Source organism: Myroides profundi (assembly GCF_000833025.1).
Lineage (GTDB): Bacteria > Bacteroidota > Bacteroidia > Flavobacteriales > Flavobacteriaceae > Flavobacterium > Flavobacterium profundi_A.
Genome location: NZ_CP010817.1, coordinates 2,479,871 through 2,537,541, shown reverse-complemented (window position 1 = coordinate 2,537,541; position 57,671 = coordinate 2,479,871). Strand labels below are relative to the sequence as shown.

General features: G+C 34.6%; 54 protein-coding genes (2 of these 54 running past the window's edge). 47 read left to right on the top strand and 7 right to left on the bottom strand.

Annotation, left to right across the window (positions count from 1 at the left end):
- Both MPR_RS11115 and MPR_RS11110 read left to right on the top strand, forming a co-directional pair.
- A protein-coding gene (locus tag MPR_RS11115) for an RNase H family protein (protein ID WP_041892617.1) crosses the window boundary here: on the top strand, window positions 1-831 show its 3' portion. 120 nt of this gene lie to the left of the window's left edge; the window shows 831 of its 951 coding nt (coding positions 121-951); its start codon lies off the left edge, out of view; its stop codon occupies window positions 829-831.
- Between the two features lie 375 nt (window positions 832-1,206).
- The gene (locus MPR_RS11110) at window positions 1,207-1,590 is read left to right on the top strand and encodes a four helix bundle protein (protein WP_074761253.1); all 384 of its coding nucleotides are present in this window, start codon (window positions 1,207-1,209) and stop codon (window positions 1,588-1,590) included.
- 44 nt (window positions 1,591-1,634) lie between these two features.
- Here MPR_RS11110 and MPR_RS11105 read toward each other — a convergent pair whose 3' ends face one another.
- Window positions 1,635-3,092 carry a hypothetical protein gene (locus tag MPR_RS11105; RefSeq protein WP_139177139.1) on the bottom strand — a complete coding sequence of 486 codons (1,458 nt, stop codon included), beginning with the start codon at window positions 3,090-3,092 and terminating at the stop codon, window positions 1,635-1,637.
- 221 nt (window positions 3,093-3,313) lie between these two features.
- On the opposite strand from MPR_RS11105, the gene MPR_RS11100 reads away from it, so the two are divergent.
- From MPR_RS11100 to MPR_RS11075, 6 genes are all read left to right on the top strand, one after another.
- Window positions 3,314-3,886 carry a Crp/Fnr family transcriptional regulator gene (locus MPR_RS11100; protein ID WP_041892613.1) on the top strand — a complete coding sequence of 191 codons (573 nt, stop codon included), beginning with the start codon at window positions 3,314-3,316 and terminating at the stop codon, window positions 3,884-3,886.
- A 69-nt stretch (window positions 3,887-3,955) separates the two neighbouring features.
- A complete protein-coding gene (locus MPR_RS11095; RefSeq protein WP_041892611.1) occupies window positions 3,956-4,933 on the top strand; it encodes a quinone oxidoreductase family protein in 978 nt (325 codons plus the stop codon).
- A 152-nt stretch (window positions 4,934-5,085) separates the two neighbouring features.
- Window positions 5,086-6,129, top strand: a complete 1,044-nt coding sequence (locus tag MPR_RS11090; RefSeq protein ID WP_041892609.1) for a virulence RhuM family protein — start codon at window positions 5,086-5,088, stop codon at window positions 6,127-6,129.
- 79 nt (window positions 6,130-6,208) lie between these two features.
- A complete protein-coding gene (locus tag MPR_RS11085; protein ID WP_041892606.1) occupies window positions 6,209-6,904 on the top strand; it encodes an HAD family hydrolase in 696 nt (231 codons plus the stop codon).
- A 96-nt stretch (window positions 6,905-7,000) separates the two neighbouring features.
- Window positions 7,001-7,399, top strand: a complete 399-nt coding sequence (locus MPR_RS11080; RefSeq protein WP_006258166.1) for a four helix bundle protein — start codon at window positions 7,001-7,003, stop codon at window positions 7,397-7,399.
- A gap of 118 nt (window positions 7,400-7,517) precedes the next feature.
- Complete coding sequence (locus MPR_RS11075) at window positions 7,518-8,231, top strand: hypothetical protein (protein WP_041892604.1); 714 nt, start codon at window positions 7,518-7,520, stop codon at window positions 8,229-8,231.
- Window positions 8,232-8,801: 570 nt separating this feature from the next.
- Here MPR_RS11075 and MPR_RS11070 read toward each other — a convergent pair.
- Entirely contained in the window at window positions 8,802-9,278 is a 477-nt protein-coding gene (locus tag MPR_RS11070) for a hypothetical protein (RefSeq protein WP_041892601.1), read from the bottom strand.
- 709 nt (window positions 9,279-9,987) lie between these two features.
- On the opposite strand from MPR_RS11070, the gene MPR_RS11065 reads away from it, so the two are divergent.
- From MPR_RS11065 to MPR_RS11015, 12 genes are all read left to right on the top strand, one after another.
- The gene (locus MPR_RS11065) at window positions 9,988-11,925 is read left to right on the top strand and encodes a DUF262 domain-containing protein (protein WP_041892599.1); all 1,938 of its coding nucleotides are present in this window, start codon (window positions 9,988-9,990) and stop codon (window positions 11,923-11,925) included.
- Window positions 11,926-12,419: 494 nt separating this feature from the next.
- Window positions 12,420-13,340, top strand: coding sequence for a membrane protein (locus MPR_RS11060; protein ID WP_041895427.1), 921 nt, complete (start codon window positions 12,420-12,422; stop codon window positions 13,338-13,340).
- Window positions 13,341-13,514: 174 nt separating this feature from the next.
- Complete coding sequence (locus MPR_RS11055; RefSeq protein WP_041892596.1) at window positions 13,515-14,348, top strand: hypothetical protein; 834 nt, start codon at window positions 13,515-13,517, stop codon at window positions 14,346-14,348.
- Window positions 14,349-14,638: 290 nt separating this feature from the next.
- A complete protein-coding gene (locus MPR_RS11050) occupies window positions 14,639-15,241 on the top strand; it encodes a hypothetical protein (protein ID WP_041892594.1) in 603 nt (200 codons plus the stop codon).
- A gap of 3 nt (window positions 15,242-15,244) precedes the next feature.
- Window positions 15,245-16,366, top strand: a complete 1,122-nt coding sequence (locus MPR_RS11045) for an aminotransferase class I/II-fold pyridoxal phosphate-dependent enzyme (RefSeq protein WP_041892592.1) — start codon at window positions 15,245-15,247, stop codon at window positions 16,364-16,366.
- Window positions 16,350-16,979, top strand: a complete 630-nt coding sequence (gene bioD, locus MPR_RS11040) for a dethiobiotin synthase (RefSeq protein ID WP_041892589.1) — start codon at window positions 16,350-16,352, stop codon at window positions 16,977-16,979. Before MPR_RS11045 ends, bioD begins: the two co-directional genes overlap by 17 nt.
- A gap of 3 nt (window positions 16,980-16,982) precedes the next feature.
- The gene (gene bioA, locus MPR_RS11035; RefSeq protein ID WP_041892588.1) at window positions 16,983-18,263 is read left to right on the top strand and encodes an adenosylmethionine--8-amino-7-oxononanoate transaminase; all 1,281 of its coding nucleotides are present in this window, start codon (window positions 16,983-16,985) and stop codon (window positions 18,261-18,263) included.
- Between the two features lie 191 nt (window positions 18,264-18,454).
- Window positions 18,455-18,634, top strand: coding sequence for a hypothetical protein (locus tag MPR_RS11030; RefSeq protein WP_041892586.1), 180 nt, complete (start codon window positions 18,455-18,457; stop codon window positions 18,632-18,634).
- Window positions 18,635-18,704: 70 nt separating this feature from the next.
- Window positions 18,705-19,208 carry a hypothetical protein gene (locus tag MPR_RS11025; protein ID WP_041892583.1) on the top strand — a complete coding sequence of 168 codons (504 nt, stop codon included), beginning with the start codon at window positions 18,705-18,707 and terminating at the stop codon, window positions 19,206-19,208.
- A gap of 65 nt (window positions 19,209-19,273) precedes the next feature.
- A complete protein-coding gene (locus MPR_RS18755) occupies window positions 19,274-19,438 on the top strand; it encodes a hypothetical protein (protein WP_167541465.1) in 165 nt (54 codons plus the stop codon).
- A gap of 126 nt (window positions 19,439-19,564) precedes the next feature.
- Entirely contained in the window at window positions 19,565-20,395 is an 831-nt protein-coding gene (locus tag MPR_RS11020) for a helix-turn-helix domain-containing protein (RefSeq protein ID WP_041892580.1), read from the top strand.
- A gap of 71 nt (window positions 20,396-20,466) precedes the next feature.
- The gene (locus tag MPR_RS11015) at window positions 20,467-21,219 is read left to right on the top strand and encodes an MBL fold metallo-hydrolase (RefSeq protein WP_041892578.1); all 753 of its coding nucleotides are present in this window, start codon (window positions 20,467-20,469) and stop codon (window positions 21,217-21,219) included.
- Window positions 21,220-21,277: 58 nt separating this feature from the next.
- On the opposite strand, the gene MPR_RS11010 is transcribed toward MPR_RS11015, so the two are convergent.
- Window positions 21,278-22,216 carry a Dyp-type peroxidase gene (locus tag MPR_RS11010; RefSeq protein WP_041892577.1) on the bottom strand — a complete coding sequence of 313 codons (939 nt, stop codon included), beginning with the start codon at window positions 22,214-22,216 and terminating at the stop codon, window positions 21,278-21,280.
- A 1,674-nt stretch (window positions 22,217-23,890) separates the two neighbouring features.
- On the opposite strand from MPR_RS11010, the gene MPR_RS10995 reads away from it, so the two are divergent.
- The 21 genes from MPR_RS10995 to MPR_RS10900 all read left to right on the top strand — a co-directional run bounded on the left by MPR_RS10995 (window position 23,891) and on the right by MPR_RS10900 (window position 46,509).
- Entirely contained in the window at window positions 23,891-24,985 is a 1,095-nt protein-coding gene (locus MPR_RS10995) for a helix-turn-helix domain-containing protein (RefSeq protein WP_041892573.1), read from the top strand.
- 934 nt (window positions 24,986-25,919) lie between these two features.
- Window positions 25,920-26,642: a helix-turn-helix domain-containing protein gene (locus tag MPR_RS18940; RefSeq protein ID WP_235280440.1), complete on the top strand. Its 723-nt coding sequence runs from the start codon at window positions 25,920-25,922 to the stop codon at window positions 26,640-26,642.
- A 440-nt stretch (window positions 26,643-27,082) separates the two neighbouring features.
- Window positions 27,083-27,970: an AraC family transcriptional regulator gene (locus tag MPR_RS10985; protein ID WP_235280439.1), complete on the top strand. Its 888-nt coding sequence runs from the start codon at window positions 27,083-27,085 to the stop codon at window positions 27,968-27,970.
- Between the two features lie 901 nt (window positions 27,971-28,871).
- Window positions 28,872-30,611 carry a phage tail-like protein gene (locus MPR_RS10980; protein WP_041892566.1) on the top strand — a complete coding sequence of 580 codons (1,740 nt, stop codon included), beginning with the start codon at window positions 28,872-28,874 and terminating at the stop codon, window positions 30,609-30,611.
- The gene (locus tag MPR_RS19065) at window positions 30,608-30,715 is read left to right on the top strand and encodes a hypothetical protein (RefSeq protein ID WP_144405026.1); all 108 of its coding nucleotides are present in this window, start codon (window positions 30,608-30,610) and stop codon (window positions 30,713-30,715) included. Before MPR_RS10980 ends, MPR_RS19065 begins: the two co-directional genes overlap by 4 nt.
- Window positions 30,712-31,005 (top strand): hypothetical protein, encoded by a 294-nt coding sequence (locus tag MPR_RS10975; RefSeq protein WP_041892564.1) that lies wholly within the window; start codon window positions 30,712-30,714, stop codon window positions 31,003-31,005. Before MPR_RS19065 ends, MPR_RS10975 begins: the two co-directional genes overlap by 4 nt.
- A complete protein-coding gene (locus MPR_RS10970; protein WP_041892564.1) occupies window positions 31,002-31,295 on the top strand; it encodes a hypothetical protein in 294 nt (97 codons plus the stop codon). The genes MPR_RS10975 and MPR_RS10970 overlap by 4 nt, the downstream gene beginning before the upstream one ends.
- Window positions 31,292-31,585, top strand: a complete 294-nt coding sequence (locus tag MPR_RS10965; RefSeq protein WP_041892564.1) for a hypothetical protein — start codon at window positions 31,292-31,294, stop codon at window positions 31,583-31,585. The genes MPR_RS10970 and MPR_RS10965 overlap by 4 nt, the downstream gene beginning before the upstream one ends.
- Window positions 31,582-31,875, top strand: coding sequence for a hypothetical protein (locus tag MPR_RS10960; RefSeq protein ID WP_041892564.1), 294 nt, complete (start codon window positions 31,582-31,584; stop codon window positions 31,873-31,875). Before MPR_RS10965 ends, MPR_RS10960 begins: the two co-directional genes overlap by 4 nt.
- Window positions 31,872-32,165, top strand: coding sequence for a hypothetical protein (locus MPR_RS10955; RefSeq protein WP_041892564.1), 294 nt, complete (start codon window positions 31,872-31,874; stop codon window positions 32,163-32,165). The genes MPR_RS10960 and MPR_RS10955 overlap by 4 nt, the downstream gene beginning before the upstream one ends.
- Window positions 32,162-32,548, top strand: a complete 387-nt coding sequence (locus MPR_RS10950; protein WP_041892562.1) for a hypothetical protein — start codon at window positions 32,162-32,164, stop codon at window positions 32,546-32,548. The genes MPR_RS10955 and MPR_RS10950 overlap by 4 nt, the downstream gene beginning before the upstream one ends.
- 105 nt (window positions 32,549-32,653) lie before the next feature.
- Window positions 32,654-32,911, top strand: a complete 258-nt coding sequence (locus MPR_RS18675; RefSeq protein ID WP_041892560.1) for a kelch repeat-containing protein — start codon at window positions 32,654-32,656, stop codon at window positions 32,909-32,911.
- 52 nt (window positions 32,912-32,963) lie between these two features.
- Window positions 32,964-34,595 (top strand): hypothetical protein, encoded by a 1,632-nt coding sequence (locus MPR_RS18180; protein ID WP_052472723.1) that lies wholly within the window; start codon window positions 32,964-32,966, stop codon window positions 34,593-34,595.
- Window positions 34,596-34,692: 97 nt separating this feature from the next.
- Window positions 34,693-36,765 carry a hypothetical protein gene (locus MPR_RS10935; protein WP_041892557.1) on the top strand — a complete coding sequence of 691 codons (2,073 nt, stop codon included), beginning with the start codon at window positions 34,693-34,695 and terminating at the stop codon, window positions 36,763-36,765.
- Window position 36,766: 1 nt separating this feature from the next.
- Window positions 36,767-38,047: a T9SS type B sorting domain-containing protein gene (locus tag MPR_RS10930; RefSeq protein ID WP_041892555.1), complete on the top strand. Its 1,281-nt coding sequence runs from the start codon at window positions 36,767-36,769 to the stop codon at window positions 38,045-38,047.
- A gap of 8 nt (window positions 38,048-38,055) precedes the next feature.
- On the top strand, window positions 38,056-38,988 hold the full coding sequence (locus MPR_RS10925) for a PorP/SprF family type IX secretion system membrane protein (protein ID WP_041892553.1): 933 nt from the start codon (window positions 38,056-38,058) through the stop codon (window positions 38,986-38,988).
- Window positions 38,989-39,017: 29 nt separating this feature from the next.
- The gene (locus MPR_RS10920) at window positions 39,018-40,976 is read left to right on the top strand and encodes an OmpA family protein (protein ID WP_041892551.1); all 1,959 of its coding nucleotides are present in this window, start codon (window positions 39,018-39,020) and stop codon (window positions 40,974-40,976) included.
- A gap of 240 nt (window positions 40,977-41,216) precedes the next feature.
- Entirely contained in the window at window positions 41,217-41,534 is a 318-nt protein-coding gene (locus MPR_RS10915; protein ID WP_041892549.1) for a hypothetical protein, read from the top strand.
- A 307-nt stretch (window positions 41,535-41,841) separates the two neighbouring features.
- Window positions 41,842-42,726 carry a hypothetical protein gene (locus MPR_RS10910; protein WP_041892547.1) on the top strand — a complete coding sequence of 295 codons (885 nt, stop codon included), beginning with the start codon at window positions 41,842-41,844 and terminating at the stop codon, window positions 42,724-42,726.
- A gap of 731 nt (window positions 42,727-43,457) precedes the next feature.
- Complete coding sequence (locus tag MPR_RS10905) at window positions 43,458-45,509, top strand: sensor histidine kinase (protein ID WP_041892545.1); 2,052 nt, start codon at window positions 43,458-43,460, stop codon at window positions 45,507-45,509.
- Window positions 45,510-45,519: 10 nt separating this feature from the next.
- Window positions 45,520-46,509: a hypothetical protein gene (locus MPR_RS10900; protein ID WP_041892543.1), complete on the top strand. Its 990-nt coding sequence runs from the start codon at window positions 45,520-45,522 to the stop codon at window positions 46,507-46,509.
- 251 nt (window positions 46,510-46,760) lie between these two features.
- Here the strand turns inward: MPR_RS10900 and MPR_RS10895 are convergent, their stop codons facing one another.
- Genes MPR_RS10895 through MPR_RS10885 form a run of 3 tightly spaced genes read right to left on the bottom strand, consistent with a single transcriptional unit; the run spans window position 46,761 to window position 48,530 of the window.
- Window positions 46,761-46,952, bottom strand: coding sequence for a cold-shock protein (locus MPR_RS10895; RefSeq protein ID WP_006258143.1), 192 nt, complete (start codon window positions 46,950-46,952; stop codon window positions 46,761-46,763).
- A 12-nt stretch (window positions 46,953-46,964) separates the two neighbouring features.
- Window positions 46,965-47,393 carry a cold-shock protein gene (locus MPR_RS10890; protein WP_006258141.1) on the bottom strand — a complete coding sequence of 143 codons (429 nt, stop codon included), beginning with the start codon at window positions 47,391-47,393 and terminating at the stop codon, window positions 46,965-46,967.
- Window positions 47,394-47,417: 24 nt separating this feature from the next.
- A complete protein-coding gene (locus tag MPR_RS10885) occupies window positions 47,418-48,530 on the bottom strand; it encodes a DEAD/DEAH box helicase (protein ID WP_041892538.1) in 1,113 nt (370 codons plus the stop codon).
- Window positions 48,531-49,031: 501 nt separating this feature from the next.
- On the opposite strand from MPR_RS10885, the gene MPR_RS10880 reads away from it, so the two are divergent.
- The 5 genes from MPR_RS10880 (at window position 49,032) to rfbB (ending at window position 56,045) form a co-directional block, all read left to right on the top strand.
- Window positions 49,032-50,051 carry a hypothetical protein gene (locus MPR_RS10880; protein WP_041892535.1) on the top strand — a complete coding sequence of 340 codons (1,020 nt, stop codon included), beginning with the start codon at window positions 49,032-49,034 and terminating at the stop codon, window positions 50,049-50,051.
- A gap of 413 nt (window positions 50,052-50,464) precedes the next feature.
- Window positions 50,465-51,862 carry a UDP-glucose 6-dehydrogenase gene (locus MPR_RS10875; protein ID WP_041892532.1) on the top strand — a complete coding sequence of 466 codons (1,398 nt, stop codon included), beginning with the start codon at window positions 50,465-50,467 and terminating at the stop codon, window positions 51,860-51,862.
- Between the two features lie 171 nt (window positions 51,863-52,033).
- Window positions 52,034-53,155, top strand: a complete 1,122-nt coding sequence (gene wecB, locus MPR_RS10870) for a non-hydrolyzing UDP-N-acetylglucosamine 2-epimerase (RefSeq protein WP_041892529.1) — start codon at window positions 52,034-52,036, stop codon at window positions 53,153-53,155.
- A 617-nt stretch (window positions 53,156-53,772) separates the two neighbouring features.
- Window positions 53,773-54,981 (top strand): UDP-N-acetyl-D-mannosamine dehydrogenase, encoded by a 1,209-nt coding sequence (wecC, locus tag MPR_RS10865; protein WP_041892527.1) that lies wholly within the window; start codon window positions 53,773-53,775, stop codon window positions 54,979-54,981.
- A gap of 14 nt (window positions 54,982-54,995) precedes the next feature.
- Window positions 54,996-56,045, top strand: coding sequence for a dTDP-glucose 4,6-dehydratase (gene rfbB, locus MPR_RS10860; RefSeq protein ID WP_041892525.1), 1,050 nt, complete (start codon window positions 54,996-54,998; stop codon window positions 56,043-56,045).
- A gap of 60 nt (window positions 56,046-56,105) precedes the next feature.
- Here rfbB and rfbA read toward each other — a convergent pair whose 3' ends face one another.
- Window positions 56,106-56,963 (bottom strand): glucose-1-phosphate thymidylyltransferase RfbA, encoded by an 858-nt coding sequence (gene rfbA, locus MPR_RS10855; RefSeq protein ID WP_041892523.1) that lies wholly within the window; start codon window positions 56,961-56,963, stop codon window positions 56,106-56,108.
- Between the two features lie 680 nt (window positions 56,964-57,643).
- On the opposite strand from rfbA, the gene MPR_RS18995 reads away from it, so the two are divergent.
- Window positions 57,644-57,671 carry the 5' end (the start) of a hypothetical protein gene (locus MPR_RS18995; RefSeq protein WP_262491923.1) on the top strand. It continues 104 nt past the right edge of the window, so 28 of the gene's 132 nt are visible here — the first part of the coding sequence; the start codon lies at window positions 57,644-57,646; its stop codon lies off the right edge, out of view.

Here is a 57,671-nt window from a genome sequence, read left to right as displayed (position 1 = left end):
GAAAACTCTCAATCTCGTATTTCGCTTATGGCTATTGTGAAGGGATTAGAGCAGATTAAAGAAGGGGCAGAAGTAACGATCTATGTGACTTCTAAGTATGTGATGAATACCTTCGAGAAAGGGTGGATATTAAATTGGAAATACAATGATTGGTTAAAAGCTGATGGAGAGCCTCCGTTGAATGTTGACTTATGGATGCGTTTTGCAGTTCAGATGGAGAGACATAAATTAACCTTTAACTATGTGTCTAATTATAAAAAGTATCCTCAACTAGTAGAGTGTAAGGATATAGGTGCTGCCATGCTATTACAACCTAATTTGTTGATAGATGAGGTATATAGAGCTTATCTAGAGGAGTTACAGTATAAATTGCACGATCTGATAAATGAACACCGTGTAGCAGAGATAGAGGTAGTATTAGATACGATAGAAGAGCCTGAAGAAGTGATTGTTTATGAGCCTGTATACGAGGTTCTAGATGAGATAGAGGATGAGCACGAAGAAGAGGAAGAAGAAACAGAAGAGAGTCAAAGCCATACTCGTCCAACAGTATTTACTAGAATGCCAAGTGATATTAAACTACTAGTGACTATACGAGATCAGTTGAATCAATACTTTGTAGATCAACCGACTAAAGTAGAGTTGCGTTCTACGGATTTATATGATGAAATACGTAAAAATAAGACTTTAAAAGAACGTTTTCCTCATCCAGTACTGTTTAATCGTTTCTTGCGTAAACAACATCAAGAAGGGGTGCTAAAACAAATTATTCCTAACTGTAAGATTGATACTTTTAATACTGATTTCTATCAGTGGTATTTTCATAGATAATTTGGGATGATTTTGTCTTGTGAAAACTTGTTTTAAATGTTTTCAGATTACTGTCATGGCTTAGTCTTGTTTCCGAAATGCTTTCAAGACCTTGCTAAAACCGTACTTTTTGGGAACAACTCGGAAAGAAAAGAGCAAATTTATAAGGCAAAAACCTTTTGAGTCATTATACCCACTGCGTTTAGATATAAATATCGGACTCTGTTTTACTTTTATTTACTCCCTTTTTTGACTTAGTTATTAATCGAATTATTGTTGTTAATGATTAAGCGCTTAGTAATCAATCATAATATTCTCCTAACGATTTGTTCATCTTGACTATCTTTAGTTGGTATTGTTTTAGATGTAATATAATGAACTAAAAAATTATTCATTATGTTAAAAAAGGAACCTAAAAAGACCTTAGAGGCTTGGGAGAAGGCAATGGACTTAGTTACTTACCTGTATAAGGAGTCTGTAGTAGATCAGAGTTCTGATCATGCAGATTTAATTGCTCATATTCGAGAGCGGGTATTAAAGATTCCATTGAGTATAGAATTATCCACCTTTGAAAACTGTATACTAAGTGATCAGCTTGAGAGCACGAGAAGGGAATGTGCTTTATTGCATACCTGTTTAATGCTGGCCAAGGATCTAGGTGTATTAGAAGAAGAGATCATAGATACTTTAATTGAAAGAATTGAGACTGTCAACGAGCTTGTTAGTGGACTTATCGAAGAGGAAGAAAATGAGTGGGATAAATTGCTCTTAAGAATATAAATAAATAAGCCCATCGTATGATGGGCTTGATTTTATAATTTAGATTAGTTACAAGACTGCACATAGTCATCTACTAGTTTTTTAAGACCTTCGAATGTATTGGTATCATAGTTAGAGAACTGAAGAGCACCACAGTTGACATATTTATCAAATAATTTTTTAGTTGTATCCTCTTTTCTAGTTCCGAAAGTAGATTTGTTACCTAAATAGATTGCTTTTTTCTGTCCTTTTAATAGAAGGTAGAAACCATCAGGTGTTTTAAGGTGGTGTAGCACCATATTTCCACCATTGTCATAATCGACTATTAAGAATTTGCTAGAGCCTCCAAATACATCTAGCTCTCCATTAGAGTTGCCCAGTCCTCCGTCATCAGAGGTAGGAGTACCGATATAACGCTCATTACCTACACCAAACTCTACACCCTCTTTTGCTTTAAAGTTTAATCTTTTTTTGTCAGTTTTGATAGCAACTGAGTTACCATAGCTACTAACATCAGCTATCCCAACGCTACCACTTATTCTATAGTCTCCATCGCGAGGTACAGATTCAAATTCAATAGTTACTAATCCAGTGTGTTTAGTTCCTTTTTTATCGATCACATACCCCTCTTGATCATAGATATTACGTGATTTTCCTCTAGCTTCTACTACATGCTTATTATATTCTTCTTGTTTTTCAGCAGTCTTAGCGTCGCGATAATCTTTTATTTGTTGAGTCATATCGCCAAATTTATAGCCGTTAGCATATAGTTTAGCTATAAACACAGGATTCGCTCTTATAGGATCTGTAGCATCCATGAAATAGTTAAGGTCTGTTATATCAAACTGTTTGTCATCATACGTAGTCAGCGTAACTCCTCTTTTAGCGTTCATTGTTTTTGTTTCGTCATAACTCACTTTAGCGATAACATTTCCTTTGATATCAGCTATTGTAGCTTCATGTGAAGAGTACGCTTGTTTAGTTGTTTTTGTATTGATAAAACCTATTTTGTCAGCCCCTTGCATGATGCTTGCATCATCTGTGACATTGATATTCGCTTTCTTTAAAAGAGCAGTTTCTTCTGCTTTTTCAGCTTTTCTATCACCATCTATTTTATTCCATTTTTCAGAAATTTCTTTATTAGAAGATTGAAACAATTCGGTTGCTCTTTCAGAGTTAATACCTTCCTCTGTGATCAGACCATCTGCAGAAAAGTATACTGCCATAATAGCTTGTTTCTCTTTACTTAGTGTAAATGGAACATTTTTCATCTCCATATCCTGTACGTTTCCATTTTCTCCTTTAAGTTGTAACCAGAAGTTGTTGTTAGCGCTGCTTTTCACTTCTGCCCAAAAGGTAGTCTTATCATCTAAACTAGTGAATTTATAAACAACTCCTTTTCGGTCAATCTTAGCGATTTCTTTTTTATTAATTGTTACAATTCCTTTTTTGACATTGAAGTCTTGTGCTTGTACTCCTATAGCAGCCATAATGACTAAGGATGTGGTAATGTAATTTTTCATAGTGTAATATTTTTTTACAAATTTAAGTTATTTTTGTGATTGTTAAGTTGGTAATCATTTGAATGATCTAATTTTTTATGTAAAATGAGTGGTTGTTTGATTTATTTTTAGAAAATTATTTAATACTGTAATGCTGATGCTAGTTGTTGTTATAAGTGCTAAATTAGCTTTTATGATACCCTAATAAGTTTTAATTTTAAACAGTAGAATTATCAATAGTTATGTTCGAAAAAGTAGATAAAGATTCTTTACTTAGCCAAGAGTTTATCAATAAGTATAAACCTTATTTTAGAGAGGAAGTGTATCCTGCAAAAACAGTATTGTTAGAGGAGGGAGCGATAGCGAATAAAGTATTTTGGGTAAGCAAGGGATGTCTGCGTGTTTGGATTAATAAAGATGGACAGGAGGTGACTTTTCAATTCTTTTTAGAGAACAGTATGGTTTCTTCTATTGAGAGTTTTTGGAGGGGAATGCCTAGTAAATTTACTCTTGAGACGATAGAACCTACAGTGGTATGGGTGGCTGATAAAGAAGATATCAGACCATTATTAGAAGACTCTTTAGCTACGCCAGAGTATAGAGATCTGTTTATAGATGTGATTTTTCAGCGAACATTCGACTATGTGAATCACAGCTTATCTTTTGTACAGTCAACCCCAGAGGAGCGTTATCTTAAGCTTTATGAGAGTAGACCAGAGTTGATACAACGTATTCCACAGCACTATATCGCTTCTTATATAGGAATATCTAAGGTTCACTTAAGCCGTATCAAAAGCAAGCTGCTAAAGTCCTAATTTGATAACATTTGTTATCGATATACACGGTTGCTATCCAATACTTTTGTCTCTATAAAATAAAGAGATATGAAAGCAGTAATTGTAAAAGAAAAAGGACAGAATCCTGTATATACTACCGATTTTAAGTCTGTAGAAGTGAGTTCATCAGAAGAAGTGTTGATGAAAATCAAGGCAGTTTCGATTAAGAATCTCGATAGAGCTATCGCTAGTGGCAAGCATTATTCAGTAAGTACTAAACCTTTTGCTCCTTTTGTTATCGGAACAGATGGAGTAGGTGAGCTTCCAGACGGGACGATGGCTTACGGATTTGGCTTACAGGGGATGTTAAGTGAGTATGCCATCGTAGATAAGAATCAACTAGTACCCTTACCTAAAGGAATTGATTTAGCAATGGCAGCCACTATGCCTAATGCCCTTATGGGGTCTGTGATCGCTATGGTAGTCAGAGCAAGGTTACAAAAGGGAGAAGTAGTGCTGATCAATGGAGCTACAGGTGTCACAGGGCAAGTAGCTGTACAAATGGCCAAACATTATGGAGCGAGTAAAGTAATCGTGACAGGGCGCAATGAAGAAGCATTATCCTCATTAAAGGAACTGGGAGCAGATGAGGTGATCAGTCTGCATCAGAATAAAGAAACTCTAGTAACAGCATTTAGTCAAGTACATCAAGAAACACCTATCGATGTAGTGATCGATTACTTATGGGGAGATAGCGCTTCGGCTATATTGACCGCATTAAAAGGTAAAGGCAAGTATCAACATAGAACTCGTTTTGTCAATGTAGGAGCGATGTCTGGTGATATGATGGAGTTGTCTTCTTCTATACTGAGGGGAACGGACATTATGCTATTAGGATCTGGAATAGGCAGTTGGACAGATGAAGAGATGGTTCGCTTCTTTAAAGTCTTATTACCAGAAGCTTTTGACTTAGCAGTAGCAGGGAAGTTACGCCTTGAGACAGTGAGTTATCCGTGGCAAGAGATAAGTGAGGTATGGGATATGCCTCTTAGCAGTGGAAAAAGATTGGTGATGATAACAGAGTAATTTTTTAGTAGAATATAAAGATACGCAAATATAGAAAAGCCCATCACATGATGGGCTTTTGCTATTATTTAGAGCAATGTATTTAAAGAGTAAGTGTATAAAATAGAGTAGATTGCGAAGTATTGATTAAGTACTACTTACAAATATATACTATGAAAGAAGAGAGCAACGTTTCGAATTTTCTGTTTTATCAGAATAAAGAAGGTAAAACAAGTGTTCAAGTTATAGTTGATAGTAATCAAGAGACTATTTGGGCGTCACAAAAGACAATGAGTGAGATATTCGGTGTAGATAGAAGTGTTATCACAAAGCATATTGCTAATGTATTAAAAGACGGTGAATTAGAAGAGGATTCAGTATGTGCAAATTTTGCACATACTGCCTCTGATGGTAAAAAATATAAGACTAACTTCTATAATTTAGATATGATACTATCTGTGGGGTATAGGGTTAATTCTGTACAGGCAACACAATTTAGAAAGTGGGCTAATGGAGTATTGAGGGAGTACTTGATAAAAGGGTTTGCGTTAGATGATGAGCGCTTAAAGCAAGGACAACAATTATTCGGCAAAGACTATTTTGAGGAATTAGTAGAACGTATTCGTGAGATACGTAGTAGTGAACGTCTTTTTTATCAGAAGATTACAGATATTTATGCAACATCTATTGACTATGATCCTAAATCGAAAGTTACTCAAGAGTTTTATGCAATAGTGCAGAATAAATTACATTGGGCGATTCACAATCATACAGCTGCCGAATTAATAAAGAAAAGAGCTAATTCGAATCAGAAGAATATGGGATTGACATCTTGGAAGAATGAGAAACAAGGAGGAAAGATCCTGAAGAGTGATGTAGTAGTGGCTAAAAACTATTTGAATATAGAGGAATTGACAGAGTTGAATAGAGTAGTATCAATGTATTTGGATTTTGCAGAGAATATGGCTAAACGCCAAAAAGCAATGAAAATGGCTGACTGGATAGATCGATTAGATGCGTTCTTATCTTTTAATGAATATGATGTGCTCAAGGACGCAGGCAAAGTCTCAGCGATGGTAGCGAAGCAGATGGCAGAAGTAGAGTATAACAAATACCGTACAGTACAAGATTATGAGTATATGTCTGATTTTGATCGATTCGTAGAAGAATCAAGACTATCTTATGGGATAAGGAATTATAATGAAGAACATCAGTAGAATAAATGAAGAAAGACAAAAGTCTTTTTAGAATCGCTAGTCAATCTTTATATTTGACAAGGATATAAAGAAATAGAATATGAGTAAAGATATACAGGTCATAGCATTTGATGCAGATGATACACTTTGGAATAATGAGATATACTACCAAGAGACAGAGCACGCTTTTTGTGAGCTTCTAAAAGATTATTTACCAGCAGCAGAAGTGTCTAAAGCCCTTTTTGCAACAGAGATGCGAAATCTAGACCGATATGGTTTCGGAGCGAAGAGTTTTTTATTGAGTTTATTAGAGACGGGAGCTCAGATTACAGGAGCTCAAATGACAGATGTATTAATGCACCGCATCTTGGGGTTGGGACATGAACTGATCGATAAGCCGATCACTCTTTTAGATGGAGTAGAGGAAACACTAGATCAACTAAATGGCAACTATAAGCTAGTACTAGCGACTAAAGGTGATTTATTAGATCAAGAGCGAAAACTAAAGAATTCTTCCCTATCTAAGTATTTTGACCATGTAGAGGTGATGAGTGATAAGCAGATATTGGATTATGGAAATTTAGTAAGCAAGCTATCTTGTCAACCTCAGGAGTTTATGATGGTAGGAAATTCAGTTAAGTCTGATATTATCCCAGTTTTAGAACTTGGAGGGGCGGCACTACACGTTCCTTTTCATGTGACTTGGGCACACGAAGTCGTAGAGGAAGAGCTAGTTTATGAAAACTATAGACAGTTAAAGAACATCAGAGAAGTAGTAGACTACTTGAAATCATAGTCTATATTAACTCAAAACATAACAATTTCTTCACATAGAAATGCTTTCTTTGGTATTGTAATGGTAGGAGTATAGTTAATCTATAAACTATTTGTTATGAGCTTTGTGAGTGTATATCAGCGAGATGCGATGTTGATTAAATCATTAGAACTAAAGTTAACAATCTATAAACTAACCTTAGAGAACTTTAAAGAGGATCATCTAGGAGCGATCGCTAAGATGAGAGAGATTAGTGGGATGATTTCTTTGTATATCGGTTTGGGATTAAAGAGTCAGATAGAAGAAGATTTTGTTTGTTACTTAGACGATATCTCTCACTGCTGTATGACTTTAGAGAAACAGATTTTGCTCTGTGGGCAGTTAGGATTTTTAATCAATGAAGACATCGTATCCTTATTAGATTTAAAGAATATCATTTTCGATTTTGTAGGAAAACAGTTGTTCGAAAGTAGAACAGCGAACTACTATAGGCTGTTACACTATCGATTTACCTAAAAATAGAGGTCGTAATAAACATAGAGTTTTATATCTGTTTATAAAAGAAAAAGCTTGTATTACTACTCTAGATATTTGTAGCTTTGGCCGTATCAATATTTTGTTAAGCAGCATATACATGAGTACAATTACATTTATCGACAGTGCCTATCCTAAACCCCATCTGTTAGAAGAGTTTGTTTGGGCAGGTCGTTTAGACGAATCAGGCAAACTGTGGTTTGACCTACACCTAAAGTCAAAATACTACTATCTAAGCGAAGGAGAAGAGTATATAGAAGATGAGGAAGAGGACTTCGACGATGATGCAGAGTATACCAGTATGAGCGAGTGGCAGTCTAGAATCGTGTGGGATAATTATCATCAGTGTACTTTGTCTTCTACCTATTGGTCAGATGAAGGGGGACTTCTTCTTTCTGATGGGACCACACCTTTTAGTTTTGATTTATTAGATAATAGAGAGTTTGTACTTAATCCGCTTCCTTTAGCAGATGATATGTTAGAGTCTGAATTGGCTTTTGGTATCTACCTACTAGGCCATGACCTTTCGGCGAATCATACCATTAGCTTTACACCATTGGCTAATAAGCATTATGCTATACAGTGGTCAGGGGTGATCGCCCTAGCGTATGGTGGGTTTTATGATTATATCCACGAGTTTAAAGCAGATATTACAGAGAGCAAGTTTGACGGTTTTTACTTTCCTACGACTTGGACTTTAGAAGAAGCAAAAAAGCGATTCGAACAAGTATTGAGTAATATTGATCAGTATGAGTTTATAGATATTAACCCTAAGAGTAATAAACGAGAATATAAGCTAATGCTTAAAGAGTAAATGAGAAGAGCTACTGATGAGGTAGCTCTTTTTGTTTAAATGCGAATGAGTCCGTAGTGAGTCCGTTATGAGTCCGTACTGTCTCCGTTAAAACAGGCTTTTTAACGGAGACAGTATGGATTTATCATACGCCTTATCCTTATTCATTCCTTAGAAGGTATAAAAAGAGTTACTTCTTTGTTGTTCTTTAGTTCAAGATACTGAATGCTTTGCTTTTCTGATTATTTGTTGTTAGCTTTCAAAGCTAAACCAACCTAAACCAAGTTTTGAAGAAACAGATCGTAATCATATTTTCTCTGTTATTGATGTTTTATAGTTAAAAGAAAAATTCAATTTATTTTATAAGACAAAAGCCCTAATTAAGGGGCTTTTGAAATTTGTTCAGATAATCGTCTAAGTAAATATTAATGTAGTTTACCATCAATAGGTATTAGGTATTGGTAAGGTAAATACTGATAAACTAAACTCCCTATGTCTTTTCCTCTTTTCCTCTTTTCCTCTTTTCCAACAATATAAAAAGAATTACTTCTTATATATGTCACATCATAAGGCTAGCTATTAGTGGATGTTTTAATATAATGCCTTGTACATAAGTATATCTTTGTATTTGATTATTATCATAACATCATTGCTTTTCATTGTATTAAAGCCTTCAACATCATTAAAAAGATTAGTCTTTAAATCATTATACCGAATCTCAAATTCAGAAAGATCTATTAAAGAATCAGCGATAATGAATTTATAATAACATTGTTTATCTATAATAACTCTATGTTTGAATAATTGTAGTATTCCATAACTTTTCAAATAGCTATAGTTATATGTGTAAACATAAAAATCTTTTTTCATTTGATTTACGAAAACAAGTTGAGGTTCAATTGTTTCTATGAAAGTTTTATTTGTTATAGCTTTTTCTTTTGGAACACTATTTATTTTTTGATTTTGAATAAAAAAACCATTAGGATCAATAAGAATTGAACTAATAAAGTATATTATTAGAACTAAAGCGCTATATGAAAATATTTTTAGTTTTTTATTTGGTATCATTTTATTTAGTTAATAGATTAATTGTTAATTTACCATCAACAGGTTCTTCATTGTTTTACGCTCACTATCTTCGAAATATGAATTTGGTCAAAAGTAGCTGAATCAGCAACATTAACATTATTTGTACAGTAATTTATAAGATTAGAACAATTCTCGTTTAGTTGTTTATCTTTTCATTTTGATAGGTAAATCGACCTTCTTCTACTGAAAAACATGTCCAATCCTTTTTGTAATACCCTTACCATTGTATTGATACTTATAGTCTTTCATTAAAGTACCATTCTTCTAATTATACTTCTTATGAGCTAATCCAAAAGGATAATTGTTTGTTTCTTCTATAATCTCATTTGCTTCAATTATATTATTTTTACTCTTATAACTATAAGACAACCTTAGATTGTCTAGATGACCTTTAAATTGATACGCATAAGTATTAGTCTTAGCATTTAAAAAGTTTTCTGCTGTAGGTAAAAACTCCTTTCTCTGTTACTCTCTTCTGTGTTTTCTCTCCTGAGGGAGTATAAAGATACTCTATTTTACCAGGCCCAAAATCAATCTCAACAGGTAAATTTAAGTGATTGCACTTAATATTAGTTGTTTTTTTGTGTTTATCACTTGTTAAACTACTATCCTTAATTATAATTCATTAGCCCATCTATGTGATATTGTCTACTTTTGCAACCCTTAAAAATAGGTAAGCACTTATAGTATGAACATTATCACTTTCGAAGAAGTATTTAGAGGTAAAGTCTTTCGTATTCCTGATTATCAGAGAGGTTACTCGTGGACGAAGAAGGAGTTAGAAGAATTGTGGGGAGATTTGAACAATACTCATCACAACCGCAATGCTTTTCATTTTACGGGTATTCTTACGGTGACTGACTTCAGCAAGTTTGATACCGAATGTATTAGACGCGAAGGGTTTGTGGTAAGAGGAGGAAAGTTAGTGATAGAAGGAGATAGCTATGAAGGCTTTAATATTGTAGATGGGCAACAACGTCTGACTACGATATTAATATTGTTATCAGAATTGGTGATGGCACTGGAGGATAGCCCACTCAAACAACGACTTACAGAATACTATTTTAAGGTTAAAGAAGCAGATGGTTATCGCTATATTTTTGGGTACCACGTAGATGTGCCTTCTCATAATTATTTAATCAGAGAGATATTTAACGATACTGATTATGAGGCAGAAGAGACCGAAACCTTATACACGCATAATTTATCTTTCGCAAAAGCATTCTTTAGTGAGCGAATTAAAGACTTTACACAAGTTGAGTTGGTTTTTTGGATAGAGAAGCTGACTAAGCACCTATTGTTTTCGATATTAAACTTAAATGAGTCTAAGGAGCGCCCATTAGACGTGTCTATGGTATTCGAGACGCTAAATTTTAGAGGGAAACAATTATCAAGTTTAGAACGTCTGAAGAATAGAGTGCTTTATATCGTCTCTAAGCAATTGACAGTTGCGAGTACGATAGATCGCAGTCGTAAGAAAGTTAATCAGAGTTGGTTAGAAGTGTATAAATGGCTGGGGCGAAACCCTACACAGGCCATGGATGACGATGCTTTTTTGAAAGCGTTTTGGTTGTTGTACTTCTCTCATTCTAAGATGGTATCTACAGATTTTAAGTCTTATCAGAAGCATTTGTTTACCATCGACTTTCAGCTAGATCAACAGGAGATGGGAAGCGTGAATTACGCTGATTATAGTGAACTTACCCAATGGCTAGAAAGTATGCGCAAGGCTGTAGCGCTGTGGTATTTTATTAATAATCCTTATGCTGTAGACACAGATGAAGACTTTGTGTATATGATTACTCCTGCGATACAGAAGTCATTACTAAGACTGTCTAATTTCCCTAGAGGATACGGTAAGTATATGCTTAACCTAGTATTGGCTGTATTGATGAGAGATTTGCCTGTGAAGGAAGATCATGGACTATCAGACTTTGAACTACAAGAACGTTTGGTTAGTATAGAGCGTTTGTTCTTTGCGATGGAACGCCATAATATCATGTGCTTTTTACTACAGGGAAACAACTCTACGCTAAATGTAGAGGATACTTTCAGAGATATTAATTTTTACTATCTACGTGGACGTGCGCATAATAATGAATACTTGTTCAATGTGTTGATGGAGAGTAGAGTAGAGCACTTCCGATGGAAAGAGGTGATTCGTCATATCCATAAGGGAGGACGATTTAAGACTTGGGCAGGGTTAGACTATTTCTTAAAAGGCATAGAAGAGAGTATGGGAGGTTTATTAGAACAGACCGAGCCTAAAGTGTACTTAGTCTATCCAGAGGAAGATGATTATGAAGTAAGAAGTACGTATAAGGATATTAATACTATGCAAAAGGTCAATCGTGACCGTTATAGCCATTCGATAGGGAATATGTTTTTAGCATATAACCGCTATGAAGCGAACCCTTTTGACAAGATACAACACAAGGTACAGAATGCTGTAAAGCATGAGTATCGAGTAAGTAAGTTAGAGTTAGACCTTTTAGAATACCCTAATTGGACGAAGGAAAATATTGAAGCGAGAGGACGTAAGATGATGGAGGCTTTCATTGAACACTGGGAATTACCAATGATTCAAGAGACAGAGATGAAGAGATTGTTACTAGATGAAGTGTGATTTTAATTAGGAATTTAAAATTAAGAATTAGGAATGTGTGTGCCTTCTGCATGTGGTTATGTGGATTGTATATAGGTACACGAAGTCGGGAGACTTCGTGTAGCGGTATATAGGGCACGGATTGCCAAATCCGCGCCAACGCAGGTATTGTGGTTACAGAATCGAAAGGTATATTTACGCAATACGTATAAAGTAGAGACGTCAATATTTTGCGTCTCACGTTTTGTTGGCACACAATGGTTATGTACACGAAGTCGGGAGACTTTGTGTAGCGAAGTATTACACCTATTCAGATACTTTATTATGTCTGCTAATGCTATGTGAAGTATCTTTTGACTTTGTATAAATGACTTGTACTTCTACACACTGTGCGAAGTCTTTTGAATGGATATAAAAATTACAATATATCTCACGTTCAATATAACAAAAAGACAAAATTATATAAGCACTTTATGCTTGAGTTCAATTAATTTTGCTTCAAATAAGTAATGAAGATGATGAACTTAGCACATAAACCAACTGTATATCACTATATTTTAGCATTTGTATTCATACTACTGATGGTGTGTGGAGCAGTGTATTTTCAGGATCCAGAGATTGTATTACCAGAGATAGCAGCGCTAGCTGTGGGGCTATGGGTATTCCAAGAAAAAGCATGGCTGAGACAGCCTGATAAGATATTTATTCTTCCTTCACTAACAGCGTTAATGGGGTTTGGGCTAAATATGTTAGCTATTCCTTATATCTCTAAGCTGTTAATTGTATTGCTACTGATGTTAGTACTGATGAAAGTAATTAATTATAGTTTGCCTCCTGCATTAGCTACAGGTTTTCTTCCTATTGTGACTAATGCTCATGCGTGGTCATTTATCTATGCCATATTGGTAACTACTTTTGTCTTGATGATTGTGGTGTATGCACTAGATTTAAATAAAGGGATTGACTCAAAAGGGAAGGTCAATACGAAAATGATGTATCCCTATCTCTTGATTAATCTACTGTGGATGGTAGTAGCTTATTATTCAGGTAACCAGCAGATGGCGGTTATCCCTCCTATAGCAGTAGTACTATACGAATCTTTAAATATGAAGATGTATTCACTGAAGATTATGGTTAAGCAAATCGCTATTCTTACATTAGCTATTAGTATAGGAGTGGTATTATATCAGTATATCGAGAATTGGTTGGTGCTCGCGTTTCTATTGTTGATCATGATGTATGGTTTGTCTCAACTATTTCAGATGCGAGTGCCTGCAGTATATGCGTTTCCATTTTTAGTTTATGTATTTCCAGCAGAGAAGGTGATGAGTTTGCCTATCGCTACTTTTGTTGTAGCAACATTTTCATTTGGAGCAGTTTATATTTATAGAACATACTTATCTACTAAGGTAACAACTCAGCCTGTAGACGAATAATTCGCTGATAGATATACTAAACAATTGATTTATAAATGAAGTAGTTTAGACCCTAAATCAGTAGATATTGCACAGCTAGTTACCTATAAAATTGATGACAAATAGAGAAGAACTCTTCAGTATAGATAGGTCTTTTCTAAGAAAAAGAGTACTTTTAGATAAAGTAATGGATGTATGTTACAAGATAGGATTACTCAGCTCTGGGTAAAGTTGTTTGGAAGGCGTATTGATATCGCCGAGATGCCTTGGATAGAAGGAGTCATTGGTGATAAAACGATTATAGATAAGTCTTATATTGACAGATTAGCTAGTCAGTATGACGTGATTATTAATCAGGCTGGAAGTGGACTTATAGAAGATATCAATATACTAGATTTTACTGTATCAGAGCGCAATAGACTAGATCTACAGATCATAGATTTCTACACCCATACATCAGATTACGACTTTGAGGTCTGGTGTGAGTGGAAGGGTGTTTTTAAACCCTTCGGAACCTTATTAGGATGGTTGTTTAGTAAGAGATTACAGCAATTGAACATTCCAACCAATACCATTATTTTTTCGAAAGGGCTAGAAAGTGAAATAATAAAACTTCAGAAAGAAGAACAAACGGTTTGGACGATTTGGTATCGAAAGGTCAAAGAAACAGGACAAACGTTGTTCTCGGGTATTTATACTCATGCTTATCTTCCTAGTAAAAATAAAGAATTGTTTAAAGTGGTTTTTCCGTTGCCCAATGGCAATGCTATAGTACTACTCAATCAGGAGGTTAAAGAAGATGGAAGTTTACTCTTACAGAGCAATGGTAAGCAATTTGGCGATGTAGGTTTTTACTTTTATGTTACGAATCACAAAGGAAAGCATTGGGTGAAATTTGTAAGGGCTTTACATGAGAGTCTACATATCTATGTAGGTACAGATGGAAAGATATGTACAGATCACAACTTTAGTTTTTATACTATTCCTTTTTTAAGACTCCACTATAAGATACAACGCAGGGAGAAGTGATTAATCTAGTGTATCTTCTCCATTATAAACTCAGTCTGTAGACGAGTAATTAATCTTCTTCATCTTACTATCTACAGTTATAAACCGTGTAGAATAGCTGATACATACTAGTTAAAAGGCTTTTTTAGCAAGGGATAGGCTCGTATTAGGTACTGATATATCACGGAGATAGAAGAGGTACTATCTTCTCGGTAGAGTGTATGATAGTATCCGGACTAGTATTTATCTTAAAAGTGGTCTTGTGGTGATCCAGTTAGTCCTTCTAGTTTTGTGGCTTAAACGAACACAAAATGGAACAACTATTAGAAGTAATCGTAGCGAGCGATGAGCTACACAGCAAATGGCTAAATGCCTTATCCTTTATGGAGAACACAGGGGCGAGGAAAATATCCGCTTGTGAAAATCCGTATCAAGTTACCTTTTTACAATTAAAGCATGCGACAGAAGAGCATAGGCATGCTTATTACTTAAAAAAACAAATTAAGAAACTACAAGTTTGTTTTCCTGAGCACTATGATACCACTAATCTATTAGCACCTGTTCAGACTCAACAGTATCTACAACGATTAGATTTATTCTGCGTTCGATATCTAAAAGAATCACTTGGACTTCATGGAGGACCTTTAAAATTCGCTGCTTATCTATTGGTTACGTACGCGATAGAGGTACGAGCGGACAAACTATATCCTATTTATCAAGGTGTTTTAGATCGTTCTGGTTCTAAGGTCATGGTCAAATCAATTATAGCAGAAGAACAAGGACATCTAGAAGAGATGATTTCTCAGTTAGAGATGTTTTCACCTGATTGGCAATACTATGCTGATATCATTGTAGAGTATGAAGAATCGCTTTGTCAAGAGTGGATGGAGGCTATTGCTAAAGCGATTAATTAAGGCATGAATACACTACCTTATAATCTACAGCGACGACTCTCAGAACGACTTCACGACAATAACTATAGACGTTTACAGCTTAGGGATATAGAAACAATAGACTTCCTATCGAATGACTATTTAGGATTGAGTAGAAATAGTGTTTTTCGGCAAGGTTTATTAGATATGGTAGTAGATAATCCAACTCTGTTAAGTGGAAGTACAGGATCTAGATTAATCAGTGGGAATACGAAGGAGGTAGAAGAAGTAGAAGAGTATATAGCAACTAGGCATAGCGTAGAGGGAGCACTTCTTTTTAACTCTGGTTATCAGGCTAATCTAGCTCTATTAGGTAATCTACCTACGCCGAGAGATACTGTGATTGTAGACGAATGGATACATCGGTCTGTACACGATGGATGTCTATTGTCAAGAGTAAGAAAGTGGAAGTTCAGACACAATGATTTAGAAGACTTAGAGCGCTTACTTAATAAAGCAACAGGAGATATCTACATAGCCGTAGAGAGCCTATATTCTATGGATGGAGATTTAGCTCCCTTAGAGGAGCTAGTAGAGTTGGCACAGCGTTATGGCGCTTACTTAATAGTAGATGAGGCTCACGCTATAGGAGTATACGGCCTAGGTAGAGTACATTCTCTAGGATTACAAGCTGGTGTATGGGCAACTCTCGTGACATACGGTAAGGCGATGGGAGTACATGGTGCTGCTGTGCTGGGAAGTAAGATGTTGATAGATTCTCTGATTAACTTTGCTTCTTCCTTTATTTACAGCACAGCGCCTAATGCTTTGATGGCCATGAGTATTAAGCTTGCGTACCTTTTTATAGAGAAGCATCCTATGCTATCACTACAATTAGAAAGTGTTATCAAGACTTACGCAGAAGTCGCCCCAAAAGGCATTGTACTGACTCCAAGTCCTATACAGGTGATTAGTCTTAAGGGAATTCGAGATATTCCAAGTTTTCAAACAGACTTACTACAACACAATCTTAGTACTTATATCGTTAAGGCACCTACTGTGGCTAAAGGTACAGAACGCATAAGAATCTGTCTCCATGCTTTCAACACAAGAGAAGAAATGAATCTATTATTTGAAATTATAAAAAGAAATGACACAACCCCTTAAACTATTTGTAACTGGTATCGATACAGGAATTGGTAAAACAGTTACTTCTGCTATTCTAACACATTATTTTAAGGCTGATTACTGGAAGCCTATTCAGTCTGGAGACCTTCATGAGTCAGACAGTATGAAGATACAACAGTGGAATGAGAATGTGACTATTCATAGAGAAAGATTTAGGCTGCAGTTACCCGCTTCGCCTCATGAATCTTCAGCTAAAGAAAATGTTGATATTCAATTGGCCGATTTTACACTACCTGACACTGCGAATAATCTCATTGTAGAAGGAGCAGGGGGATTGTTTGTTCCGATTAACTCTTCTACTTATATGATTGATCTGATTCAATATTTAAAACTTCCTGTCGCGTTAGTCACTAAAAATTATTTGGGGTGTATTAACCATACAATGTTATCGATAGAAGCATTGAGAACAAGGAATATTCCTATTGATTACCTTGTGCTGAATGGAGCGTTTAACCCTTATTCATTGGAGGCGATAAAGAACTTCATAGACAGAGATACACAATTAATACAGATACCCACATTAGCAGAGATTACTAAAGAAGCAGTTATGTTAACAGCACTTGAATTAGCAAGTGATTCATCACAAAAATAACAAATGAAAAATAGACAAAAGAATTTAATAGAACGCGATTATGCTGTGAATTGGCATCCTTATACTCAGATGAAAACAGCTCAGAATATTATACCTATTGTAAGAGGAGAAGGGAGTTATCTATACGATGCAAATGGCAAGAGATATATAGATGCAGTATCTTCGTGGTGGGTAACCTTACATGGGCATTCGCACCCTTATATTGCTCAGAAAATGACCGAACAATTAACTACTCTAGAGCAAGTAATCTTTGCTGGGTTTACTCATCAGCCTGCTATAGAATTATCAGAGCGATTATTAGGCTTATTACCATCTAGCCAGACTAAGATATTCTATACAGATAATGGTTCGACAGCGATAGAAGTAGCTTTAAAAATGGCTATTCAGGCTAATTATAATAAAGGAGGTAAGAAGAATAAAGTCATTGCTTTTAAAAATGGGTATCATGGAGATACTTTTGGGGCAATGTCTGTGAGTGGTAGAGGAATATGGACAGATCCTTTTGGCGATATGTTGTTTGAGGTTTTGTTTATAGAGGTGCCCACGGCAGAGAATCTAGAGAGTATAAAAAAGACCATTGATACATATGTTGAAGAGACAATCTGTTTTATCTATGAACCCTTAGTACAAGGGGCAGGGGGAATGTTAATGCACAAGGCAGAACACCTATCTGCATTAATGAGCCATTGTAAAGAAAGAGATATCCTCTTAATCCAAGATGAGATATTCGTGGGGTTTGGGCGAACAGGAAAGCTTTTTGCCGCTAATCACCTTAGTGAGTCGCCTGATATTATGTGTTTTTCGAAAGGACTTACTGGAGGTACTTTACCATTAGGAATTACTACTTGTACAGAAGAACTGTATCAGGCATTTTATGCAGATGATAAGACTAAAGCACTGTTTCACGGACATTCTTTTACGGCAAGTCCTTTAGCCTGTACAGCAGCTTTAGCAAGTATGGATCTATTGTTGTCTAAAGATACACAGGATCATATTAATCGTATTGTAGAGCAACACAAAGGGTTTATACTACAATTAAAACAGCATCCTAAAGTACAAGATGCGCGTCAATGCGGAACTATTTTTGCGATGGAATGGAAGACAACAGAATGCACTTCTTATTTTAGTGATATGCATGATATGTTATATCCTTTCTTCTTAGAGAGAGGAGTCCTGATGAGACCTCTAGGTAATATCATCTATCTAGTGCCTCCATACTGTACGACTGACGAAGATCTAGTGTATATATATGGCTGTATATTAGAGGCTTTAGAGATGATATAACTGTTCTGTATTAGGTGTCAAAACAAAAGAAACAGGTCTCTCTAAAAAGAGTAAAAAAAGCTTATAAATTTAAGTTTTTTTTCACAGTTCCTTTGATACATTTGCACCGCTTTTAGCACGAGGAAAAAGAGAAGTAAATTGCTTGGCATTATTGTTGTTTTATCGAGTACCTAAACCTAAAATAGGAGGACATGATAAAGAGTAGTTTATTGATCAGTGTATCTGTATTAAGTATGTTAGTGTTTGCAGGAAATTATAGTTCTGTAACTTATGCTACCTGTACAGGATCTTCGAATTGTAAAGCGTGTAAAAATTGTAAATACTGTAAGCACTGCGCTCAGAAAGGAAATAGCTGTGGAGTGTGTAAGTAGATGCATTTTTAGTACGTAGTACATGGCTAGGGCAAGGTCTTACATAGTTTGAGGTATTTTAAATAGGATAATGAAACAAATAATTCTGTTGTTTGCAAGTATGACATTACTGTTATTTGCTTGTAAAAAAAGTGCCGGGTCACACGGTTTTACCATTTATGGTGAGAGTGACTATTATAAAGATGGAGTGTATTGTGCTGAGGTGATGTATGAAAACCCTTATACAGAGAGTAGTAGTACTTATCAGGTAAGTGTAGAGGTGAAGGATGGAAACTTAGTACATATCAACTGGCCTAGTGAAGGATGGCTAGACGATGTGAACTTCTCTACTCAAAACATTACAGATGGGGAGTGCTCATTTATGAGTGAGAGAGGCTATAGATATACTATCACTCTAGGAGGGTTAGGAGGAGAGTGTTATGATGATAGTGAAGAATTGCAGAATCGCGTGAATGAGGATACGGCTCAGGCAACTTGTCCTGAATGTGGAGAGATGAGAGCTATACAAGAGAAACACTGCGTCTATTATGCTAATAGCGTAATCTTAGAGAATAATTTGGATAGACACTTTTAGTAAAACAGTATAAGAAGACTTATTTATAGTGTAAGCAAATTATGAATCGTATTTAAGAAAAGAAGATGAAGATCATAGGATGGGGTATTATCGCGATAGCGGTTCTCTTTTTAGGGATGTGTATTGGTGGACTAAATGGTAATACACCTGAAGAATTATTGGTTCTATTAGCTCTATTAGGAGTGATATTAGGTGCCTATCTTATCTATAAAAGTCAACATAAGGAATAATATAATTAAAGAAGCCGATAGATGATTCTATCGGCTTTTTGTTTGAAAAAGGCGTTTTTTGATTGTAGAAACGCGAGATTAATACTATTTTTAGTAGTTTAATTGATTGAATAGGATTTATAAGATATGAATGTAAAGTACTGTTTGCCTAGAAAAGAGCTCAGAGGTATCGTAAGTAGATTCTGGCATGGAGAAGTAGATCTAATAGAAGGGGAAGGGCTGTATCGCATAATCGCTTCTGGAAATACAGGGATCATTATACAGCTGTTTCAGAATCAATCAGTATTGTACAATAAGGAAAATCAAAAGGCTTTGCCTAAGTCTTTTATCTATGGTCAAAAGAGTGATAATCCTTGTCTTAATTACTTTGCTCATAAAGCTATTGTGCTGGGAGTAGACTTGCATCCTACTGCTTTTAAAAAGATATTTGGTCTTCATACTACAGAATTGACCAATACGCTAGCAGATGCAGAAGATCTCTTACCGAGTGAAGTGTGTAGACAACTTTATGAAAGTACATCTACCCAAGAGGCAATTAAAATATTAGAAAATCACTTCTTAAGATATGCTATAACATCTTCTAATCAAGAGATAGAGTACATCATACAAAAGCTAAATAAGACTTGTGAATTAGCTAATACAACGAGCCTAGCAGAAGAAGTGAATATGTCTAGGAGAAGTTTTCAGAGAAAGTTCAAAGAAGTAGTAGGTATAGATGCTTATACTTATAGTAGAATCATGCGATTTCAGAAAGCATTACACTTTATGCAAAATAGTCAAGCTACCTCATTAACTCAGGTAGCGTACGAGGTAGGCTATGCGGATCAATCTCACTTCGGGAGAGAGTTTCGGGTATTTGTAGGAGATTCACCTAAAGCATTTCTTCAAAATAGCCATTTTATGGATACTCCACAGATAGATATTTCTATACCCTTTAGAATAATTGGCGTAGAGTAAATTGGCGTTATCATTCTATTTTTTGACTTGAAATAAGTTGAATTTTGTTCAATTAAAATTAGAAAAATAGTATGATCAACGTATATCACTTGAATGCTGTAGAGATTAATGCTCCAACAGGAGATAGAGCCATTGGGCACTGTACAGTTTTAGAAATAGAAAATAAATTAGTTCTACTAGATGCAGGAATAGGAGTACAGGACAACAATCCTGTGCAATCTAGATTCTCACCCGAATTAGTAACAGCTGTTGGGCTTCGATTAGATCCTTCTATGGCCATATATGAGCAGTTAAAACAACGAGGACTAGATCCTAGAAAGGTAACGGATGTGGTGGTATCTCATCTAGACTGTGATCATATCTCAGGTATTGTAGATTTTCCGAACGCTTCTATACATGTTGCCTCTGAAGAGTATCATAATTACCAATCTGACAATCCTCGATATGTAAAGACGCTCTTACTCCATCAACCTATTATAATGCAGTATAGGACTACAGGAGAACAATGGAGAGCATTAGAAGTAAGAAGAATACAGATAGAAGGAGTAGAGTTGTATTTGACTCCATTGTTTGGACATACTTTAGGACATTGTGGTATTATTTATCAGGTAGAGGAGGATTGGTATTTTTATATAGGGGATGCTTATTATTTAAGAGAAGAACTAACTAACCCTAATCACCCTGTACACCAATTGACAGAGGCGAGAGCAGATAACAATAGACTGCGATTAGAGTCATTAGAGCGTATAAAGGAGTTTATAAGTCAGTATCCAGAAGTAGTGGTGTATGGCTATCACGATATAAAAGAGTTTTTAGAAGTATAGTATATAAAAAAGCACCTCAATAGTTATACTGAGGTGCTTTTGATTTTATAAAGTATTGTTATTCTGCAGAATAATCATTTAAAATGTCTAAAGAAGGCACGAAGAATAACGTTCCTGATATGGCTTTACTAAAGTCTAATATTCTATCATAGTTACCTGCTGGTTCTCCAATAAACATATTTTTAAGCATTTTTTCTGTTGTGCTGAAGGTAGAGGCATAAGAAATAAAATAAGTTCCTGCTTGTCCTTTAGAAGGATTAGCATAGGGCATATTCGCTCTAATAATTTTTAGTTCATTACCGTCTTCATCTTCTATTGCTGTAAGGGCAGTATGTGAGTTGGCAGGTTTTTTATCGTCTTCCATCTCTATATCTGTAGCTTTATATCTACCGATTACTTTCTCTTGTTCTTCTGTAGATAAGTTGTCCCAATCCTTCATAAAGTGAATATACTTTTGGACGAATAAGTAACTACCTCCTTTGTATTGAGGGTCTTCGTTTCCTACGATTCCGAAGTAATCTCTGTCTTCTCCGATAGGGTTTTCAGTACCATCTACAAAACCTATGATCGCACGACCATCCCAATATTTAAACCCTTGTACTTCATCGATACAGTCTGCTACTGGCAGTAGGACTTTAGATATCGCCATGGCCATATCATAGCATATAGCAGGATTAATAGCGCTCAAGTGTAGGTGTAGGTCTGCATCTGTAGATACAGCAGTATGTTTATTTCCTTTGATTTCTTCAAAAACTTTTAATTCCTTTGGCATTGGAGTAGGTAAGTCTAGTTTTAGCCAAGCGTTATGACTTACTCCTAAGATACAACTAGTAGGTTCTGCGTTTACTCTAACTTTAAATGAATTGTTTAAGTTATTGACTAGACCACATAAAGCCTCAAAAGCTTGTTTTATTTCAGCTCCTTCTTTAAACTTCCAAACTGAAAAAATAGTATTGTTATTTGGATAATCTGTCACATTTTGTGCTTTTTGACTCATTTGTCTTTCTTTTTTAAACGATTAAACTAACTGTGTTTTGTAAAGGTATTTAAAATTTTGGCAATAGGTCAAGGATAGGGTGGTATTTAAAAAGGTTTTAAAAATGAGGGTGTATCTTTGTTAGAATAATTGAACACACTAGTGATATGATAAGGACAAGTTAAAACGTTAGTATCTTTATCTAGTTATGTTAGTTTTGTGACGGATATAAGAGAAATATGGATATTATTTTATGGATTATAGTTAGTGTGGCTTTTATTGGGAGTATCATTATGTTTATTCCTTCTATTATGTCGATTGCATCTCCTAAGTCTAGCGTTGTAGGACGAAGATATTATTGGTTAGACAAGGTATCTAGAGTTTTTTTTATATCTGTACTTTTTTATCCTCTATTATTTTTGATAGCTGTATTGTGTTACCGTTTTTTCGATCTAAAGGTTCTCCCTTGGTTATTTGGTTATGTAGTAGTCTCTGTAATTTTATTTATTATCTGGAGTAAGTTGGATCAGATAATAAGGAGGTGATTTTTTGTAAAAAACAGAGAAAAAACGAGGATTATTATTGGTCTTAGATACCTCTTAAACCCTTGTAGTCTCTAGGAAAGCGTCTTCTTTAATAGTACATATTGCGAATATTTATTGTTATAAATGTTAAAAAAAACTTTTTAACATTTCTGTAAGGTTTAGTGCTTAGTTGTTTTTTTTTTGAAGAATAGCTTTGTATTTGATTTTGTTTATGGATATTGTTTATAATAAGATTTAAAAACGTAGAGCCTATTAATTATTGTCACATAACGCGAACCCTTGGTGTGTGTGACTTTTTTGTACCTTCTCATCACAATATGATAAATTATAAGGTTTTTAAAAACGTCCTTTTTAACAAAAATAGCTATATGATACAGGGAGAATTCAATAAAAGAGTCAACAAAAATAGCCCTGTGAAACTGTTTTTCTTTCTTCTAACTGTTTTTCTTCTTTTGTGTATTCCTTTTTATAAAGAAATGCTTTTGGATACATCGTTTAATTTTTTCCCTTTAGTAGCTAATATTATTTTAGTGTCTTTATTACCACTTTTTACTTATTCTTTGGTGAAAAGAGAGGCGTATAAACTAATTGTAATAGGAATTGTATTTTTGGTTGTAAATCTTGTAGAACATCACTTTAATCTATTGGAGATTTCTTTGTTCAATCTTTATTGTGTGATGTATATTTTGTTTTTTTATTGTTATGCCAAAAAGATTACCATAGAGAATAGATTTCAGAAAGGGTATACATGCTTTATTAATTACTTTCTTATTTTTTATGTTGTATTATTAAACGTTGGAATCGTTTTTGATAAGTTCTATCACAGTATACATGCCGAGCAGATTATGTACTTTAATATAGGTATTAAGTTGATTATCTTATTTATAAGTATGCTTACCTTATGTTCATACGTGATAGTTGTACTTGTGAAGAGTAGTAGAGTATTAAGAGAAGATACTGTGATACAATTAAAAGAGTATTTGAATTTTAAATAAACAGATATCATATATGTAGATCGGAAGCTAAATAGAAGTAGTCGTTTTTTCATTCACAAAGGAATGTGAAATACCCATCTTAGAAGATAACCAGTGTGTTTAATTTCTAATAGAACTGTACATAAATTATATAAGCTCCCCCAAGCGTTTAAATTATGATTTTATTATTCTTAATAGTATTACTTTTTGTTGGTTATGTCCTTGTTTTTAGCCATAATATGTCTAAAGAGATTGGCGATAAAAAGGTGTTTTACCTCTCTTGTATTCTTGTTATATTCGCTTTTTTAGTTTACTTCATTAAACGTGATAAAATTGCTTTAAACTTTTCTTTTGGAGCATTTTTAGGACTGACTATAGGTCCACTTTTACTATTGTTATTAAAGGATAAAGAGAGTAAGATATACTATCACTTTTTGCCTCTTATTGTATTTTCATTAGTTGATGTTATTAGCTTTTTTTTCGTACCTAGTTTTTATTGTTGGTATTTACCATTCTTAGATGATATTCTTTTTGCAACAGTAGCATTGAGCTGTATAATCTATGGTAGTTATGGTTATCTTTATGTAGTTCGAGAGGAACTAAGTTTTGAACACAATAGTATTGTGATTTCTTATATTGTATTATTATTTAGTTGTGCTTTCTTTTTTGGTCTGCTTTTTTTTAAATCTCCTAAAGTATTAGATATAGATTATGTGTATATGATATATTGCTTCTTCTTGATAGGAGTGGCTTTGCTGACAGAACTCAATGTTGCTCTAAACTGTAGACAACAGAATGCTAATCCACGTGTTTTAGATCCAAGGGAGTATCTTATAAAAGGGGAGGGGAAGCAAGTAGTCTGGTCAGAATTTGTACAAGAGCTACCAGATGAACATAGAGAGAATAAGAAAGAAGTAGAACACACAGAGAAGCAAGAAAGAATAGATGTTATTCGTCAGAAGTTGTCTAAAAACCTGATAGAAACCAAACTTTATTTAGAACCTAATCTGACCATAGATCAAGTGGCGACTGTCATTCGTATTAGTAAAAAGGAATTAACGGATTACTTTAAAAAGGGTAATTCAACTAATTTTAGAAAGTATATTAATCGGTTAAAAGTAGAATATGCAGTTAATCTAATTCAAGAAAAAAATAAGGATATTACGGTAGAAGAACTTGCTTTTTATTGTGGGTTTAATACTCGATTATCTTTTTATAGAGCCTTTGTTCAATGGTATGGTTTTCCACCTTCAGCATTATTAGATAAGTAGGTAAATTTTTTTAATGTATCAAAAGCGATATTCGATATAGAGTATCGCTTTTGTTTTTAGCATGTTTTTTTCGTTTTTTGATAAAAAAGTAGTAAACAGTGTCTTAAGATACTAATATCTACTTTTAGACTAGTTCTATTATATAGAAACTTAAATAATAATGTTTTTAGTTGTTAAAAATATAAACTATGTAACCATAAGCCATACTTTTTTAACACTTGATATTCTTAAAGTATGTACCATTAGGCTTTAGATGAGGAGAGAGAGTCTTTTTTGATACATGGAATTAACATAAGGCTTCTAGTTTTGTTTTTCAAGTTTAAGTATATAAACACTCTTCAAATCCTATTTATTTAGATATTCATTTTTGTTAAATGTAGTTGAGTTTTACACTTTGGATAGTTTGTGGGCTAAAAAGAATATTTCAGAATCTTTATTGTGTCTATCAAAGTGATCAAAAAAAGTGAGGGGTTTTTTCTTTAAAAAAGATTTTATGTACAGAGTTTAATTGTTTCCCTATTTACAATTTATTATGGTTCTACTATTTTTGATTCTCCTTTTTTTTGTTAGTTATGTTGTTCTTTTTAGTTTTAATAAATCAAAACGCAATATAGATAAGAGGATTTTTTTTCTATGTTGTATTTTAGTTCTATCCTCTTTTCTAGTGTATCTAATAAAGAGAGATAAAGCTTTTTTTGACTTTCACTTAAGTGCTTATTTTGCTTTAACGATAGGCCCTCTATTGTTTTTACTATTATATAATGTCTCTATTAAGATATTATGGCATTTATTGCCTTTTATATTTTTTCCAGTATTCTATTTGTTGTCTAAGCTATTTTTTCCTCATCTTGAATATTTACTTTTTTTAGATACGATACTGTATGTTTTGATAGCAGGAAGTTGTTTGTTGTATGGAAGTTATGGCTATTTATATATGATAAAACATGAATTAGAGTTTAAGAAGAATAGTGTGATTTTGAGTTATATTTTATTAGTGTTAAGTTGTTCTTTTTTCTATGCTGTACTGACGTTTAAGCCTATTGGAGTTTTTGATGTCGATTATATTTATGTATTCTATTGTCTTATTTTGCTTATTGTTGCCTTTTTAGATGCAATGAATAGTTATATAATTAAAAACTACAAAGAAAGGTTAAAGATAAAAAGTGAAGCAATACAGTTATTAATAGGAGAGCTAGAAGAACCAAACTTAGCAAGTCAACCAGAGCTTGACGAGTCAGAAGTTGCTATAGAATATAGCGAAAAAGAGGTAGTAGAGGTTTGTTTGGATACAAAGGAACCTCAATTTACTTTGGAGAAAGAACAGCGCATGATGGTTATTCGTCAGAAGTTGTTTGAACAACTGATCGAAAGTAAGCTTTATCTGAATGTAGATTTAACCTTGCAAAAGCTTTCTGAAGTATTAGAAGTAGATAAGAAGGAATTGTCAGAGTATTTTAAAGAATCTAATTCTGTAAGCTTTAGACAATATATAAACCGATTAAGGGTAGAATATGCAGTGGGCTTAATTAAAGAAAAAAATAAAGATGTGACAGTAGAGGAATTAACGAGTTTTTGTGGTTTTAATACCAGATTGTCTTTTTATCGCGCATTTGTACAGGTATACGGTTTTCCTCCATCAGCTTTGTTGAGTAAGTAATGAAGATTTTAGATAATTGTTTTAGAAGTATTGCTTCTGAAATAATAAAATACTTTGGATTTTAAAAGATAATATATGTTAAAATAAAAGATTAACATATGTATTTTTAGTTTTGTTTTTAATGTATTTTTATGTGTTATATTGTTTTTTTTTAGTTGTGTTTTATTGATATATATTATTTATTAACTTTTTAGTTTCTTCATTGTTTTTGATTTCTACTTAATAGTTGTTCGCATAAAGTGACTTTTTGATAATTTTAAGTCTTAAGTTGTACAGGTGTTTATTTAATGTGAATTATTGTGTTAAAAAAAATATATGTAATGCGACTTATGTTTGTTAATAAAATAGCTAGAAAAGGTTTATCAGAGTACATAATTTATGTACTATTACTGGTTTTTATTACTTTCTGTTTAGTTTTCTGTACAAGTACGATAGGATGTATGGAGTTTAATATTTTTCCTTGGATGGGTAGTATTATCTTAATTTCTCTTATTCCTATAACTAACAATAGAACGGTATTGTCAGAACTATACAGTATTTTAATGTTGGGGCTAGCTGTTATTATTATACATACATTTTTTCATTTAGAGATTTGGTTAGAAGATTCATTGTTTAACTTTTTTAGCATAATGTATCTCTTGTTTTATTTTACTCGCATTAGTAGAATTAAAATTGAAGATAAAGTACATCAGGGATATATTCATTTTATTAATTTCTTTTTGTTGTTTGATTTCATACTCTTTAATGTTGATTCTTTATTAGGTTTATTATTCAGAGAGACTATAGCATTACATATAAAGTATATAGATATAGGAATAGATGTTGTTATTCTGTTTATTTCTGGTATTACTCTGCTTACTTTAATAATCAATAAATTAACATTTAAAAAAGAGTCATTCACATATAAAATATCAAGTAAAACGGATCTAGATGTAGAAGAAGGAAAAGACCAAATAATTACTAATCAACCAGTAGTAGCCTTTACAGAAGAGGAGGTAGTAATTGCAAAAAAGATTGCTGATTTTTTTGAACAAGACTTATCTTATTTAGAAAATGATTTTTCTTTGAGTAGACTATGCGAATTGATAATTGAGGATAACAGAAGTACGGTTAGTAGGGTAATTAATGACTGTTTAAATACAACATTTTATAAATTAGTAGGCAAATATAGGGTTAACCATGCCCTTAGATTATTAGAAAGAAAGGAAAATTGGACACTAGATGTAGTAGCAAATAGTTGTGGTTTTAAATCTGTAAATACTTTTAAAAAGCATTTTGTTGATTGTGTTGGAATAACACCTAATGAATATAGAATGGTTGGTCTTTAAATAATACTCTTTTCGGATAATGCTAGAGCATAATTACATATCTCCATATAGCTTAGTTATAAAGTAACTCTCTAAGTTTAGTTTAGGGGAGATTTATCCTTGTTTTAAAAGTAGATCTTAATTGTATAAGTGACAAACGGCTATCAATGTTTAATTGGTAGCCGTTTTTTTGTATAATCTATTTTCACATTGGAATAACACAAAAAAAATCTAATGAATTGACTCGTGCTAAAAAGATTGGTTCGGGAAAAAAGGGTATTTGTTCGGAAAAACAGGGTGTTTTCCGAAGAGTTTCTGAACAAGCTCCGAACGAGCCCCAAACAAAACTTTTTTTATCAGAAAGTTTCTAGCTTTTTTATAACTAAACTTTTGTCTTGGTAGGAAGAATTATTTAATAGAATAGAGAAATATGTGACCTATTATCCTTGTCTTTTATTTTGAGAAAATAATATTATCACCAAATATTGGAACTGTCTTTTTTACAAGTAAAAGCAAACTTTTTTGATTATCCCTATCCTATTGTTAACCTCTGTTTTTGTACTAATCAGCTTTATTAATTAAGTAAAAGAGTACCACTCTTATGCAAAACTAAAAGGTAAAAGAGGAGTAGTGGTTAAATAGAGCTGACCTAATATTTCAAAACTAGTTTTGTATTTACTTTATTGATTTGTAGTGTGTTGTGTTTTTGTTTCATTCGTTAAACTACGTATCAATACGTTTCATTTAATCATTTTAGTCGATTTCTGATACAATTATTAACAATTGGTGCAAATATATTTGCTTGTCAATAATTTCTGAACAGGGAGTTAATTGTATTTCTATTCTTTAGTACTATTTACGGAATAGGATGTAGTAATATAAATCAAGTATTGTTAGGTTAAAATAAATTGTAGAGAAATATATGAAAAAAAGAGTACTATCTGTAGCTGCTTTATTAGTAAGTAGTTTTGCTGCTAATGCACAAGTAGGGATTGGAACTTTAACTCCAAACAAATCGGCAGAGTTAACTATTGAATCAACCAATAGGGGGTTATTGATTCCACGTATTGCATTAAAAGACAGTAAAGATGTTGTTACAATTAGCGAATTTCCTAAAAATGGAATTAATAGCATGCTTGTGTACAATACTGCTACTGTTAAGAATGATTTGAAACCAGGATATTATTATTGGTATATCGATAAATGGAATCGATTAACTACTGTTGCAGATATTCCTGATGCTGTAATTAATAATTACCAAGAGATTTTCAATAATAAAAATATTGTTGAAGAGATTACTAATATCGTTAATACAACTAAAGGTAATGTTGTTTATGAAGGTGATAAATTATACTACATAGGCGATAATGGTGAAAAAGTAGAAATAAAAGAGAAAGTTACTAAGATAGAGTATGATGAAACTTCTGGAGATTATATTTTCTATAACGAGGATGCAATTGACAGAAAAGGAAATCCTATTCTAAATAAAGGGTATAGAATTAAACTTCCTAAGAGCGTAATCAAAAACTTCAAGGAGATTATTAACAATGAAATAGTTAAGAAAGAACTGTATGAAGTAATTAACAACAGTTATGTAGGTGGGAATGTTTATTATGATGGAAATTCATTTACTTATGTAACAAAAGAAGGAGAAGTAAAGAATATCACGTTTAACGATATCGTTAAAGGAAATGAAACGGTTACTACATTGGTAGATAATGGAAATGGAACATTTACATATACAAATGAAAAAGGAGATGCTGTTACTATTGATTTAACAAAGGGACCTAAAGGAGACAAAGGAGCTGATGGGAAGTCTGCTTTAGAAATTTGGCAAAGTTTACCTGGTAATGATGGAAAGGATGGAGAAGCTTTTATAGCAGCTATAAAAGGAGACAAGGGAGACAAAGGAGATACAGGCTTCAAGTCAGAGTCACAACCAGGTCAGACAGGAGAACCAGGGAAACCAGGTGAAGCAGGAGGACCAGGTGAAGGCGTAACTATTGTACACAATGATTCGGGAGTATGGGTTTATGATCCAACAACAAATACATGGACAAATATCTTAGGTCCTAAAGGAGAAAAAGGTGACAAAGGAGATACAGGCTTCAAGTCCGAGTCACAACCAGGTAAGACAGGCGAACCAGGTAAACCAGGTGAAGCAGGAGGACCAGGCGAAGGCGTAACTATTGTACACAATGATTCAGGAGTATGGGTATATGACCCAACAACAAATACGTGGACAAATATCTTAGGTCCTAAAGGAGAAAAAGGAGATACAGGCTTCAAGTCCGAGTCACAACCAGGTAAGACAGGCGAACCAGGTAAACCAGGCGAAGCTGGCGGCCCAGGTGAAGGAGTGACTATTGTTCACAATGATTCAGGAGTATGGGTTTATGATCCAACAACCAATACTTGGACAAATATCTTAGGACCTAAAGGAGCAGATGGGAAAGATGGTGACAAAGGAGATACAGGCTTCAAGTCCGAGTCACAACCAGGTAAGACAGGAGAACCAGGTAAACCAGGTGAAGCTGGAGGACCAGGCGAAGGAGTAACTATTGTACACAATGATTCAGGAGTATGGGTTTATGATCCAACAACAAATACGTGGACAAATATTTTAGGACCTAAAGAGCTGGCGGCCCAGGCGAAGGAGTGACTATTGTACACAATGATTCAGGAGTATGGGTTTATGATCCAACAACAAATACTTGGACAAATATTTTAGGACCTAAAGAGCTGGCGGCCCAGGCGAAGGAGTGACTATTGTACACAATGATTCAGGAGTGTGGGTTTATGATCCACCAACAAATACATGGACAAATATCTTGGGACCTAAAGGAGAAGATGGAGCAGACGGAAAAGACGGTATCGGTGGAAAAACTATACAAGGTCACGCTATTACAATTACTGGAGCAGGTACAGAAGGAAGCCCATATGTAGTAAATGCAGATGAATCTAAACTAATCTTAGTAGGGGATGTAACAGGACCAGCAAATACGTGGACAAATATTTTAGGACCTAAAGAGCTGGCGGCCCAGGCGAAGGAGTGACTATTGTACACAATGATTCAGGAGTGTGGGTTTATGATCCACCAACAAATACATGGACAAATATCTTGGGACCTAAAGGAGAAGATGGAGCAGACGGAAAAGACGGTATCGGTGGAAAAACTATACAAGGTCACGCTATTACAATTACTGGAGCAGGTACAGAAGGAAGCCCATATGTAGTAAATGCAGATGAATCTAAACTAATCTTAGTAGGGGATGTAACAGGACCAGCAAATACGTGGACAAATATTTTAGGACCTAAAGAGCTGGCGGCCCAGGCGAAGGAGTGACTATTGTACACAATGATTCAGGAGTGTGGGTTTATGATCCACCAACAAATACATGGACAAATATCTTGGGACCTAAAGGAGAAGATGGAGCAGACGGAAAAGACGGTATCGGTGGAAAAACTATACAAGGTCACGCTATTACAATTACTGGAGCAGGTACAGAAGGAAGCCCATATGTAGTAAATGCAGATGAATCTAAACTAATCTTAGTAGGGGATGTAACAGGACCAGCAAATACGTGGACAAATATTTTAGGACCTAAAGAGCTGGCGGCCCAGGCGAAGGAGTGACTATTGTACACAATGATTCAGGAGTGTGGGTTTATGATCCACCAACAAATACATGGACAAATATCTTGGGACCTAAAGGAGAAGATGGAGCAGACGGAAAAGACGGTATCGGTGGAAAAACTATACAAGGTCACGCTATTACAATTACTGGAGCAGGTACAGAAGGAAGCCCATATGTAGTAAATGCAGATGAATCTAAACTAATCTTAGTAGGGGATGTAACAGGACCAGCAAATACGTGGACAAATATTTTAGGACCTAAAGAGCTGGCGGCCCAGGCGAAGGAGTGACTATTGTACACAATGATTCAGGAGTGTGGGTTTATGATCCACCAACAAATACATGGACAAATATCTTGGGACCTAAAGGAGAAGATGGAGCAGACGGAAAAGACGGTATCGGTGGAAAAACTATACAAGGTCACGCTATTACAATTACTGGAGCAGGTACAGAAGGAAGCCCATATGTAGTAAATGCAGATGAATCTAAACTAATCTTAGTAGGGGATGTAACAGGACCAGCAAATACGTGGACAAATATTTTAGGACCTAAAGAGCTGGCGGCCCAGGCGAAGGAGTGACTATTGTACACAATGATTCAGGAGTATGGGTTTATGATCCAACAACAAATACGTGGACAAATATTTTAGGACCTAAAGGAGACAAAGGAGATACAGGCTTCAAGTCAGAGTCACAGCCAGGTAAGACAGGAGAACCAGGGAAACCAGGTGAAGCAGGAGGACCAGGCGAAGGCGTAACTATTGTACACAATGATTCGGGAGTATGGGTTTATGATCCAACAACAAATACGTGGACAAATATCTTAGGTCCTAAAGGAGAAAAAGGAGACAAAGGAGACAAAGGAGATACAGGCTTCAAGTCAGAGTCACAGCCAGGTCAGACAGGAGAACCAGGTAAACCAGGTGAAGCAGGAGGGCTTCAAGTCCGAGTCACAACCAGGTAAGACAGGCGAACCAGGTAAACCAGGTGAAGCTGGCGGCCCAGGCGAAGGCGTAACTATTGTACACAATGATTCAGGAGTATGGGTTTATGACCCAACAACAAATACATGGACAAATATCTTAGGGCAGGCTTCAAGTCCGAGTCACAACCAGGTAAGACAGGCGAACCAGGTAAACCAGGTGAAGCTGGCGGCCCAGGCGAAGGCGTAACTATTGTACACAATGATTCAGGAGTATGGGTTTATGACCCAACAACAAATACATGGACAAATATTTTAGGGCAGGCTTCAAGTCCGAGTCACAACCAGGTAAGACAGGCGAACCAGGTAAACCAGGTGAAGCTGGCGGCCCAGGCGAAGGCGTAACTATTGTACACAATGATTCAGGAGTATGGGTTTATGACCCAACAACAAATACATGGACAAATATTTTAGGGCAGGCTTCAAGTCAGAGTCAAAACCAGGTCAGACAGGAGAACCAGGGAAACCAGGTGAAGCAGGAGGACCAGGTGAAGGAGTAACTATTGTACACAATGATTCAGGAGTGTGGGTTTATGATTCAACAACAAATACATGGACAAATATCTTAGGGCCTAAAGGAGACAAAGGAGATACAGGCTTCAAGTCAGAGTCACAACCAGGTCAGACAGGAGAACCAGGGAAACCAGGTGAAGCAGGAGGACCAGGTGAAGGCGTAACTATTGTACACAATGATTCAGGAGTGTGGGTTTATGATCCAACAACAAATACATGGACAAATATCTTAGGGCCTAAAGGAGACAAAGGAGATACAGGCTTCAAGTCAGAGTCACAACCAGGTCAGACAGGAGAACCAGGTAAACCAGGTGAAGCAGGAGGGCCAGGCGAAGGCGTAACTATTGTACACAATGATTCAGGAGTGTGGGTTTATGATCCAACAACAAATACATGGACAAATATCTTGGGACCTAAAGGAGAAGATGGAGCAGACGGAAAAGACGGTATCGGTGGAAAAACTATACAAGGTCACGCTATTACAATTACTGGAGCAGGTACAGAAGGTAGCCCATATGTAGTAAATGCAGATGAATCTAAACTAATCTTAGTAGGGGATGTAACAGGACCAGCAAATACTAATAAACTGACATCGTTAAAAGGAAAATCTGTGAATCAGGATGCTCCAACTACTAATGGTCAAGCGTTAGTGTATAATGGAACAGAATGGGTAGCAGGAACCCCTAGTATAGATGTAACGAATGTATTAAATGCTAAAAATCTTAAAGCTGCTGATTCAGAACCAACAATAGAAGTGACAGAAGGTGGTACTAGAGCTGTATTAGTAGAAACAAGTCTTAGAGTAAAAGACGAGTCTATTACATCTGGTAAAATTAAAGATGGTACAATCCAACCAATAGATATGGCAAATGGTGGAAATAATCAGGTATTAGTAACTGATGCTACTGGAAAACCAAAATGGGAGGATAAATCTACTTTAGGTGTAACTGCAGATAATGGATTGACTAAAACAGGAAGTAATGTACAGTTAGGAGGTACTCTATTAAAGGCTACTGAGATTGTAACAACAAGCGCAAATACTTTAGCATTAAAAGGATTAGATAAGAAAAATGTTCAGAATGAACAAACTCAACATCTAATGGCTGTTGATAATAATGGAGATATTATTAAAGGATTAAAAGCAGCCATGCCGAAGTTCTTCTATATGCCTTCTATTGTTATTCCTACGAGTCAAGAGCAATTAAATGCTCCTGGATCAGGTCATTTAGCAAGTGATACTTTTAGTGATACTACTTTACTTGGTAAGATTGATTTATATGGACGTTATACGATGCAGTTTGGAACTCCAAAAACGTCTAATACAGGTAAGAATACAACTTTACCAGTATTGCCAGCGTCTGAGTTAGATTACCATATAACATGGTATGATACTTCAGTATTTAAAGTTGTAACAGTAAGTGATAGTGGAATATTAAACTACGAATTACAACCAGGTGCAGACGTAACAGTAGGTACATTTATGAATATTGTATTCGCTGTAAGAAACGATAATTAATAAACTATTTTATCTAGGCTTGTCTTTTATTGGGCAAGTCTAGGTATATAGCTAAGTAATTGTAACGAAGAGTTACTTAATTAATCATGATAAGTTTATGAATTATATAAGAAATATAAATAAATACCTATATATCCTAGTATTTACATTAGTAAGTACGGTGGTAGGGTATGCACAATCTGTAAATGCTGGAGGAAATAGAACTATTTGTGGTACAGAATATACTTTAGAAGGGAGTACAGATGCAGGAGATACTAAAGGGATAACATGGTCTATAGAAAGTAAACCAGCTGGAGCGACAGATCCAATAATTAGTAATCCAAATATCCTAACTCCTACTGTTACTGGAATGAATAAACCAGGACCTTATGTTTTTAAATTAACGAAGGTTAATGCAGGAGGTAGTATTACAGCACCTTCTAAAGTTACGATTACCTCTTCAGGGGATGTGTCATCATTCAGTGCAGGTAGTAATATTTTGAACGTACCTGCTACAACAGGAACAGTTCAACTAAATGGGGTAATACCTGAAGGATTTACTGGTGAATGGAGAGCTGTTAATATTTTACAATATGAGAAATATTCAACTACTACAGATATCAATACAAGTATTAGTAATAAGAACATTGCTAATCCTACCTTTAGTTTAATTAAAAAATCAAATCACGATGCTGATCCAGCGTATAAATTGATTTTAAAAATTACTTCTATACACAATCCGTTTTGTGTAATAGAAAAGGAGGTAATAGTGCGTTTTATTCCTAATCCACATATAATTGTTCCTGAACAAATCTCAAGTTGTGGAGAGAATATTGTTGATGACACTATGTTCTTTGATTTGCTTGCTAATTCTCCTGCTTTTGCAACAGATAAACCTAATGCTGCTGGTAGCCCTACATCTGGTACAACTATAACTTTAAATACGATACAAAAACCAGGAACAGGTGTATTTGATTTTAAGTTGTTAGATATAAGTAGAGTATATTTCAGAATGGATAATGTAGGAGTATATAAATTTACCTTAACAGTAAAAAATGCTATTGGAGAATACACTACACCTATAATTACTTTTAACAAAACAGGTGTAAAACCAGGTGAAATTAATTTTGTACTAGCAGATCATCCTGAACAGTATATGAATTATGCTGGAGGAGGAACAGGAGGAGAGCTTCTTTGTGGAAAAGTAGGAGATAGTAGCCCCATTAATGTATATTTTTCACTTAACGAAAAAGACGATCCGTTAACAACAATAACAACTGCATCTGCTAGTAGTGGGAATACACCTGGAGGTGTTGTACCTAATGTGCAAATGTTTGAGGCAGGTAAAAAAGTTAGATATTTTACTGTTACTCCACCTGTGGGAGGTTGGAAAGCAGGAACCTATCCCATTAGTATAAATATAAGTAATGGAGGGTGTTATATTTCTGTTAGTTATTATATTCATGTATCAGATGGTAATCGCTCAGATTTAAAAGTTGAAGATATAATAGTATGTTATCCTGGAACAGGAACTGTTAAAGCAAATGTTATATTACCTACACCTTTTCAAGAAGTAATTAATAAAACTTATTTCCAAGGTTTTTATGGAAACTATGAGTTAGAAGTAGTTTCAAAACCTAATGGTTCAGCTGAACCTCAATTTGAAAGAGATATATGGAATCAAAGAACACTTAAAAGTACTTCTACAGTTATAGATAATTTAAACAAACCTGGAGAATATGTCTTTAAGATTAAAGCGATAGGTTATGGAAGTCATGTAGATTGGCTTGTGGCACAAGAATATGCTTGTTCAGGAGCCTCTAGAGAAACTACTTTTAAAGTAATCGTTTCAGAACAGGTGGGATCAAATGCAGGTAGTAACCAAGATGATCTTTTCTGTAGAGCCCGTACTGTTTTAGTAGGAAATGATCCAGGTGCTGGCCAAGGGAAATGGACTGTGGAGTCAGCACCAGTCGGAATGACACCAACATTTAGTGATGATACTAATTCTAGAACTATTGTAGCAGGATTAGATGCAACAGGAACATATAAGTTTACATGGACGATAACAACAGGAGACTGTATATCAGCTAGTACAGTAGAGGTAATTACTGATCAAGATAACTGTAAAAAACCTTTGATTATCACTAACCCTACCACTACTAGTAAAACAATAAAAAGAAAAAAGTAGTATGAAAAAGAAAATAATAATACTAGGTGGGCTTTTGATAAGCTTACCTAGTATCGCTCAAAAAGAGAAGAAAGATCAGGTTTTAGTTAACCAAGGAAAATTCTCTATTGCAGAGGGAGGATTATTATCTACTATTTATGACTTTACTAATACAGAAAAAGGAATAGTAGAGAATAACGGTTCAGCCTATTACTACAACAACTTTAAAAATGAAAACCTATATTATCACAAAGATAATGCTACAAAATCTGTAGCTGTCTTCACTAAATACGAAGATCAAACAGGGCAACAGCTTATATCGGGAAGTAAACCTACTGACTTTTATAATGTAGTCTTAGATAATGCAGAGCCAGTTGTAGCTTTTGACCTTAAAAACGAAGCGAATGTACGCGGATCAGTAGATTTTAAAGACGGTATTATTAAGGTTGATTCTTTAAAAGGAATGCTAACGTTTCATCAAGGAGCCAAGGCTTTACATCCTACAGATAAAAGTCACGCAGAAGGTTATGTAGAGAAGATAGGTAATGAGGAGTTTCAATATCCAAAAGGAGATAGAGGACTATACCGCTATGCTAGAATCACTGCTCCTGAGCATGTAAAGGATGCTTATCAAGGGAAGTACAACTTAGATGATAAGAATTTCTTTACAGCTCGCAATGCGAAGTCAGGAGTGATTAACTTACTAGATGAACGCGAGTATTGGACAGTAGATAAAGGAAGAGATAATAGTAAAGGAGACATCATGCTGACACTGAGTTGGGATGAGCGTACTACACCAAAAGAGTTATTGGTTAATCCAGAGAAAGAATTACACATTGTGCGTTGGGATGCTAAACAACAACTTTGGGTAGATGAAGGAGGAGTAGTGGATCTAGAGAAGAAAGAGATCACTACACCTACGAGTGTTAAGGGCTACGGATTCTTTACGTTAGCGACTGTTAAGACAGATTTAATCTTAGATGGTGATATCGTTATTTACAATCTTGTGACGCCTGATGGAGACGGTAAGAATGATTACTTCATCATAGATAATATCAATAGGTTCCCTAATAATACAGTAGAAATCTATAACCGTTGGGGAGTGAAGGTGTTTGATACACATAATTATGACAGTGTAGGTAATGTGTTTAGAGGATATTCAGAAGGACGAGTAACCATTAGTAAAAATGAGAAATTACCAACAGGAGCATACTTTTATATTGTTACTTATGAGTATAAAGATAAGCATGGTTCACGTATGATTAAGAAATCGGGGTATCTACATTTAGAAAGTAATAAGTAAGAAGAGTTATGAGTATTCAGAAAAATATAAAGAAAATTGGAATCAGTCTATTGCTAATAGGCTGCTTCCAAACTATGCAAGCTCAGCAAGATCCGCAGTATACCCAATATATGTATAATACTAATATGATTAACCCTGCTTATGCAGGTAGTCGTGGGACACTTAATGTGTTTGGGATGTATAGAACACAGTGGGTAGGGGTAGATGGAGCACCTAAGACAGCAAATGTGTCTGTGTCTACGCCTCTTGGAGAAAGTGGATTAGGACTAGGAGTGAACTTTACCAATGATCGCATTGGAGCGATGGATGAGAATAATATCTCTGTAGATTTAGCTTATGCAATAGACTTAAATGAGAATTACAAATTAGCTTTTGGACTTAAAGGAACAGCTAATTTATTAAGTGTTGATTATACAAAGCTTAATATTCACAACCCAACAGACCCTGTAAGTCAAGAGAATATTAATAATAAGTTTAATCCTAATATTGGAGCAGGACTTTATATGTATTCAGATAAAGCGTATGTAGGGTTATCAGTTCCGAACTTCTTGACTACAGATCGCTATGATGATAATGATATCACGACTATGCGTCAGAAGATGCACTTCTACTTAATGGGAGGATATGTATTCGATGTGAGTGAGAACTTATTAATTAAGCCAGCCGCTTTAGTTAAGGCGGTAAGTGGAGCACCATTACAAGTTGATTTAACAGCTAACTTTTTGATGTATGACAAGTTTACTTTAGGAGCTGCTTATCGTTGGGATGCTTCAGTGAGCGCCTTGGCAGGATTTCAGGTCAATGAAAATCTATTTGTAGGATATTCTTATGACTTTGAGACTACTGCGCTTCAACGTTATAACTCAGGATCACACGAAATCTTCTTAAGATTCGAATTATTTAACCGTCGTAGTACAATTAATGCACCGCGATTTTTCTAAGGAAAACTAGCTATAAAGAAAGAGAAACTATGAAAAAAAAGCTACTGAAAATAAGCTTATTGACAATGTTGCTTTTCGTAGGTATTAGTACTTATGGACAGAAAGTAGCAGAAAAGAAAGCAAATAAAGAATATCAAACTCAGGCTTATGTAGATGCAATCAAGATCTACGAGCGCATTGCAAACAAGGGGTATACTAACGCAGATATGCTAAAGAAGCTAGCGGATGCATATTATTTTAATGGAAAGTTACCTGAGGCTAATAAGTGGTATGAAACACTATTCGATGGAGAGTATGACGATAAAGGAAAAGAGCCAATTCCATCAGAATATTACTATCGTTATGCACAGACGCTTAAATCTGTTGAGAGTTATGACAAGTCTAAGCAAAAGATGGAAGAGTTTTCCAGATTGGAAGCTAATGATTCTCGAGCACAACTTTTTCAAGAGAATAAAGACTATTTGCAAAAGATAGAGGATAAGAAGGATGTATATGATCTTAAAGCTTTGAGTATTAATACAGAATTCTCGGATTATGGAGCTACTATATTAGGCAATGAATTAATTTTTACATCAGCTCGTAATCAAGAAGTAGATAAGGCTATCCATGAGTGGACTAATGAGAGTTTTACAGCCTTGTACAGTAGTACGATTAACGTTGATGGGACTTTCTCAGAACCTAAGCAATTCGCTAAAGAGATAAGTTCTAGAGTAAATGATGCAACAGCTGTCTTTACAAAGGATGGTAATACGATGTACTTTACTAGAAATAACTCTAGTGAAAAGGGAAAGAGAAGAAACAATAAGGACAAATCATCTTTATTAAAAATATATAAAGCCACTAAAGGTGAGGATGGCTTGTGGGGACAAGTATTGGAGCTTCCGTTTAACTCGGATTATTTCAATACAGCCCATCCTAGTTTGACACCGGATGGTAAGTGGCTTTATTTTTCTTCAGACAGAAAAGGAACATTGGGGCAATCAGATATCTTTAGAGTAGCTATTTATCCTACGGGTGAATATGGCAATGCAGAGAATATCGGTGCTAAAGTAAATACAGCAGGTAGAGAAACCTTTCCATTTATATCAGAGGACTACTTCTTGTTTTTTGCATCAGATGGCCATCCTGGATTAGGAGGATTGGATATGTTTGTAGCTAAGATTAATGTAGATGGAAGCATTGGTCAGGTTGCTAATATGGGAACGCCTATTAACAGTCCATTTGACGATTTTGGTTTGTATATCGATAGTAAGTCTCACAAGGGCTTTGTAAGTTCTAATAGGCCAGGGGCTAGTGGAGGAGATGATATCTATTTCTTTAAAGAAAAACCTTGTAAGCAAGCTTTAGAAGGGATAGTGTATGACAAGGTGACTAAAGAGCCATTAGTTAATGCTAGAGTGATTCTATCAGATGCTCTTTATCAGCAGACGGATACAATTATCACAGATGCAAAAGGATATTATCTGTCTAATTTATTAGATTGTGGAGGGAAATACCGTATTAAAGCTGAGAAAGAAGAGTATAATACAGTGGAAGTTGTATTTATCGTAGAACGCCAACAAGGAGTAAAACGAGTAGATATCGGACTAGAGAAGACTTTAGAACCAGTGACAGTGAACGATGACTTATTTAAGAAACTTAAGCTAAATCCTATTTACTTCGACTTTGACAAATCTAATATTCGCCCAGATGCAGCAGCAGAACTAATCAAAGTAGTAGAGGTATTAAAAGAATACCCAACGATGAAGATAGATGTTCGCTCACATACTGACAGTAGAGGAAATGATGACTACAATCTTAAGTTATCAGATCGCAGAGCGAAGTCTACAGTAGAGTGGATGGTGAATCAAGGCATTGAGAGAAGTAGAATTACAGGAGAAGGATATGGGGAGACACAGCTACAGAATAAATGTAGTAATGGAGTACCATGTAGCGTAGAGGAACATCAGTTAAATAGACGTAGTGAGTTTATCGTTATAGAGCTTTAAGTAAGCTCTTGTCTGTGATAACTATTATTAATAATAATGTTCAACAAATCAATTTTTTTTTCGACCGATCCCCACTGTTGAATCTAAAACAACAGTATTAGCCTAAGAAGCTCCCTGAAAAGGGAGCTTTTTTATTTTAGTAGAATCCCCTTGTAATAGAAATAACTAAATAATTTACCTTAGAGAATTGGTATCATCCATCTTGTTCTTGTAAGTTTGTGTCATAAAAGGACTGTTTGTATGGAAATTGTATTGTGGGTTATAGTTAGCCTTGTGTTTTTAGGGAGTTTAGTGATGTTTGTTCCCTCTTTGATGTCTTTGGCCTCGCCAAGGCCAAAAGAACTAAAAGGGATGTATTATTGGAATAGTATTGTTTCTAAAACATTCTGTGTATTTGTGATGTTATATCCTTTAGTATTTTTAATCGCAGTATTGTTTTATTTCTTTCTTCAGTCTCCTGTTCTTTATTGGTTAACGAGTTATGCTATTTTAGTAGTTCTTCTTTTTGCTATGTGGAATAGATTAGATAAGAAAGTAAATGGAGGTAAAAAGAACTAGTGAAATTAGGTTAAATAAAGGGGATATAATCTATAAAAAATAGGATAGACTCTGTTAAAAGATAGAAATAAATATTCGAGTAGAATTAAAATAAGTAGAGTAGGTAAAAAAAATAATCGTATTTTTTGATAATTATCATGTTTAAATGTTATTTATTGAATAAAATGTTTTAGTTTTGTTAATATATTAGTCGTCTTTGTTCTGTCTTTTTACCTGTGAATAGATAGAGAATATGGTAGTAAGGGTGAGTAAATCAAAAAAAAGACGACATAAAACAATTTGTTAATTTTATTGTTTTATTATCAATATGAATAAAAATTTACAAAAATATATAACTTTAGATCAGTCATACTTCTTCGATATAGATGAAGTGTACTGTGGGGCAGAAATTATAGTTCAACGTTTAATTAACTATGATCTCTACCAAAGACTTCATTCAGAAGAGTGTAAAAACTATACTCAACAGGAACTTTGTGACTATTACGAAAAAGCAATCCAAACAGAACAAATAGTTTTAGATAAAGGAGGGTATATTATTGATAATAGTTTTTTTCATGGAGAGTTCTGTGTAGGAGAATTTGGTTTGCTAGATGGAGAATGTGAACTTAAAAGTAAGGCAAATGGAAGTGTTTTCGATTTAACTTTTGTAAAAGGTGTAGCTGTCGAAGGTTCTGTAAAAGAAGAAGATGTAGTTACCTCTAGATTTTCTTTAGAAGATAGAATCTTTACTGTAGAAGGATTTGAGTTAGGTAAATTAGTGAGTAAACAAGTCATCCATTTTGATTTAGAATTAGATTATAACACTGTTTTTTATAGTTATTATGATGATGAATCTTTAGAGAGTATAGAGGACAATATTAATCAATCTCATAAAGTTTATTATCGAAATGGAAATATACAGAAGATAAAAGACATCTTAAATGAGCGTACACAGTTTTTTAATAATAAAGGGGTGTTAACAGAAGAGTTCTTTATAGATAAAGGGTATAGATGTTCTTTAACTTATCAAGATGGTGTATTGACAGATAAGACTTGTATCGGAGAAGAGGATGAATACTTTTATTTTTACAAAGAAGGTAAACTTGACTTCTATGAAGTATTAGACAAGGCTACAGATACTACTAGTGTGTATAAGAGTAGTGGAGAATTAGTCCAACAAGATAGCTTAATACAGTTAGGGTTTACATCATAATAAGCATGTGTTTGATGTTTTAAGCCTAAATAAATAGTGAAAAGGGAATCCTGTTACATAAAAAAGAGCTTTAGTCTTTGGGTTAAAGCTCTTTTTTGTTTTTAAAACATTCGTTATAAGTGTTTTATATAAGTGATGTTTTTTTGAAAAAAAAATGCGCTTAATTGCTTGTATTTACTGGAAAAGTAGTAATATTGCACTGTTATCAAAATCTGTTATTTGATGACTCGCTCCCTAGTCAGGCTTCCAATTCTGATTAGGGAGCATTTTTTTGGTATATACCCTATCTTGATTTTTGCAAATTATAATATAAGTGTCTGTTAATGAGTTTTCTATTGGTTTATTAGCTGTTTTATATCAATTTTTATAAAAAATAGTATTAAAAATATTGCATATTTACTCAAAAGGTAGTAATATTGCACCGTTATCAAAATCTGTTATTTGATGACTCGCTCCCTAGTCAGGCTTCCAATTCTGATTAGGGAGTATTTTTATATATATACTTCATTGTAAATATTCTTGTTTCCTCAGGTTTATCACATTTTCTAAAAATAGAACCTACTCAGTTAGGTAGGCTTGGATTGTGCTAGATCGCAACTATCTAATAATTAGTGTTATAATATGATGTCTGTAATTGGTGAATTTTATAAAAAATAAGTTCGCATTACGTAAACAATGGTAAAATTTCAAATTTCATTGTTTACATTTGTGATGTATTTATACAAACTGATATGAAAAAACTTCGCCAAATTAATTTTCTATTTGTTGTATTTGCATTGTTATTAGTGAATTGTAATCGGTCTAAAATTGTGAGTAAGACTGATTATGATCAACTATATGCAGTATGGTATGACAACGATTATAAAGATAGCTTAGCACAGGTGCTTAAACCAGCAGTAGATAGGGCACTTAGCTTAAAGAATACTGCTGATAATAGAATTATCATAGATAGTGTGTTAAGTGAGCTTAGATGGACGCGTGATTCTATTTCATTTTTAAAACTGACTAGAAAGGCTATTCGTTTTGCAGAAGCCAAATCGGATGAGTATATGCTTGCTAATATCTATAATGACATTGGAATGTACTATCACGACTTAGGTATTATGGATAGTACTTATTACTATTATATCAAAGCAGAGAATGTCTATAAAGAATTAGGTGATTCGATGAAAATAGGTGAAATGGAGTTCTATCAGGCTCGATTGCTATTCGAAAAAGGATTGGTTATGGAAAGCGAGGTTAAGGTAGCTAATGCTTTGCGTGTTCTAGAGAGATATCCTCTTAACCCAATACCTTTTGAAGCGAATCAGATGATGGCATTGTGTTTGCTTGAACGTCAAGATTTTGCATCGGCTAAGAGTTATTTGCTTACAGCATTGGCCTTGATGAAAAAGGAGTTTAATAAGAATAAAATACTAGATCGTCGTAAACTGTCAGAAGCTTTAATGATGTTGTATTATAATCTTTCTGAATTGGCTTATTTTAGAAAAGATTATAAGGAGGCATATGATTATGCAGCAGCAGGATTGGTTTATAAGTGGGCAGAAACAACTCCAATTATATTAGATTTTTTAGAGGCTAATATGGCTAAATCTGATTTGATGCTTGCGGTAACACACAACAAGGAAATCGGAGCTAAAGAAAGAAGTTTTATAACCAAGATAGAGGATACCTACGCTCGCTCATTAGAAATTAGTAATTATTTTGCTGCAAATGAGCAGGCTATGAGTGCAGCAGGATTGTATATTGCTATTCGCGATAGTGTTAAAGCCTTTGAATGGGCAGAAAAATCTTATCAACTTTCAAAGGATAGAGACATTAAGGTTGCTCAGCGTACAGCATTAGAGTTTTTGCTATCACATCAAGAATACGAGAACAAAAATCAAGTAAAGCAAATTATTGAGCTTAATAAGGCTTTAGAAGAACAAGATTATACAACTCGTAATCGTTTCGCTAGAATAGCGTATGAAACAGAGAAGGTGGTAACCGAAAATAATGAACTTAGAAATGCGGTTTTGTTGGTTGTAGTGACTAGTCTAATTATTATTTTAGGACTTTCTGCTGGAGTATTTATTTATAGACTGAGAAATAAAAATAGAGAATTAAACTTCATAACAGAACAAAAAGAAGCGAATGAAAGTATTTATCAATTGATCTTAGAGAAAAGTACAATCGCCACTGAAGTGAAGCAATCAGTTACAAATAGAATTGCTAAAGATCTTCACGATGGAATAGTTAATAATATTTTTACAATTCGTTTTAATCTTCAACAGTTACAAACAGAAAATGAAAGTCTAAAGAATACTTTGATTACTGAATTAGAATATTTAGAGAAATCAACCAGAGGACTGTCACACTCGTTGATAAATAATGAATTGTTTGGCGAAACTAAATTTATAAGTTTGATTGAAGATCTAGCATCACTTCAAAAAAATAAATGGGATACTATATTTAATTTAGAATGTAGTGATTCTGACTATTTAGAAGAGTTAACCGCTATGGAGAAAGTCCATACTTATTTTATTATTAGAGAGGCTATTCACAATGTTAATAAATATTCAAAAGCTTCACTTTGTACCATAAGCTTTGTAGGGGATAAAGAAGGAATAACTGTTCGAATAAAGGATAATGGAATCGGTTTTGATATGAAGGTTCCTAGAGGAGGAATAGGTATTCAGAATATGAAAGAAAGAGCATTAACATTAGCCTCAGAACTCCATGTGTTTTCTAAAATAAACTTAGGTACAGAAGTAATTTTTAAAGTAAAACAATCTAAAACATAAATAGGTCACCATGATAGTAGAACCTCAATTAATAAAGTATTTTCCCGAGTATGATCAAGTATTTCAAGGAGATCTGTCACAGTACAGCAAACATTTTTTACCGATTTGTTCTATTAATTTAAAATGTATATACCCAGATCAAGATCAATGGTTACACTTTGTATCTGTAAAAGAGATTTACGATGGATGTGTAGGACAAGAAACCAAGGAGTATCATTCAGAGTATTGTAAGGAAGATATGATAGGTTTTGATGTGATAGGAGATAAGTACTGTTTTACAGGGGATTGGAATTATTTTGTTTACGAAAAGATGATTCAAGAGGGGACTATTCCTCAAAATCAAGAAATGGTAGTAAAATACAGAGCCAATAGAGTTAATATTCAGACAGTAGAGGATTTAGATACTTGGTTAGTACAATTTGAATTAACCACATCTCCTGATTTTAGAAATAAGCTAAAGAGTAAACACACATTTTTTATAACACCAGACTCAGATCAAGGACTTGTAGAAAATCTTCTAGATCGTTTTGAAAAGGAAGCTAGCGAATCTGATTATGATAGTGTAATAGGAGCGTATAAGCTAAATACGAAGACTTATGAGCTTGCTAAAGCGTATTATCACAAGCATGGTAAGATATATCCGATGACAATAGGCAACTACTCGACTAAAATCGAAACGATGGAAAGTCTAGAAAAAGGAGTAGAAGATAACCTAGAGTACATTCAATATCCTGAGATAGCAGGTATCCTAGACGATATCCAATTTCAGAGTAAAGAAGATAAAGATTGTTTAGAGGAATGTGAAATTAGCTTTGAAGAAGCAATGCAATTTGAAGACTCTACAAATCTTACAAATCTACCTTATGACGCAGAAGGGAATATCTTTACTTATATAGGGCGTTTTACGGGATATCTTTTCCAGCAGTATGGAGCAGATAGTGTATACCTGTTTTATAATAAAGAATTAAAAAAAGCAGTTATTTGCTTAGAATACACGTAGACGCTTTACTTCATTAAGAATTAAAAATTAGGAATTACGTTTGTCTACGGCATCAGTTTGCGCGGATTTGCAATCCGTGCAGAGTATGTAGAAGCGTATCGTATATGTCCAACAACCTATACCAGTTCCCGCGGATTTGTAATCCGTGCGATGTATAAATAAAAAAGGCTAAACAGAATATTTTGTTTAGCCTTTTTTTAGTTTATCTAATAAGTAGGAACATTAAAATATTCGTACCTATTAAAAAAGAATTAAGCTCTTCTTACGTTAACAGCGTTTAATCCTTTTTTACCTTTTTCAACTTCATAAACTACTGCATCGTTCTCACGAACTCTCTCGTTTAAACCAGTTGTGTGTACGAAAATGTCTTGTCCTCCATCGTTTGGAGTAATGAAACCGAAACCTTTAGTTTCGTTGAAGAATTTTACTGTTCCTTCTTGCATAATATTAAGTATTTAAATTTTATTTACTTCAACGGCACTTAGGCCTCTTGGAGTTCTTTCTTTTTTGAAGGTAACTTTATCACCTTGCTGTAATGGCTGATTAGACTGACTACTGTGTACAAAGATGTTTTCTTTTGAATCATCTTCAGTTATAAACCCGAAACCTTTACTGCTAAAATAAGTCACTACTCCAGTGCATTCAGTATCTGGAGCAGAAGCTGCCGCTAAGCGCTCTTCAAGTTCCCTTTTAGCTGCTTCGATGTCTTGCTCTTCTGGCGGAACGTCTGTTAGATTACCATTGTAGTCTACATAAACCAACATATCTTCAAGATCTTTACCCTTGTTGTTGTTTACTTTACGATCCTCTCTCTTTAATGCTTTCTCTTGTCTTTTCTGTGCTTTCTTTTTATTTTTCTCTTTTTTCGAAAAAGAATCAGCCATATTTATTGCGTTTTTAAGTTAATATTAAATTTCTTGTTTTACCTGCATTTTGATCCCTGTAAATCGCTGAATATCCTTCAACTCTTTTCGTTGTTCAGGTGTGCAAAAACACATGGCAACCCCTTGTACTCCAGCTCGTCCAGTACGACCGATACGATGAACGTAAGTCTCTGGTTTGTCTGGTATATCATAGTTGATCACAAAGGGAAGTTTGCTTATATCTATTCCTCTTGCAGCAATATCTGTTGCAATAAGGATATTGATTTTCTTATTTTTAAAATCATCTAATGCTTTAACACGAGCACTTTGAGATTTATTCCCATGGATAGCCATCGCCACCATATTGACCTTTTGAAGGTATTTTACCAGGTTATTAGCCTCGTATTTCGTTCTTGTAAATACAAGAGTAGACTCCGTATTCTCCTTTAAGATAGTGTGTAATAACGCTTTCTTATCTTTCTTCTCTGTATAGTACACTTGCTGTTCGATAGTTGTTGCTGTGATTACTTGTGCAGCTACTTCTATTTTTACAGGTTTGTAGACGATTGTTCTAGCGAATTGCTCTATTTCTTTAGGCATTGTAGCTGAGAAGAACAGAGATTGTCTTTTAGTAGGAACAAATTTAAGAATTTTTTTAAGATCGTGTATGAATCCCATATCAAGCATCTGATCAGCCTCATCTAGTACTAATATCTCAAGATTAGAAAGCTTTACTATTTTTTGATTGATTAGATCCAATAGTCGACCAGGAGTAGCCACGATAATTTCGGGATGTTGTTTTAACGCTCTTACTTGAGGTGGAAGAGGTACACCACCGAATAAAGTTACTGTTTTAAGAGGAAGCTCAGTACTATAGTCTAAAAAACTATCTTTTACCTGTATTGCTAATTCTCTTGTAGGAACTAAAATTAAGGCTCTTATACCTTTTGTAGATTTAGGAGTAGAGTGCAGTTTTTGTAAAATAGGAATAGCAAAAGCAGCAGTTTTACCTGTACCTGTTTGAGCAGTACCGATTACATCCGTTCCTTCCAGAATAGGAGGGATTGCTTTTTGCTGTATTTCAGTAGCTGTAGAATAACCTATTTTAGTTAATGCTGTTTGTATCTCTTGTGTTAATGCTAAATCTTTAAAGTTCATTTATTATTGCCTGTACTTATTCTTTTATCTTTATATGCTTTAAAACTATTGGGTCTTAAAGTCTTTTTGGTATTATCTATCCTAGTGAATTTGTTTTCTATTATGCATCAGAAACTCATATTTCGTAGGTAAGTGGTCTTTTGTTTTTGCAATAAAGCTTCTAAGAGCATAAGCAGGGAAACATCTTTTACTTTCTATTAAAATTGTAAAAGAATCAAGAGTTAAATAAAGTAAAGACCAAGGAAGTAAAATTAAACGAGGTTTTTTAAAACTATTTAATTTTAGAATAACTAAGGCAGAAATCTATTAACTAATAATACAGGTACAAAGGTATAACTAATAATCGAATAATGAAGTATTTATTTCGAATTAGAGAAATAACAATTCAAATAAGATGTTAGTTTAAGAAAGAAAATGCACTTTTTAGCAAAAAGTCGTTAGCAATATTGAGGAAGAATAGTAAATTTGGAAGAACATATAGAATCAGTAGAAATCACTTGAATGAAAACAAAATCTTGGTTAACAATAGTACAGCAGCATAACGACTTAGTAAGACGTTGGATTATTTGTTGTTGTGTATTGATGAGCTCTCTGGTATGGGGGCAGCAAGTGGATGAGGATCAGGTGAGTGTAGTGAAACTTTGGCGTGACCTCAATGGAGAGAATAGCCTATATATAAAAGTAGGAGCGACCTGTAATAACTATGATAGCAAGGGGATTTTTGCTAAAAATGGATACGAATCTATTATCTCTATAGAGCTGATTAACGAAGAGAATAAAGTAAGTGTAAACTATGGAGAACGCCTTCCAGATAACCAAATGCTGATGTTTTATGACGAGGGAATTTGGTTTGAAGAACACGACGATATTCAGGCAGTTTTTATTCCTGTTTTTTACTGTAGACCCTATTTTGGTAGTCAAATGCCCCTTACTTATATCGTTCTTTACAACGGAAAACGCTATATGTACCACTTCGATTACTATTGCCAATCGGATATATTAGGAACCTGTTCACTTCCTTATAGCAAAAGTAAGGTACAAAAAAGAGTATCAGATTTACCCAAAGAACTAGCCAAAAAGTTTGCAAACTATTTGACTAAAGTATACACGCAGAGAGAAGACCTATTCCCGAATCACCTTATCTTTAGAACAGAGAAATACAGTAATACTTACAGGCCGTATGATCTAGCTACAGCTTATCACGCATCATATCCTTATGTGTTATTAGATAAGGTCAACGGGTATCTTGAAGAGAAGAAATATTCTTTAGCAACAACGTATCTAAGCGAATTTGAATATATCTATGTAAGAGAAGAACTTACTGTAAATGTAGCAGGCTTTTACGTTCAAGATAGAACCATTAGCCAAAAAGCAACAAATTACCGCGCTAGAGTACATACAGAAAGAGAAAAACTATTAGAGGAAGCTAAGTTCTTAACCCGTAGAAATCAATACCAAGAAGCCTACCTAATCTATAAAGTGATATTAGAAGAAGAAAACGAGTGGGGAATTACGAATTAGAAATTACGAATTACGATGATTGCCCGTTCGCCCGGATTTATAATCCATGCGGTTATTATACGCCCGACAAAGCATATTCGTTTGACAGAAGAGGCAATACCTTGCATCATATCCATACCACACATAAAATTTATAAATAAAAAATACCTATTGTCAATAGCAGGTAAATAACTAACTTTACCCTATAGTATATTCTTTTTAAAAGAAGAATACCATAGACAAGATCAAACCCAGATTATACAATAGACATATAAACGAAAAGTAATGATACCCGATAGGCCTACATTAGTGTTTTTAGCATACCATAATATGGTTGTAGTACTAATGAAAGAGAGAAGAAGTAGAATTACCTTGTAATATTTGGCTAATGTGTAATTAAATGATAAAGTATTAATTTACTTTCTTTAGCATATATGAAAAACATACAAAAGATTTGTTGCGTAGGGGCAGGATACGTAGGAGGGCCTACCATGGCAGTTATAGCACAAAAAAATCCACGTATCAAGATTACAGTAGTTGATTTAAATGAAGCACGTATCAAAGCGTGGAATGATGAAGATTTGAGCAAATTACCTATTTATGAACCAGGTTTAGATGCAGTAGTAGCAGAAGCTCGTGGACGAAATCTGTTTTTTGATACCAATGTAGAGAAAGCTATTGATGAAGCTGACATGATTTTTATCTCTGTGAATACCCCAACCAAAACCTATGGTAAAGGAAAGGGAATGGCAGCTGATTTAAAGTATATTGAATTATGTGCAAGACAAATTGCTCAAGTAGCCAAGACAGACAAAATAGTTGTAGAAAAGTCTACACTTCCTGTACGCACAGCACAAGCAATTAAACGAATCCTTGATCAAACAGGTAATGGAGTAGAGTTTGAAATACTCTCTAATCCTGAATTTTTAGCAGAAGGTACAGCTATCCAAGACTTGATGAACCCTGATCGCGTATTGATCGGTGGAGCAGAAACCCCGAGAGGAAGAGAAGCTATCGAAGCGTTAGCGTCTATTTATGAAGCATGGGTACCTCAAGAGCGTATTCTACGTACTAATGTATGGTCATCAGAGCTTTCTAAATTGACTGCCAATGCCTTCTTAGCACAACGTGTGTCTTCTATCAATGCGATTTCAGAACTATGTGAAGTATCAGGAGCAGATGTAGCCGAAGTGTCTAGAGCCATTGGTACAGATAGCCGTATTGGCAATAAATTCTTAAAAGCTTCTGTAGGTTTTGGAGGATCGTGTTTTCAAAAAGATATCCTAAACTTAGTGTATATCGCTAAGTCTTATGGGCTAGAGGCAGTAGCAGACTATTGGGAGCAAGTAATCATTATGAATGACCACCAGAAACGTCGTTTTGCAGAGAATATCGTGACAACTTTGTTTAATACAGTTAACGATAAGAAAATAGCTTTCTTAGGTTGGGCATTCAAGAAGGATACTAATGATACTAGAGAATCAGCTGCTATCTATGTAGCCAATGAGTTAATTGAAGAAGAAGCACAAATCCACGTATACGATCCTAAAGTAATAGAACAACAGATGTTATCTGATTTAGATTACTTAGCCACTCGCGAATTAGAAACAAATAAAAAACATCTGATAGTACACGCAGAACCCTATGCAGCCCTAGAAGGAGCACATGGTATCGCAGTATTGACAGAATGGGATGAGTTCAAGACGTACGATTGGCAACGCATTTATGATAATATGCAAAAACCAGCTTTTATATTCGATGGACGTAATATATTAGACCGTCAAACGTTAGAAGATATAGGGTTTGAAGTATACACAATTGGAAGAGGGTAATAAACTTTAACACCTAATTTAAGCAGTAAAGATGCAAGGATATAAAAAAGAAGGGTTTATATTTTAGATGTAGGTGAAGTTTACCAAGATACAATTCAAGAGAAATACTATCGAATTGAAGATAATAACTGTTTTTAAAAGATTGAAAAACAGAAATTAACACACTTAACTATGAAAAAGAATTTGATTGTATTTGGCACAAGACCAGAAGCTATCAAAATGGCACCTTTAGTAAAGGAATTCCAAAAACACGCTGATAAATTTGATACTCGTGTATGTGTAACTGCACAACATAGAGAGATGTTGGATCAAGTTTTAGAGTTTTTTGATATCGTACCAGAGTACGATTTGAATTTGATGAAACCTAATCAAAATTTATATTCTTTAACAGGAGATATTATCACTGGATTAAAACCTGTTTTAGAGAAGTTTAAACCTGATTACGTTTATGTTCATGGAGATACTACTACAACGATGTCAGCGAGTATTGCGGCTTTCTATAGTGGAGCAGAAGTGTGTCATGTAGAGGCAGGACTCAGAACACATAATAAACGAGCACCTTTCCCTGAGGAAATAAATCGTCAGATTACAGGACGTGTAACAGATTATCACTTCGCACCAACCATAGCATCTCAAGAAAATTTATTAAGAGAAAATATCAAAATCAAAGATATTTTAGTTACTGGTAATACAGTTATTGATGCTTTATTAGAAAGTGTAGAGCGTGTAGAAGATTTAGAAAATGAAGAAATTACACAATTAAAACAGATTGTAGATTCGTCTAAGAAATTAATACTTGTTACAGGACATAGAAGAGAGAATCATGGAGATGGATTTATTCGTATCTGTGAAGCACTAAAAGAAATAGCCTTAACACATGCTGATGTACAAATCATTTACCCTGTACATTTAAATCCAAATGTAAAAGGTCCAGTTTACGAAATCCTATCAGGAATAGAAAATATTCAATTAATAGATCCATTAGCTTACCCTTCATTTGTATGGTTGATGAATAAGAGTTATATGATTGTTACAGATAGTGGAGGAGTACAAGAAGAAGCACCTAGTTTAGGAAAACCAGTTTTAGTCATGCGAGATACAACAGAACGTCCTGAAGCCGTAGCAGCAGGAACAGTAATCCTAGTAGGTACGGATAAAGAGAAGATTGTAAGAGAGGCGAATAGCCTATTGACAGATACAGCTCGTTATGCAAAGATGTCAGCCTTACACAATCCTTACGGAGATGGAAAAGCATGTGCACGTATTGTTGATTTTATCAGTCAATTACAGTAGAGACGCAATTTTTTGCGTGTCACCGTGCATGAGGATAATAACATCAAATCCGCGTCAACGACTAGGGGGATGCCATTCGGTATACATGCCCTATATACAAGGTAGAGACGCAATATTTTGCGTGTCAGAGTTAATGTTTTACAGAATATGGCATAGGTTACAAAACACACCAGCATTAGTAGAGACGTAATATCTTACGTCTAATAAAAGGAATACAGCAGAAACGCAATATTTTGCGTGTCAGAGTTAATGAATTACAGCACATGCATGGCACAGTTTACAAACCATCCCAGAATCAGTAGAGACGCATTATTATGCGTGTCACAGGGAATAGGAAACGGAAAATAGGAAATAGGGAAGTCAGGAAAATACACGTCACGGATTAAAAATCCGCACCATCAGCGTAACGATTTAAACTGTGTGAGAATCACTCAAAGTCGGGAGACTTTGCGTAGCGGGGCAAATCCATCACATAAGGTAGAGACGTAATATCTTACGTCTAATAAAAGGAATACAGTAGAGACGCAATATATTGCGTCTAATAGAAAAGAAATATAGAGATAAGATAATGTTTTGTGATATAAACGAAATCACAAAACAACAAAATAACATAATGAATGAATACACAAGTAGTAACAATAGGATTAGGATACATAGGACTACCAACATCAGCTTTAATTGCACAAAATAAAATAGGTGTACATGGAGTAGATATTTCCCAACATGTGGTAGATACCATTAATGCAGGAAAGATTCATATTGTAGAACCAGATTTAGATAAGGCAGTAGCTGAAGCTGTACAAGCAGGATATCTAAAAGCAGCAACTACTCCTATTGTAGCCAATACATATTTAATTGTTGTACCAACGCCATTTAAAGGAAATCACGAACCAGATATTTCGTATGTAAAGGCAGCAACTACAGCTATACTTCCATTGTTAAAAGAAGGAGATTTATATATTATCGAATCTACTTCTCCTGTAGGTACGACAGAAAAGATGATGGAATATATCTTTACAGAGCGCCCAGAGCTTGAAGGTAAGATTTATTTAGCCTATTGTCCAGAGCGTGTATTGCCAGGAAATGTAATGTATGAGTTAGTACATAATGATCGTGTAATTGGAGGAGTGAATGAAGTATCTACAGAAAAGGCAGTAGCATTTTACAGTCAATTTGTAAAAGGAACTTTGCACAGAACGAATGCGCGTACAGCAGAGATGTGTAAACTGACAGAGAACTCTTCTAGAGATGTGCAGATTGCCTTTGCTAATGAATTGTCATTAATCTGTGATAAAGCAGGGATTAATGTTTGGGAATTAATTGAATTAGCAAATAAGCACCCACGTGTAAATATCTTACAACCAGGATGTGGAGTAGGAGGACATTGTATTGCAGTGGATCCATATTTCATTGTTTCAGAATTTCCTATGGAGTCTAGAATCATTGCTCATGCTAGAGAAGTTAATAACTATAAATCTTTTTGGTGCGCAGAGAAAGTAAAATCAGCGCGATTAGAGTTTGAGTTAAAACAGGGACGCCAACCTGCTATTGCAGTAATGGGACTAGCTTTTAAACCGAATATTGACGATTTACGTGAATCTCCAGCTATTTATATCACTGAACGTATCTTACAAGATTCTGGAGACGCAGATATGTATATTGTAGAGCCAAATGTACAAGACCATAAAGTGTTTAAATTAACGAACTATAAAGAAGCGGTAGAAAAAGCAGATATCATTGTATTTTTAGTAGCACATAATGAGTTTAAAGCATTAGAAATACCACAAGGTAAAGTAGTTTTAGATTTTTGTGGAATTAAAAAATAAAAAAAACAAGGAGCATGAATAAAATACTTATTACGGGAGGCGCAGGGTTTATAGGATCACATGTAGTAAGGCTTTTCGTACAGAAATATCCAGACTATCAGATTTATAACCTAGATGCACTTACGTATGCAGGGAATCTAGAGAATTTAAGAGATATAGAAGCTGCTCCTAACTACCATTTTATAAGAGAAGACATAACCAATCAAGAAGCGATAGAACAGCTTTTTAAAAAGGAGCGATTTAATGCGGTGATTCACCTAGCAGCAGAGTCTCATGTAGACCGATCTATTACAGACCCGCTTGCTTTTGTACGCACAAATGTCTTAGGCACAGTCAATTTATTACAAGCATTTAAATCCTTATGGCAAGGCGATTGGGAAGGGAAGCGCTTTTACCATATTAGTACAGACGAAGTCTATGGCGCACTAGGCGAAGTAGGGTTATTTACCGAAGCAACGCCTTATGATCCTAATTCACCTTATTCAGCTTCTAAGGCAAGTTCAGATCACTTTGTTCGTGCTTATGGGGAGACCTATGGAATGCCTTATGTTGTAAGTAATTGTTCTAATAACTATGGGCCTAATCACTTCCCAGAGAAGTTAATCCCACTTTGTATTCACAATATCATCAATAAAAAATCCTTGCCTATTTATGGGGATGGGAAGTACACTCGCGATTGGCTATATGTCTTAGATCACGCCAGAGCCATAGATGATGTATTCCATAAAGGGAATAATGCAGAGACCTATAATATAGGAGGCTTTAATGAATGGCAAAATATAGACTTGGTCAAAGAGCTGTGTAAGCAGATGGATGTAGTTTTAGCTCGAGAAGTAGGGGAGAGTGAGCGATTAATCACTTTTGTAACAGATAGACCAGGACATGATCTAAGGTATGCGATTGATGCAACGAAGATTAATAAAGAGCTCGGATGGAGCCCATCTGTAACCTTCCCAGAAGGATTAGCTAAGACCATTGATTGGTATATGAATAATCAAGAGTGGTTAGAGCATGTAACCAGTGGAGTATATCAAGAGTACTATCATCAACAGTATAAAAAGTAAGTAAAAAAGGCCTTGTACTATCTAGCAGTACAAGGCCTTTTTACTTGGTTTAATATATTGTTATTCTATTGTCATTAGATATTCTCCATACCCACTTTTGCACAGTGGTTTAGCGATATGGTGTAATTGTTCTTTTGTGATATACCCCATGCGATAAGCGACCTCTTCGATGGCCCCGATTTTCAGTCCTTGGCGCTCTTCGATGACTTGAACGAATTGACCTGCTTTCATCAGAGAAGCAAAAGTACCTGTGTCTAACCAAGCCGTTCCTCTGTCTAATATTCCTACCTTTAATTTGCCTTGTCTCAAATACTCTTTATTGATATCTGTGATCTCATATTCTCCTCTTTTAGAAGGTTGAATAGTCTTGGCAATATTCACTACATCATTGTCATAAAAGTATAATCCAGGCACCACAAAGTTAGATTTGGGTTCTAGAGGTTTCTCTTCTATAGAGAGTACATTTTTATGTTGATCAAACTCCACCACACCATAGCGTTGAGGATCAGTTACAGAATAGGCAAATATAGTTGGTTCTGCTCTTTCTACGCACGATTGTAATAGTTTAGACATTCCACTGCCGTAGAAGATATTATCCCCTAAGATCAGCGCTACGTGATCATCACCTATAAATTCCTCTCCAATAATAAAAGCCTGTGCTAATCCATTGGGTTCTTCCTGTATCGCATAAGTAAAAGAACAACCGATTTGGCTACCATCTCCTAATAGTTTTTGGAAGTTAGGCAGGTCAGTAGGAGTAGAGATAATCAGAATTTCGTTGATTCCCGCTAGCATTAACGTGGATAAAGGGTAGTAAATCATAGGCTTGTCATAGACAGGCATCAGTTGTTTACTGACAGCTAATGTAAGAGGGTGTAATCGTGTTCCCGATCCCCCAGCGAGAATAATTCCTTTCATCTTAAAATAATAAAGGGATAAAGTTAATGATTTTTTAAACCCAGAATACGCGATAGACCTATTAACGAGAGTAAATTATACAAAACAGCTCTGAATTTATGAAAAAAGCATACTATAGTATGGTTTTAGAAGGAATGAAAGAGAGATGAAGTAGAATTGCTTTGCAGTATTTGGCTAATGCTTAATCTAGGTTAAAGAAAGCGGTGTGAATTTGATATCTACTTCATGTGAAATCTAGCGTCATTTTAGCTCTTAAAAAGCATATAATAAATCACGTATATAGGCTAAAATAAGGTGTAATGACAAAAAATTACAGTATGAGTAAGATAAAGTATTGTTATATGTGTAAAATAGATTTTTATTGTTCTAAAATTAACAAATAAATTAGAATTAGTGTTTTTTAATCTCTAAAAGGTTAGGTGGTTTTAAAGGTGTTAAATGTTGTTTTTTAGTGGTTTACGGTATAGTTGTTATTGGTTTTTAAAGAAAATAAACCTGTATAAATCGTAAATTTAATAGAGGGTAAAGGAAAACCCTCTTTAATATAAAACATTATGAAAGCAAAACTTGTACTACTAACTCTCTTCTCATTAGTAGTATTAGGGTGCTCTCCAAAAGATGGAGGCATTGGAGAAAAAGAAGTGACTATCACTTTTATCAATAAAGAAAAGTAAGTATTGATGAATGATAGTTTTGACTTAATGAATG

Bases quoted from the DNA above. Each gene is read 5' to 3' on its own strand.
- MPR_RS10920 (WP_041892551.1), top strand. From the start codon at position 39,018: ATGAAAAAAAAGCTACTGAAAATAAGCTTATTGACAATGTTGCTTTTC.
- MPR_RS11095 (WP_041892611.1), top strand. From the start codon at position 3,956: ATGAAAGCAGTAATTGTAAAAGAAAAAGGACAGAATCCTGTATATACT.
- MPR_RS11065 (WP_041892599.1), top strand. From the start codon at position 9,988: ATGAACATTATCACTTTCGAAGAAGTATTTAGAGGTAAAGTCTTTCGT.
- MPR_RS11100 (WP_041892613.1), top strand. From the start codon at position 3,314: ATGTTCGAAAAAGTAGATAAAGATTCTTTACTTAGCCAAGAGTTTATC.
- MPR_RS10980 (WP_041892566.1), top strand. From the start codon at position 28,872: ATGAAAAAAAGAGTACTATCTGTAGCTGCTTTATTAGTAAGTAGTTTT.
- MPR_RS10890 (WP_006258141.1), bottom strand. From the start codon at position 47,393: ATGGCTGATTCTTTTTCGAAAAAAGAGAAAAATAAAAAGAAAGCACAG.
- MPR_RS11010 (WP_041892577.1), bottom strand. From the start codon at position 22,216: ATGAGTCAAAAAGCACAAAATGTGACAGATTATCCAAATAACAATACT.
- wecB (WP_041892529.1), top strand. From the start codon at position 52,034: ATGAAAAAGAATTTGATTGTATTTGGCACAAGACCAGAAGCTATCAAA.
- MPR_RS10995 (WP_041892573.1), top strand. From the start codon at position 23,891: ATGATTTTATTATTCTTAATAGTATTACTTTTTGTTGGTTATGTCCTT.
- MPR_RS11030 (WP_041892586.1), top strand. From the start codon at position 18,455: ATGATAAAGAGTAGTTTATTGATCAGTGTATCTGTATTAAGTATGTTA.
- rfbA (WP_041892523.1), bottom strand. From the start codon at position 56,963: ATGAAAGGAATTATTCTCGCTGGGGGATCGGGAACACGATTACACCCT.
- MPR_RS10880 (WP_041892535.1), top strand. From the start codon at position 49,032: ATGAAAACAAAATCTTGGTTAACAATAGTACAGCAGCATAACGACTTA.
- MPR_RS18940 (WP_235280440.1), top strand. From the start codon at position 25,920: ATGATAAAACATGAATTAGAGTTTAAGAAGAATAGTGTGATTTTGAGT.
- MPR_RS11075 (WP_041892604.1), top strand. From the start codon at position 7,518: ATGAGTACAATTACATTTATCGACAGTGCCTATCCTAAACCCCATCTG.
- MPR_RS10875 (WP_041892532.1), top strand. From the start codon at position 50,465: ATGAAAAACATACAAAAGATTTGTTGCGTAGGGGCAGGATACGTAGGA.
- MPR_RS10935 (WP_041892557.1), top strand. From the start codon at position 34,693: ATGAATTATATAAGAAATATAAATAAATACCTATATATCCTAGTATTT.
- MPR_RS11045 (WP_041892592.1), top strand. From the start codon at position 15,245: ATGAATACACTACCTTATAATCTACAGCGACGACTCTCAGAACGACTT.
- MPR_RS10925 (WP_041892553.1), top strand. From the start codon at position 38,056: ATGAGTATTCAGAAAAATATAAAGAAAATTGGAATCAGTCTATTGCTA.
- MPR_RS18675 (WP_041892560.1), top strand. From the start codon at position 32,654: ATGGACAAATATCTTAGGGCAGGCTTCAAGTCCGAGTCACAACCAGGT.
- bioD (WP_041892589.1), top strand. From the start codon at position 16,350: ATGACACAACCCCTTAAACTATTTGTAACTGGTATCGATACAGGAATT.
- MPR_RS11070 (WP_041892601.1), bottom strand. From the start codon at position 9,278: ATGATACCAAATAAAAAACTAAAAATATTTTCATATAGCGCTTTAGTT.
- MPR_RS10895 (WP_006258143.1), bottom strand. From the start codon at position 46,952: ATGCAAGAAGGAACAGTAAAATTCTTCAACGAAACTAAAGGTTTCGGT.
- MPR_RS10905 (WP_041892545.1), top strand. From the start codon at position 43,458: ATGAAAAAACTTCGCCAAATTAATTTTCTATTTGTTGTATTTGCATTG.
- rfbB (WP_041892525.1), top strand. From the start codon at position 54,996: ATGAATAAAATACTTATTACGGGAGGCGCAGGGTTTATAGGATCACAT.
- MPR_RS18180 (WP_052472723.1), top strand. From the start codon at position 32,964: ATGGACAAATATTTTAGGGCAGGCTTCAAGTCAGAGTCAAAACCAGGT.
- MPR_RS10900 (WP_041892543.1), top strand. From the start codon at position 45,520: ATGATAGTAGAACCTCAATTAATAAAGTATTTTCCCGAGTATGATCAA.
- MPR_RS11020 (WP_041892580.1), top strand. From the start codon at position 19,565: ATGAATGTAAAGTACTGTTTGCCTAGAAAAGAGCTCAGAGGTATCGTA.
- bioA (WP_041892588.1), top strand. From the start codon at position 16,983: ATGAAAAATAGACAAAAGAATTTAATAGAACGCGATTATGCTGTGAAT.
- MPR_RS10915 (WP_041892549.1), top strand. From the start codon at position 41,217: ATGGAAATTGTATTGTGGGTTATAGTTAGCCTTGTGTTTTTAGGGAGT.
- MPR_RS11090 (WP_041892609.1), top strand. From the start codon at position 5,086: ATGAAAGAAGAGAGCAACGTTTCGAATTTTCTGTTTTATCAGAATAAA.
- MPR_RS11060 (WP_041895427.1), top strand. From the start codon at position 12,420: ATGATGAACTTAGCACATAAACCAACTGTATATCACTATATTTTAGCA.
- MPR_RS11050 (WP_041892594.1), top strand. From the start codon at position 14,639: ATGGAACAACTATTAGAAGTAATCGTAGCGAGCGATGAGCTACACAGC.
- MPR_RS11025 (WP_041892583.1), top strand. From the start codon at position 18,705: ATGAAACAAATAATTCTGTTGTTTGCAAGTATGACATTACTGTTATTT.
- MPR_RS18755 (WP_167541465.1), top strand. From the start codon at position 19,274: ATGAAGATCATAGGATGGGGTATTATCGCGATAGCGGTTCTCTTTTTA.
- MPR_RS11110 (WP_074761253.1), top strand. From the start codon at position 1,207: ATGTTAAAAAAGGAACCTAAAAAGACCTTAGAGGCTTGGGAGAAGGCA.
- MPR_RS11105 (WP_139177139.1), bottom strand. From the start codon at position 3,092: ATGAAAAATTACATTACCACATCCTTAGTCATTATGGCTGCTATAGGA.
- MPR_RS10985 (WP_235280439.1), top strand. From the start codon at position 27,083: ATGGAGTTTAATATTTTTCCTTGGATGGGTAGTATTATCTTAATTTCT.
- MPR_RS10910 (WP_041892547.1), top strand. From the start codon at position 41,842: ATGAATAAAAATTTACAAAAATATATAACTTTAGATCAGTCATACTTC.
- MPR_RS11080 (WP_006258166.1), top strand. From the start codon at position 7,001: ATGAGCTTTGTGAGTGTATATCAGCGAGATGCGATGTTGATTAAATCA.
- MPR_RS11055 (WP_041892596.1), top strand. From the start codon at position 13,515: ATGTTACAAGATAGGATTACTCAGCTCTGGGTAAAGTTGTTTGGAAGG.
- MPR_RS11085 (WP_041892606.1), top strand. From the start codon at position 6,209: ATGAGTAAAGATATACAGGTCATAGCATTTGATGCAGATGATACACTT.
- MPR_RS11015 (WP_041892578.1), top strand. From the start codon at position 20,467: ATGATCAACGTATATCACTTGAATGCTGTAGAGATTAATGCTCCAACA.
- wecC (WP_041892527.1), top strand. From the start codon at position 53,773: ATGAATACACAAGTAGTAACAATAGGATTAGGATACATAGGACTACCA.
- MPR_RS10930 (WP_041892555.1), top strand. From the start codon at position 36,767: ATGAAAAAGAAAATAATAATACTAGGTGGGCTTTTGATAAGCTTACCT.
- MPR_RS10885 (WP_041892538.1), bottom strand. From the start codon at position 48,530: ATGAACTTTAAAGATTTAGCATTAACACAAGAGATACAAACAGCATTA.